The 57,191-nt window shown below is 63.8% G+C and carries 51 protein-coding genes and 1 other RNA gene (1 of these 52 running past the window's edge); 36 read left to right on the top strand and 16 right to left on the bottom strand.

The window, feature by feature from the left end; all coding sequences use genetic code 11:
- On the bottom strand, positions 1-73 hold the 5' end (the start) of the coding sequence (locus AC16HO_RS15945) for a nucleotidyl transferase AbiEii/AbiGii toxin family protein (RefSeq protein ID WP_395642215.1). It extends 845 nt beyond the left edge of the window; 73 of the gene's 918 nt are visible here — the first part of the coding sequence; it begins with the start codon at positions 71-73; its stop codon lies beyond the left edge, outside the window.
- Positions 70-669 carry a type IV toxin-antitoxin system AbiEi family antitoxin domain-containing protein gene (locus AC16HO_RS15940; RefSeq protein ID WP_395642214.1) on the bottom strand — a complete coding sequence of 200 codons (600 nt, stop codon included), beginning with the start codon at positions 667-669 and terminating at the stop codon, positions 70-72. The genes AC16HO_RS15945 and AC16HO_RS15940 overlap by 4 nt, the downstream gene beginning before the upstream one ends.
- Positions 670-856: 187 nt before the next feature.
- On the opposite strand from AC16HO_RS15940, the gene AC16HO_RS15935 reads away from it, so the two are divergent.
- From AC16HO_RS15935 to AC16HO_RS15915, 5 genes are read left to right on the top strand one after another with little or no spacing between them, the layout of a single operon-like run.
- Complete coding sequence (locus AC16HO_RS15935) at positions 857-2,800, top strand: hypothetical protein (protein WP_395642213.1); 1,944 nt, start codon at positions 857-859, stop codon at positions 2,798-2,800.
- A 15-nt stretch (positions 2,801-2,815) separates the two neighbouring features.
- Positions 2,816-3,673 (top strand): GmrSD restriction endonuclease domain-containing protein, encoded by an 858-nt coding sequence (locus tag AC16HO_RS15930; RefSeq protein ID WP_395642212.1) that lies wholly within the window; start codon positions 2,816-2,818, stop codon positions 3,671-3,673.
- Complete coding sequence (locus AC16HO_RS15925; RefSeq protein WP_395642211.1) at positions 3,670-5,052, top strand: recombinase family protein; 1,383 nt, start codon at positions 3,670-3,672, stop codon at positions 5,050-5,052. Before AC16HO_RS15930 ends, AC16HO_RS15925 begins: the two co-directional genes overlap by 4 nt.
- Positions 5,049-5,420, top strand: a complete 372-nt coding sequence (locus tag AC16HO_RS15920) for a site-specific recombinase resolvase (protein ID WP_395642210.1) — start codon at positions 5,049-5,051, stop codon at positions 5,418-5,420. The genes AC16HO_RS15925 and AC16HO_RS15920 overlap by 4 nt, the downstream gene beginning before the upstream one ends.
- Positions 5,417-5,896 (top strand): LacI family transcriptional regulator, encoded by a 480-nt coding sequence (locus tag AC16HO_RS15915; protein ID WP_395642209.1) that lies wholly within the window; start codon positions 5,417-5,419, stop codon positions 5,894-5,896. Before AC16HO_RS15920 ends, AC16HO_RS15915 begins: the two co-directional genes overlap by 4 nt.
- A gap of 306 nt (positions 5,897-6,202) precedes the next feature.
- On the opposite strand, the gene ssrA is transcribed toward AC16HO_RS15915, so the two are convergent.
- Positions 6,203-6,556: a transfer-messenger RNA gene (gene ssrA, locus AC16HO_RS15910) on the bottom strand.
- A gap of 70 nt (positions 6,557-6,626) precedes the next feature.
- A complete protein-coding gene (smpB, locus tag AC16HO_RS15905; protein ID WP_395642208.1) occupies positions 6,627-7,109 on the bottom strand; it encodes an SsrA-binding protein SmpB in 483 nt (160 codons plus the stop codon).
- Positions 7,110-7,256: 147 nt separating this feature from the next.
- On the opposite strand from smpB, the gene AC16HO_RS15900 reads away from it, so the two are divergent.
- On the top strand, positions 7,257-7,688 hold the full coding sequence (locus tag AC16HO_RS15900) for a type II toxin-antitoxin system RatA family toxin (RefSeq protein ID WP_395642207.1): 432 nt from the start codon (positions 7,257-7,259) through the stop codon (positions 7,686-7,688).
- The gene (locus AC16HO_RS15895) at positions 7,681-7,995 is read left to right on the top strand and encodes an RnfH family protein (protein ID WP_395642206.1); all 315 of its coding nucleotides are present in this window, start codon (positions 7,681-7,683) and stop codon (positions 7,993-7,995) included. Before AC16HO_RS15900 ends, AC16HO_RS15895 begins: the two co-directional genes overlap by 8 nt.
- Before the next feature lie 70 nt (positions 7,996-8,065).
- On the opposite strand, the gene AC16HO_RS15890 is transcribed toward AC16HO_RS15895, so the two are convergent.
- On the bottom strand, positions 8,066-8,563 hold the full coding sequence (locus tag AC16HO_RS15890; RefSeq protein ID WP_395642205.1) for an outer membrane protein assembly factor BamE: 498 nt from the start codon (positions 8,561-8,563) through the stop codon (positions 8,066-8,068).
- 56 nt (positions 8,564-8,619) lie between these two features.
- On the opposite strand from AC16HO_RS15890, the gene fur reads away from it, so the two are divergent.
- Positions 8,620-9,027, top strand: coding sequence for a ferric iron uptake transcriptional regulator (gene fur, locus AC16HO_RS15885; protein ID WP_395642204.1), 408 nt, complete (start codon positions 8,620-8,622; stop codon positions 9,025-9,027).
- Positions 9,028-9,060: 33 nt separating this feature from the next.
- Here the strand turns inward: fur and recN are convergent, their stop codons facing one another.
- Positions 9,061-10,752 (bottom strand): DNA repair protein RecN, encoded by a 1,692-nt coding sequence (gene recN / locus AC16HO_RS15880; RefSeq protein WP_395642628.1) that lies wholly within the window; start codon positions 10,750-10,752, stop codon positions 9,061-9,063.
- Positions 10,753-10,904: 152 nt separating this feature from the next.
- Between recN and hrcA the strand changes: the two genes are divergently transcribed.
- The 6 genes from hrcA to dapB all read left to right on the top strand — a co-directional run bounded on the left by hrcA (position 10,905) and on the right by dapB (position 17,406).
- Complete coding sequence (gene hrcA, locus AC16HO_RS15875) at positions 10,905-11,966, top strand: heat-inducible transcriptional repressor HrcA (RefSeq protein WP_395642203.1); 1,062 nt, start codon at positions 10,905-10,907, stop codon at positions 11,964-11,966.
- A 143-nt stretch (positions 11,967-12,109) separates the two neighbouring features.
- Complete coding sequence (gene grpE / locus AC16HO_RS15870; RefSeq protein WP_395642202.1) at positions 12,110-12,652, top strand: nucleotide exchange factor GrpE; 543 nt, start codon at positions 12,110-12,112, stop codon at positions 12,650-12,652.
- Positions 12,653-12,728: 76 nt separating this feature from the next.
- Positions 12,729-14,645 (top strand): molecular chaperone DnaK, encoded by a 1,917-nt coding sequence (dnaK, locus tag AC16HO_RS15865; RefSeq protein ID WP_395642201.1) that lies wholly within the window; start codon positions 12,729-12,731, stop codon positions 14,643-14,645.
- A 133-nt stretch (positions 14,646-14,778) separates the two neighbouring features.
- Positions 14,779-15,432, top strand: coding sequence for a TMEM175 family protein (locus tag AC16HO_RS15860; protein WP_395642200.1), 654 nt, complete (start codon positions 14,779-14,781; stop codon positions 15,430-15,432).
- Positions 15,429-16,544: a molecular chaperone DnaJ gene (gene dnaJ / locus AC16HO_RS15855; protein ID WP_395642199.1), complete on the top strand. Its 1,116-nt coding sequence runs from the start codon at positions 15,429-15,431 to the stop codon at positions 16,542-16,544. The genes AC16HO_RS15860 and dnaJ overlap by 4 nt, the downstream gene beginning before the upstream one ends.
- Positions 16,545-16,590: 46 nt before the next feature.
- On the top strand, positions 16,591-17,406 hold the full coding sequence (gene dapB / locus AC16HO_RS15850; protein WP_395642198.1) for a 4-hydroxy-tetrahydrodipicolinate reductase: 816 nt from the start codon (positions 16,591-16,593) through the stop codon (positions 17,404-17,406).
- A 19-nt stretch (positions 17,407-17,425) separates the two neighbouring features.
- Here the strand turns inward: dapB and AC16HO_RS15845 are convergent, their stop codons facing one another.
- The gene (locus AC16HO_RS15845; RefSeq protein ID WP_395642197.1) at positions 17,426-18,142 is read right to left on the bottom strand and encodes a 2OG-Fe(II) oxygenase family protein; all 717 of its coding nucleotides are present in this window, start codon (positions 18,140-18,142) and stop codon (positions 17,426-17,428) included.
- Between the two features lie 256 nt (positions 18,143-18,398).
- On the opposite strand from AC16HO_RS15845, the gene carA reads away from it, so the two are divergent.
- The 9 genes from carA to AC16HO_RS15800 all read left to right on the top strand — a co-directional run bounded on the left by carA (position 18,399) and on the right by AC16HO_RS15800 (position 30,305).
- The gene (gene carA / locus AC16HO_RS15840) at positions 18,399-19,574 is read left to right on the top strand and encodes a glutamine-hydrolyzing carbamoyl-phosphate synthase small subunit (protein ID WP_395642196.1); all 1,176 of its coding nucleotides are present in this window, start codon (positions 18,399-18,401) and stop codon (positions 19,572-19,574) included.
- Between the two features lie 344 nt (positions 19,575-19,918).
- The gene (gene carB, locus AC16HO_RS15835; protein WP_484335583.1) at positions 19,919-23,158 is read left to right on the top strand and encodes a carbamoyl-phosphate synthase large subunit; all 3,240 of its coding nucleotides are present in this window, start codon (positions 19,919-19,921) and stop codon (positions 23,156-23,158) included.
- A gap of 10 nt (positions 23,159-23,168) precedes the next feature.
- Positions 23,169-23,648: a transcription elongation factor GreA gene (gene greA / locus AC16HO_RS15830; RefSeq protein WP_395642194.1), complete on the top strand. Its 480-nt coding sequence runs from the start codon at positions 23,169-23,171 to the stop codon at positions 23,646-23,648.
- A gap of 38 nt (positions 23,649-23,686) precedes the next feature.
- A complete protein-coding gene (locus AC16HO_RS15825; RefSeq protein ID WP_395642193.1) occupies positions 23,687-24,646 on the top strand; it encodes a phosphoglycerate mutase in 960 nt (319 codons plus the stop codon).
- Positions 24,643-26,397: a single-stranded-DNA-specific exonuclease RecJ gene (gene recJ, locus AC16HO_RS15820; protein ID WP_395642192.1), complete on the top strand. Its 1,755-nt coding sequence runs from the start codon at positions 24,643-24,645 to the stop codon at positions 26,395-26,397. Before AC16HO_RS15825 ends, recJ begins: the two co-directional genes overlap by 4 nt.
- A gap of 58 nt (positions 26,398-26,455) precedes the next feature.
- A protein-coding gene (gene prfB / locus AC16HO_RS15815; RefSeq protein ID WP_395642191.1) for a peptide chain release factor 2 occupies positions 26,456-27,581 on the top strand; the annotation gives its coding sequence in 2 pieces (ribosomal slippage) (positions 26,456-26,530 and positions 26,532-27,581; 1,125 coding nt in all).
- Between the two features lie 22 nt (positions 27,582-27,603).
- The gene (lysS, locus tag AC16HO_RS15810; protein ID WP_395642190.1) at positions 27,604-29,124 is read left to right on the top strand and encodes a lysine--tRNA ligase; all 1,521 of its coding nucleotides are present in this window, start codon (positions 27,604-27,606) and stop codon (positions 29,122-29,124) included.
- Positions 29,125-29,199: 75 nt separating this feature from the next.
- Positions 29,200-29,805 carry a YdeI/OmpD-associated family protein gene (locus AC16HO_RS15805; RefSeq protein ID WP_395642189.1) on the top strand — a complete coding sequence of 202 codons (606 nt, stop codon included), beginning with the start codon at positions 29,200-29,202 and terminating at the stop codon, positions 29,803-29,805.
- Positions 29,806-29,900: 95 nt separating this feature from the next.
- Entirely contained in the window at positions 29,901-30,305 is a 405-nt protein-coding gene (locus tag AC16HO_RS15800) for a nuclear transport factor 2 family protein (protein ID WP_395642188.1), read from the top strand.
- 6 nt (positions 30,306-30,311) lie between these two features.
- Here the strand turns inward: AC16HO_RS15800 and AC16HO_RS15795 are convergent, their stop codons facing one another.
- The 3 genes from AC16HO_RS15795 to AC16HO_RS15785 form a co-directional block, all read right to left on the bottom strand.
- The gene (locus tag AC16HO_RS15795) at positions 30,312-30,836 is read right to left on the bottom strand and encodes a hypothetical protein (RefSeq protein ID WP_395642187.1); all 525 of its coding nucleotides are present in this window, start codon (positions 30,834-30,836) and stop codon (positions 30,312-30,314) included.
- Positions 30,837-30,881: 45 nt separating this feature from the next.
- Positions 30,882-31,847: an MBL fold metallo-hydrolase gene (locus AC16HO_RS15790; RefSeq protein ID WP_395642186.1), complete on the bottom strand. Its 966-nt coding sequence runs from the start codon at positions 31,845-31,847 to the stop codon at positions 30,882-30,884.
- Between the two features lie 110 nt (positions 31,848-31,957).
- Positions 31,958-32,917, bottom strand: coding sequence for a CorA family divalent cation transporter (locus tag AC16HO_RS15785; RefSeq protein WP_395642185.1), 960 nt, complete (start codon positions 32,915-32,917; stop codon positions 31,958-31,960).
- An 82-nt stretch (positions 32,918-32,999) separates the two neighbouring features.
- Between AC16HO_RS15785 and AC16HO_RS15780 the strand changes: the two genes are divergently transcribed.
- The 3 genes from AC16HO_RS15780 to AC16HO_RS15770 all read left to right on the top strand — a co-directional run bounded on the left by AC16HO_RS15780 (position 33,000) and on the right by AC16HO_RS15770 (position 34,686).
- Positions 33,000-33,602, top strand: a complete 603-nt coding sequence (locus tag AC16HO_RS15780) for a rhomboid family intramembrane serine protease (RefSeq protein ID WP_395642184.1) — start codon at positions 33,000-33,002, stop codon at positions 33,600-33,602.
- Between the two features lie 47 nt (positions 33,603-33,649).
- Positions 33,650-34,207, top strand: coding sequence for an NADPH-dependent FMN reductase (locus AC16HO_RS15775; RefSeq protein ID WP_395642183.1), 558 nt, complete (start codon positions 33,650-33,652; stop codon positions 34,205-34,207).
- A gap of 86 nt (positions 34,208-34,293) precedes the next feature.
- Complete coding sequence (locus AC16HO_RS15770) at positions 34,294-34,686, top strand: hypothetical protein (protein WP_395642182.1); 393 nt, start codon at positions 34,294-34,296, stop codon at positions 34,684-34,686.
- 107 nt (positions 34,687-34,793) lie between these two features.
- Here AC16HO_RS15770 and AC16HO_RS15765 read toward each other — a convergent pair whose 3' ends face one another.
- On the bottom strand, positions 34,794-35,105 hold the full coding sequence (locus AC16HO_RS15765; protein WP_395642181.1) for an EF-hand domain-containing protein: 312 nt from the start codon (positions 35,103-35,105) through the stop codon (positions 34,794-34,796).
- Positions 35,106-35,194: 89 nt separating this feature from the next.
- On the opposite strand from AC16HO_RS15765, the gene AC16HO_RS15760 reads away from it, so the two are divergent.
- Positions 35,195-36,436, top strand: a complete 1,242-nt coding sequence (locus AC16HO_RS15760; protein ID WP_395642180.1) for a winged helix-turn-helix domain-containing protein — start codon at positions 35,195-35,197, stop codon at positions 36,434-36,436.
- A 28-nt stretch (positions 36,437-36,464) separates the two neighbouring features.
- Here the strand turns inward: AC16HO_RS15760 and AC16HO_RS15755 are convergent, their stop codons facing one another.
- The 3 genes from AC16HO_RS15755 to AC16HO_RS15745 form a co-directional block, all read right to left on the bottom strand.
- Positions 36,465-37,400 (bottom strand): GGDEF domain-containing response regulator, encoded by a 936-nt coding sequence (locus AC16HO_RS15755; protein WP_395642179.1) that lies wholly within the window; start codon positions 37,398-37,400, stop codon positions 36,465-36,467.
- Positions 37,397-40,570, bottom strand: a complete 3,174-nt coding sequence (locus AC16HO_RS15750; protein WP_395642178.1) for a PAS domain-containing protein — start codon at positions 40,568-40,570, stop codon at positions 37,397-37,399. Before AC16HO_RS15750 ends, AC16HO_RS15755 begins: the two co-directional genes overlap by 4 nt.
- Before the next feature lie 325 nt (positions 40,571-40,895).
- Complete coding sequence (locus AC16HO_RS15745) at positions 40,896-41,945, bottom strand: Fic family protein (protein WP_395642177.1); 1,050 nt, start codon at positions 41,943-41,945, stop codon at positions 40,896-40,898.
- A gap of 133 nt (positions 41,946-42,078) precedes the next feature.
- On the opposite strand from AC16HO_RS15745, the gene AC16HO_RS15740 reads away from it, so the two are divergent.
- The 5 genes from AC16HO_RS15740 (at position 42,079) to AC16HO_RS15720 (ending at position 47,410) form a co-directional block, all read left to right on the top strand.
- Entirely contained in the window at positions 42,079-42,528 is a 450-nt protein-coding gene (locus AC16HO_RS15740; protein WP_395642176.1) for a hypothetical protein, read from the top strand.
- A 171-nt stretch (positions 42,529-42,699) separates the two neighbouring features.
- Complete coding sequence (locus AC16HO_RS15735) at positions 42,700-44,265, top strand: recombinase family protein (RefSeq protein WP_395642175.1); 1,566 nt, start codon at positions 42,700-42,702, stop codon at positions 44,263-44,265.
- Positions 44,266-44,294: 29 nt separating this feature from the next.
- Positions 44,295-45,161 carry a plasmid partitioning protein RepB C-terminal domain-containing protein gene (locus tag AC16HO_RS15730; RefSeq protein WP_484335582.1) on the top strand — a complete coding sequence of 289 codons (867 nt, stop codon included), beginning with the start codon at positions 44,295-44,297 and terminating at the stop codon, positions 45,159-45,161.
- Positions 45,158-46,042: a plasmid partitioning protein RepB C-terminal domain-containing protein gene (locus AC16HO_RS15725; protein WP_149100781.1), complete on the top strand. Its 885-nt coding sequence runs from the start codon at positions 45,158-45,160 to the stop codon at positions 46,040-46,042. The genes AC16HO_RS15730 and AC16HO_RS15725 overlap by 4 nt, the downstream gene beginning before the upstream one ends.
- A 3-nt stretch (positions 46,043-46,045) precedes the next feature.
- Positions 46,046-47,410 carry a YfjI family protein gene (locus AC16HO_RS15720; protein WP_395642173.1) on the top strand — a complete coding sequence of 455 codons (1,365 nt, stop codon included), beginning with the start codon at positions 46,046-46,048 and terminating at the stop codon, positions 47,408-47,410.
- Positions 47,411-47,524: 114 nt separating this feature from the next.
- Here AC16HO_RS15720 and AC16HO_RS15715 read toward each other — a convergent pair whose 3' ends face one another.
- On the bottom strand, positions 47,525-48,214 hold the full coding sequence (locus AC16HO_RS15715; RefSeq protein WP_322548489.1) for a HEPN domain-containing protein: 690 nt from the start codon (positions 48,212-48,214) through the stop codon (positions 47,525-47,527).
- 3 nt (positions 48,215-48,217) lie between these two features.
- On the bottom strand, positions 48,218-51,538 hold the full coding sequence (locus tag AC16HO_RS15710) for a sacsin N-terminal ATP-binding-like domain-containing protein (protein ID WP_484335581.1): 3,321 nt from the start codon (positions 51,536-51,538) through the stop codon (positions 48,218-48,220).
- A gap of 121 nt (positions 51,539-51,659) precedes the next feature.
- On the opposite strand from AC16HO_RS15710, the gene mads1 reads away from it, so the two are divergent.
- From mads1 to AC16HO_RS15690, 4 genes are all read left to right on the top strand, one after another.
- A complete protein-coding gene (gene mads1 / locus AC16HO_RS15705) occupies positions 51,660-51,872 on the top strand; it encodes a methylation-associated defense system helix-turn-helix domain-containing protein MAD1 (protein ID WP_484335580.1) in 213 nt (70 codons plus the stop codon).
- Entirely contained in the window at positions 51,869-54,778 is a 2,910-nt protein-coding gene (locus AC16HO_RS15700) for an ATP-dependent helicase (RefSeq protein WP_484335579.1), read from the top strand. The genes mads1 and AC16HO_RS15700 overlap by 4 nt, the downstream gene beginning before the upstream one ends.
- Positions 54,775-57,006, top strand: a complete 2,232-nt coding sequence (locus AC16HO_RS15695) for a DNA methyltransferase (RefSeq protein WP_484335578.1) — start codon at positions 54,775-54,777, stop codon at positions 57,004-57,006. Before AC16HO_RS15700 ends, AC16HO_RS15695 begins: the two co-directional genes overlap by 4 nt.
- Positions 56,996-57,191: hypothetical protein (locus AC16HO_RS15690; RefSeq protein ID WP_484335577.1), on the top strand; the 196-nt coding region annotated here is incomplete at its 3' end. The genes AC16HO_RS15695 and AC16HO_RS15690, both read left to right, overlap by 11 nt.

Below are 57,191 nucleotides of genomic sequence, written 5' to 3'. Positions count from 1 at the left end.
AGTCCAGCTTTTCGGCGCGGGCCTTGTTGAGCAGCCGGGCGCGAACCGACGCGGCGACGTTGCGCTGGTTCATGCGAGGCTCTCCAGATAGGGGCGCATCACGTTGGCCACGCGGTCGATCTTGGCGTAGTGCCAGATCTGGTCGCTGGTCATGCGCTTTGCGCTCCAGGCTTCACGCAGCGCCTCCAGCGCCACGTCCAGTCCGATCTTGTTGCGGTACTTGAAGCAGTCGGCCACGGTCTTGGCGACGCTGGTGACGCGGACGGTGACGCCATCGACGACGTGTTCCTCGACGCCCTCGGTCAGCGCCGCGCCGGAGAAGCGCACGAGGCGCAGGGGCGGGTAGTCCAGCTTCGGCGTGGCGGCCTTGTTGTCGATGGCCAGCCACACCTCAAACGGGGCCTGCGTCGTCAGCTCGTGGAAACGCAGCGCCGACAGCAGGCAGACCACGCCCTTGGGAACGCGCCGCGCGACTTCGGCCAGTGTGCCGTGGGCGGACACGGGCCGTGACATCAGCCCGTACAGCCCGCGCCCGACGCGTTCCAGTTGCCCGCGCCGCACAGCCCGCGTCAGGGCCACCCGTGGGATACCCAGCGGAGCCAGATCGTTGGGGCGCACCAGTCCCTGCGCGCGCGCCAGATCGAGCAGCTTGTCGACGGTCGTGTCCATGTCGGGCATATTGTTCCATAACATCGGCAGATGTCAATAACAACCGATGAATAGGAACCGTGCCACTGGGCGTATACCCGGATGACGAGAGCGCCCCACTGACGGATCGAGGCCAAGCGTACCCGCGCGTGGGCGCGGTAGCAGTGCCGTCGCGGTTTCCAGCGGCTTTTGCATGGAGACCCCGACGATGACCCGACACTGCGCCTGCTGTGGCAAGCCCTTCGAGCCCTGCCCGCAAGTACCTGTTGCACACGAAATAGATGTCCCAGAAAGTGCCAAAACAACAATCTCTGACGCCTTCTCGAAAATCCCATTCGGCTTGCCAACCGAACCGATCCCGGTTGGCGCAAGCAGACAAGGTGGAGGATCACCCTTTACCACGCCTCTTTACGGTCTTGACCAGTGGTTCAAGATCTATAGCCCCCGTCAGCTGGTGGCTCTCGCATGCTTCGTCGACGCCGTCCGCGAAGCGCGTCAAGAACTGTCCAAAGCAGGATACGACGCCGCAGAAACCGAGGCGTTGTCTGCGTTTCTTCAATGCGGCTTCGACCGAATGCTCGACTTCAACTCCAGCATCCTGGCTTGGATCACGAGCGTCGAAGCCATTGGGCACACTTTCGTGCGCTTTGCGCTTCCGATGAACTGGGACTTCAGCGAAGCGGCGCCCATTAACGACGTGCGCGGCGGATGGTGGATGTGTCTGGACGCTGTCGGGGAGTCGATAGAGACCATCCTGCGCGCGACCAACTCGATTGCCCCCGTGCCAACAGTACTCAATCAGAGCGCCATTGACTGCCCGGAAGCCGGGGCTTTTGACGTCATCGTTACCGACCCGCCGTACTACGACGCCATCCCTTACTCCGACTTGATGGACTACTTCTACGTCTGGGATCGGCGGCAGCTCAGCGATCTGTCTGATGCCTACCGTGAGGCATTTGCCTCTCCACTGGGGCCGAAATGGCGCAACGACACCAACGACGGTGAACTGATCGACGATGCATCTCGTTTTGGCGGCGACAAGCAGGCGTCGAAGACCAACTACGAAGAGGGCATGGCGAAAGCCTTCAAGGCCTGTCATACCGCGTTGCGCCCCGAAGGTCGATTGGTGATCGTGTTCGCGCACAAACAGCCTGATGCCTGGGAAACGCTGGTGTCGGCCATTATCAAAGCGGGCTTTGTCGTCGACGGCTCGTGGCCTATTCAAACTGAGCAGGCGGCGCGTATGCGCGCGCAAGGGTCCGCCGCGCTGGCTTCCTCCGTCTGGCTGGTTTGCAAGAAGCGCGACCCGCTCGCTAAGGCAGGCTGGGATGCGCAGGTGCTAAAGGAAATGGAGACCAGCATCACTGCCAAGTTGCGCGACTTTTGGGACGCGGGTATTCGCGGCCCGGACTTCGTGTGGGCGGCCACCGGCCCAGCAATGGAAGCGTACAGCCGTTACCCGGCCGTCAAGAAGGCATCCGAACCCGGCCAGTTGATGGCCGTCGCCGAGTTCCTCAGCCATGTGCGCCGTATCGTGGTGGATTTCGTCGTGGGTCGAGTACTGTCGCACGGGCAGAGTGAGCCGACACCGGGTGACCATCCACTCGATGACATCACGACCTACTACCTGCTGCACCGACACGACTTCGGTCTGAAGGAAGCCCCCGCTGGCCCCTGCATCCTCTACGCAGTGTCGTGCAGCATGTCGGAACGCGAGCTGGTGGATCAGTACGAGGTGCTGGCCAAGAGCGGCAGTGCTGCCGAGCAGGGTGAAGCTGGCGACGAAGAAGCGGATGGAGATGATGAAGACGCCGGCACTTCTGGCGGTGGTGGCAAGTTCAAGCTCAAGACGTGGAGTGCCCGCAAGCACCGTTCTCTTGGTCTGGAGACGACCAGCGGCAGGACGATCCCGCTGGTCGATCAGGTTCACAAGCTGATGCAGCTCTGGGTAGCAGGCGACGTGGTGAAGGTCAACGACTATCTGGATGCGCGTGGGCTGCGCCGCAGTCAGGTATTCGCGCAACTGATTCAAGCTTTGATCGAACAGAGCCGTGCCGAAGGCAGTGCGGAAGAGTGCTCCATCCTGGAGCGTTTGCAGAATTACCTGAAGTCGGTGGGCAGCACGGCCCAAGCGGCGTTGGGGCTGGAATAAGAAACGGAGAAAACGATGGCCAAGATGAACGCAAAGCCGTTGCGCTTTCTGCGCTACTTCCTGATGGCGAACTACGTCATCAAGAACGAGCGCGGCGACGCGGTGGTGCGCGAGGACGAAATCTACGACTGGTTCGTGGACAAGGACAACGCGGCGCTGTGCGATTACGCCAACAAGCCCTTCGAGTTCGTCAGGAAGGTCATCCGGAACGTCGAGCACTATCTCGCGTTCTCGAACGGGTTGGGCAACGACGGCAAGCCCAGCCTTGCGATGGACAGCCTCAAGCGGCTGGCGGGCGGTGCCTTCAGCCTGCACTACGTCCTGCTATTGGCGGCAGCCAATTTCCCGAAACCGCTGTTCGACCACTTCGTGGCGCAGCTGGAGAGCTTTCTCTTCTACTACATCTTCACCAAGACGCCGACCAAAGATCTGGAGCGCAGCTTCTCCCAATGGGCCGATGAGCTGCGCACGATTGCCGCGGCCTCCGACCCGGTGAAGCAAAAGGTGCAGCTCAACGCGTTCATCGCCGACCGCTTCGAAAAGAACATGACAGGGAAGTCGCAGGAACTGGTCGATGCGCTCCGGCGCTTCACGCTGTATTCGATGCAGCAGTACCGGACACGGTATCTGCTGGCGCGACTGACTCAGCATGTCGAGATGGCGTTCAGCGGGTTGAAGACGCCGGGCAGCCTGGAGCCGTTCTCGAAGCTGGAAATCGAACACATCCTGCCCGACAACCCGAAAGATGAACTGCGCGGCAAGTGGGCCGCGGAGAATCCGGGTGCCGGTTACGACGACTACAAGAACCGTCTCACCGGCCAGCACTGGAGCGGGCCGCTGTTCTTCGGCCTGGTCAAGCAGGGGGCGCGATGAACGAGATCGCCACCACCAAGGCGCGCAAACGCTGCGCCGTGTACTGCCGAGTGTCATCGGACGAACGGCTCGATCAGGAGTTCAACTCCATCGACGCGCAGAAGGAGGCGGGGCAGGCCTATGTCGTCAGCCAGCGGGCCGAGGGCTGGATTCCTGTCGCGGACGACTACGATGATCCCGGTTTCTCCGGCGGCAACACCGAACGGCCCGCGCTCAAGCGCCTGCTCGCCGACATCGCGCGCGGCCTGATCGACATCGTGGTGGTCTACAAGATCGACCGCCTGACGCGCAGCCTCGCCGACTTCTCCAAGATGGTCGAGGTATTCGAGCGCCACGGCGTGTCGTTCGTCTCGGTCACGCAGCAGTTCAACACCACTACCTCGATGGGGCGGTTGATGCTGAACGTGCTGCTGTCCTTCGCGCAGTTCGAGCGTGAGGTCACCGGCGAGCGCATCCGCGACAAGATCGCAGCCGCCAAGCGCAAAGGGATGTGGATGGGCGGCGTGCCGCCGCTGGGCTACGACGTCGAGAAGCGGACGCTGATCGTCAATGAGGCCGAGGCGGCGGTAGTGCGGCGCGTTTTCGAGGAGATGCTCACCATCGGCTCGCCAACGAAGATCGCCGCAGCCCTCACTGCCGAAGGCATCACCACCAAGGCATGGACGACGCAGGAAGGACAGACGCGTAGCGGCGCGCGCATCGACAAGAAGTACATCCACAAGCTGCTGCGCCATCGCATCTACCTTGGCGAGTTGTCGCACAAGGGGAACTGGTACCCAGGGGCGCATCCGGCGATCATCGATCCGGGGCTGTGGGGCCGTGTCCACGAGGTACTGGCCAAGGACAGCCACGCCCGGTCGGTCGAAACCAAGATTCGCTCGCGCACCGACGCGCTGCTGCGTGGCCTGCTGTACGCGCCCTCGGGCGAGCGGATGTACCCGACCTACTCGCGCAAGAACGGGCGCAAGTACCACTACTACGTGTCCAAGTCGGAAAGCCGCTTCGGCGCGCCGGGCAAGAACTACGAGCGCCTGCCTGCGCCGGAAATCGAAGGGGCAGTTGTTGCCCAGATCCGCACGGTGCTGACCAGCCCGGAATCGGTGGCGTCGGTGGTGCGTCACGTCCAGCGCAATGGTGCGCAGATCGACGAGGTCGCCACGGTGATGGCGATGGGTCGGCTCAACGACGTGTGGGATCACCTGTTCCCGGTCGAGCGTCACCGCATCGCCAACCTGATGATTGAGCGCGTCGACCTCGTCCACGCCGGGGCCGTGCAAGGCATCAAGGTGAAGTGGCGCGAGATCGGCTGGAACGCCTTGATCGAGGAGTTTGCGCCGCAGAGCATCGGCGCTGAATTGCTGGAGGTCGAGTCGGCATGAACGACCGCCTCGAAACCTTCGTGCCACTGGTGTTCCGACGTAGGGGCGTGCAGCGTCTGGCGGTCGATGGCCGCAGCGCCCACGACACCACCCTGATCGAGGGCTTGGCCCGCGCGTTTTACTGGCAGCACCTGCTCGATACGGGCGTGATGCGCAGCGGCTCGGCCATCGCCCGCGCGGAGAAGCTGCACCAGTCGGTGGTCAACGAACTGCTGCGCCTGACCTTGCTCGCGCCCGACATCATCGAGCTGTGGATGGCGGGGCGGCAGCCGCGCCGCCTGACGCTGATGTGGTTCCAGCGCAATCGGTTGACGCCGGACTGGCAGGCGCAACGAAACCTGATGGCGAGCTTCGAGGAGGACGTGTGAGCCGCAAACATCGAGGCCGGGTCAAAGGCGATCCGGTGACGTACCAGACGCCGCTGCCCGCGGGTGGTGTGCAGCTGGAGACATTCGTCCCCTGGACGTTGGTGAAGCGAGGGTTCAAGAAGGAAGTGATCACGCCGCTGGACGCGCCGCAGGAGTTTCTGGAAGAAGCCGCGCACGAGCGGCAGGTTCAAGCGGCGTCGCAGGACACGCCGCTGATGCGCGCGCTGGGTCTCGCGCACCACTGGCAGCGCCTGCTGGACGAGGGCCGCTTCGCTTCCATCACGGAAATCGCGGCGGCCGAGGGCATCGACCGGGCGCAGGCCAGCAAGATCGCGCAGTTGGCCCGCATCGCACCCACCATCGTGGACGCCTGCGCGACGGGGCAGGCTTCGGGCCTCACGCTGCAACGGCTGATCCGTGGCGCGGTTCCGGCTACATGGGACGCGCAGCGCGCGCAGTACGCCCCCGGCATGTGACCGGTCTCGTCCTTGCTCCAAGCACCGCCTTCGGGCGGTTTTTTTGCGCCTCTGCGCTCTCGGTTCCCGGCGAGCAGGCAATCTCAATCCGCAACCGACACCCCGCTAACCCGCGCTAATAGTGGGTGTGGGGCCGAGAACGCTCACGAGGCAAACAGAGAGAAAGGCCAACAGAGAGGTGGCGAGCGGGCCGAAGCGGCGTCGGGCGGCAGGCCGGCGCTCACGAGGCGAAGGCTGGGAACCGCGCCAACACTGGCGTTTCGGGCAGAAAAAAGCCCAACCGATAAGGGTTGGGCTTTGGGTAAATGGTGGAGGTGGGGGGAATTGAACCCCCGTCCGAAGACACTACGTCCCTGGCTCTACATGCATAGCTCGCCGTTTGATCTCATCCTGCGGCAACACGGCGTGCGAAGCGCACCGCAGGACCAGCCGGTTGAGAGTTAGCTGATGATCGACCGACGGCGACCAGCGGCGATTCCGTGATGATGACCCTACACCGGCGAGCACGGACACAAGCGGGTTCGGGGCTAGGCCTTAAGCGGCCAGAGCGTAGTTGTCGTCGTTGGCAACTAAAAGTTTGCTGCTGGATTAACGAGGAAAGCTGCCCCCTCGGCATGCACCAAGCGATTTCGATATCCCCGTCGAAGCCATGTCACCCCCGGGAGAAACGCTGGTCTGTGGATTATATGGTTCCCGGCGCGGCAACTTCAACGCTGCGCGTGGACGCAGTTCAGCCGAAGCGGTTTTTCGAGCGCATCGCCTGCTGTTTTTCGCGCGCGAAGTCGCGGTCCTTTTCCGCAGCACGCTTGTCGTGATCCTGTTTGCCCTTGGCCAGGCCGAGCTCGATCTTGACCCGGTTGGCTTTCCAGTACATCGCGGTCGGCACGAGCGTGTAGCCCTTGCGCTCGACCGCGCCGATCAGCTTGTCGATTTCGGCGCGATTGAGCAGGAGTTTGCGCGTGCGCCGGTCATCGGCGACGACGTGGGTCGATGCCGAGAGCAGTGGCGGGATTGATGCGCCGAACAGGAATATCTCGCCGTTGCGCACGATCGCATAGGCATCGACGATGCTGATGCGTCCTGCGCGCAGGCTTTTGACTTCCCAGCCTTGCAGGGCGACACCGGCCTCGTAGCGCTCATCGATGTGATATTCGTGCCGCGCGCGTTTGTTCAGCGCGATGGTCGAATCGGTTTTCTTGTTGTCTTTTGCCATGGTCGTGAAGTTGCGCCCCGATGCGGGTATCGCCGTTACGTTCTACAATCGGGTCATGCGTAATTGCACATTGTATACATCCGGCATGGAAAAGTACGGCCGAGGATGGCCGCCGCACGACTTTCACGGGCAACGGCGAGTGCCGGGATGACGATACAGATCCGACGCAGTGCGATCGTGCGCCACAGTTGCGCGCGCATGTTCGACCTGGTCAATGATGTCGAGGCGTATCCGCGTCGTTTCAACTGGTGCGCGGACGCGCGCGTGCTCGCGCGCGAGGCCGACGCGCTGATCGCGCGTCTCGACCTGCGCCTGGGCGGAATGACGCAGAGTTTCAGCACGCGCAACACTCCCGAGGCGCCGCATCGCATCGCAATGCTTCTCGTCGAAGGACCGTTCCGCGCGCTGCACGGCGCCTGGACATTCGCCGCGCTCGGTGAAGACGGTTGCAAGATCGCGCTGGCGCTCGATTTCGATTACTCCGGCGTGATGGGGCCGGTGTTGCGCGCTGGATTCCAGAAACTGGCCGATCGCATGGTCGACGAATTCTGCCGTGAGGCCGATCGCGCCTATGTCTGAGGGGACGTCAGCGAAAGTGCCGGAGGCGATCCGTGTCGAGGTCGTCTACGCCGAGGCCCGGCGGCAGATCGTGCGCGCCACGACACTGGCGGCCGATGCGACGGTGCGGCTGGCGATAGACGCTTCGGGCATCCGCGATGAACTCCCCGCAGGCTTCGTGCCGGTGGCGATCGGCATCTTCGGGCGCGTCGTCGCTGCCGACGCGCCGTTGCGCGACGGCGACCGCATCGAACTCTATCGTGCGCTCGTCATCGATCCGATGCAGGCGCGCAGGCGGCGCGCGCAAAGGCAGGGCGGGCGAGCTTGAAAACGGTGGCTGCGCGGCAGCCGCTGCTTGATGTTCGCGATCGTGCGCGAATGCAACGCCGGGGGCGACGTCACGCTCCGGTGTCGTCGCCGCCGCCGCGCTTTTTCTTGTCTTCGTCCGAACGCTTTTCGTCGGGGTACTGGCGCTTGTACTTGGTCGCGAGGCGGATCAGCTCGACCGGATCTTCGGAGAAGTAGTCGCCATCGATCTTGCTCAGGCTGTCGCCATCGAAGTAGAGGACGAGATCCTTGGTCTCCATGCGGCCGTTGCCGCGGCGGAACGTGGAGACGTAGTCCCAGCGACTCTGCTGGAACGGATTGACCACCGACGGGCTGCCCATGGTCAACATCACCTGGCGCTTGCTCATGCCGGGCTTGAGCGACTCGACCTGGGTCTTGCTGAACAGGTTGCCCTGCTGGATGTCGAGCTGGTAGACCGGATTGCAGGCGCTCACGCCCAACACGATGGCAGCCAGCGCGAACGCGCGCGGCCATTTGAAAAGGATTCGATTCGTGCTGGCCTGGGTCATCTGCATGCTGGTCGGTGCGGAAACGCTGCGATGATACACTAGCCCTCGGCTCCAGCGGGCGCGCGCACTGCGTCCGGCATTCAGGTGGTACTCATATGGAAACTCAAGATCTGCGCAAGGCGGGGCTCAAGGTCACGCATCCGCGCATGCGCATCCTCGAAATTCTCGAAGCCTCGGACGGCAAACATCTGACCGCCGAAGACATCTATCGCCAGTTGCTCGAGCACGACGACGAGATCGGCTTGGCCACGGTCTATCGTGTGCTCACCCAGTTCGAGGCAGCCGGTCTCGTCGCCAAGCACAATTTCGAGGGCGGCCAGGCGGTGTACGAGATCGAGCGCGGCAAGCATCACGACCACATGGTCGACCTCGACAGCGGCCGCGTGATCGAGTTCGTCAGCGAGGAGATCGAGCGTCTGCAGCGCGAGATCGCCGAAAAGCACGGCTACGTGATCGAGGAGCACTCGCTGGTGCTGTACGTGCGGGCGAAGAAAAAGAAGTGAGCTGAATGGCGGTGGGAGATGAGCGGAGACGACTCACCGCTCGCTGCCCGCCGCTCGCAGCATCTGTGCTGCATGGGCCAGCGTTTCGCGCGTGATCTCGACGCCGCCTAGCATGCGCGCGACTTCATCGCGGCGCGCCTTTTCGTCGAGCGGGTCGATGCGCGTATGCGTACTCGCGCCGTCGCTGGACTTGGCCACGCGCAGGTGATGATGGCCTTGCGCGGCCACCTGGGGCAGGTGGGTGACGCACAGCACCTGGCGATGCGCGCCGAGCCGGCGCAGTTTCTGGCCGACCACTTCGGCGACTGCACCGCCGATGCCGGAGTCGACTTCGTCGAACACCATCGTCGCGATCGCATCCGCGCTGGCGTTGTCGGCGCCGAGCGCGGCGACTTCGATGGCGAGGCTGATGCGCGAGAGTTCGCCACCCGAGGCGACGCGCCGCAGTGCGCGCGCCGGCTGCCCCGGGTTGGCGCTGACCAGGAATTCGACGCGCTCCAGGCCTTGTCCGTCGGGCGTGGCCTTCGCCAGGGGCTCGATTGCGACAGCGAAGCACCCGCCGCTCATGCCCAGTTCGTCCATCAGCTGACTGACGCTCGTTCCCAGGGTCTGCGCGGCGGCGGCGCGTGCCGCAGACAGCTGCGCCGCGACAGCGCGGTATTCGCGTTCGACCTCGTGGCGTTCACGCTCGAGCCGGGCCAGCGTCGCGCCCGCGCCCTGCAGCGTTTCCAGCTCCCCGCGCAGCGTCTGCGCATGAGCCTTCAGCTCGGCGACGGGCAGGCGGTGCTTGCGGCCGAGTTCGTGCAGTTTCGTGATTTGTGCCTCGGTCTCGGCGAGTTTTTCGGGGTCGAGGTCGAGCGCGTCGCGGTAGCGCGCGAGCGCGCCGTTCGCCTCTTCGAGCTGCAGGCTCGCCGTGCCGAGCAGATCGCCGGTGGTGGCGAGTTCGGCATCGGACTGGGCAAGACGCGTGATTTCGCTGTGCGCGCGGTGGGCCAGGCGCAACAGGCTGAACTCGCCGTCGCCGTCGAGCAACTCGGCGAGCGCGCTCGTGCCCTGGATGAGGTGGCCGGCGTTGGCCAGGCGCTTGTGGCGTTCGTCCAGGGCGTCGAGTTCCGCGGGCTGCAGCGCGTGGCGGTCGAGTTCGTCGACCTGGTGCGCGAGCAGCGCGATGCGTTCGGAATGGTCGTGCTCGCCGTGCAGCTCGCGCATGCGAGCGTCGATCTCGCGCCAACGCGCGGCCAATGCGGCAACCGGCTGCAGCAGGGTGGCGTGATCGCCGAATGCGTCGAGCAGGGCGAGCTGGCTGGCCTTGTCGAGCAAGGCCTGGTGCTCGTGCTGGCCGTGGATTTCTATCAGCCGTTGCGCCAACGCCTGCATTTGCGCGAGCGTCGCCGGGCGGCCGTTGATCCAGGCGCGCGAGGCGCCTTCGGCGCGGATCACGCGGCGCAACTGGCAGCCGTCGGCGTCGTCGAATTCCTCGTCCACGAGCCATTGCCGGGCCGTGGGCGCATCGGCGAGGTCGAAATCGGCAATCAGCTCGGCGCGCTCGCAGCCTGCGCGCACGACGCCGGCGTCCGCGCGTTGGCCTGCCAGAAGCAACAAACAATCGACCATCAGCGACTTGCCCGCACCGGTTTCGCCGGTGACCACGGTCAGGCCGCGTTCGAAGCCGATTTCGGCCTCGCCGACTATGGCGAAATCCTTGACGAACAGCGTTTGCAGCATGGCAGGCGTGGCGACGTTTGGCGCGCGCACGCTAACACGCGAAGTCGATACAGCCAAGACCGCATGACCGCTTGAACCCGGCGCGGGAAAATCCATGTTGACCCTGGCGGTTTCCGTTGCTAGCGTCGGCACATCGCAACAGAAACGAGCCTATGTCTGCTCATTCCGGACATCGCCCGCCGGGCCATCACCTCGATTCGCGTGCACGTCAGTTGCTGCGCGCGCTGATCGCGCAATACATCGCCGATGGCCAACCGGTGGGTTCGCGCACGTTGGCGAAGCATTCGGGGCTGGATGTGAGCCCGGCGACGATCCGCAACGTGATGGCCGATCTCGAGGAACTCGGCCTGCTCGCCGCCCCGCACACCTCGGCCGGGCGCGTACCGACCGCGCAGGGCTATCGCATGTTCGTCGATAGCCTGCTCGAGCTGAAGCCGCTCGACGCGCCGCAGATCGATGCGTTGCGCCGCGAACTGCCCACTCAGGCGCCGACCCAGGATCTGCTCAACGGCGTGTCCTCGCTGCTCTCCGAGGTCACCCATTTCGTCGGCGTCGTCACCGTGCCCAAGCGCGAGGAATTCCCGTTCCGGCATATCGATTTCGTCGCGATCGGCGGCAACCGCGTGCTCGTCATCCTCGTCTTCGCCGACAACGAGGTACAGAACCGGGTGATCACGACCCAGCACGTCTATTCCGCCGCGGAACTCGAACAGGTTTCCAATTTCCTCAACGCCAATTACGCCGGCCTGCGCATGAGCGAGATCCGCGAGCGGCTCAAGCGCGAGATGCGCGAGACCAGCGCACGCCTGCATCAGCTCATGGTGGCCGCGGCAGATGTCACCCAGCAAGGGTTTCCCGATCAGGCCAACGCCGACATGTTGATCAAGGGCCAGATCAATCTGATGGGGGCGCAGGCGGCGGCCGACATGGATAGCCTGCGCGAACTGTTCGAGGCGTTTCAGCGCAAGCGCGACTTGCTCAATCTGCTCGAAAACTGCTCGCGCGCCGAGGGCGTGCGCCTGTTCATCGGCGAGGAGTCCGGGTTCAATCCGCTTGGTGCCTACAGCCTGGTGACTGCGCCGTACGGCGTCGACGGCCGCGTGCTCGGCGTGCTCGGCGTCATCGGGCCGACGCGCATGGCCTATCAGCGCGTGATCCCGGTCGTGCAGGCCACCGCGCAGATTCTGTCGGGGGCTCTGGCCGCGGCCTCTTGAACCGCGCGCGCATGCCCTCATAACCGGGTCGGGATAAAATGGATGGCTTGGGCAAGCGACTTCGGTCGCGGGCCCGTCATTGCCCGGATACCCGCGACGGGCTTCCGGGGGATCGACACGACCCTTCGAACTGTGGAGCGCTTGTGAGCAACGAGAACACCGACGCCGGGCAACCGGAAAACATCGCAGCGGATGGCGCCGCCGACTCCGCCTCGGGTGGCGACGAGCTGAACAAACTCGTCAACGAGTACGAATCCAAGCTCGGCGAAATGCGCGAACTGTTGTTGCGCGAACGCGCCGAGATCGAAAACCAGCGCAGACGCCTGCAACGCGACCTGGAGCAGGCGCGCAAGTTCGCCAACGAGCGCGTGCTCGGCGACCTGTTGCCCGTGTGCGACAGTCTCGAGCGCGGCGTGGCCGTGCAGACGGCCGATGCGGGCAGCCTGCGCGAGGGCATGGAGCTGACCCTGAAGGCGTTGCTCAAGGTGGCGGAAAGCAATGGTCTGAAGGCGATCGACCCGGTCGGCCAGCCGTTCAATCCCGAGCAGCACCAGGCGGTCAGCCTGGTCGAGGCACCCGGCGCCGCGCCGGATACCGTGGTCGCCGTGATCCAGAAGGGCTACGTATTGAACGAACGCCTGCTGCGGCCCGCACTCGTGACCGTCGCGAAGGTGCCCGGCGCTTGAATTGAAACAACGAATCCCTAACTACGTTGGCATCCGCGGCCGTCGTGCTGCACTGATATTTTCTGGAGATTGAAACATGGGCAAAATCATCGGTATCGACCTGGGTACGACCAACTCGTGCGTGGCCGTCATGGAAGGCACGACGGCGCGCGTGATCGAGAACTCCGAAGGCGACCGCACCACGCCGTCGATCGTCGCGTTCAAGGACAACGAGGTCCTCGTCGGCGCGACCGCGAAGCGCCAGGCGGTCACCAACCCGAAGAACACGTTCTACGCGGTGAAGCGCCTGATCGGCCGCAAGTTCACCGACGCCGAAGTGCAGAAGGACATCGGCCTGGTGCCGTACAAGATCAGCGCGCACGACAACGGCGACGCGTGGCTTGCAACCGCCGACAACAAGAATCTTTCGCCGCAGGAAATCTCGGCGAAGATCCTCATGAAGATGAAGAAGACGGCCGAGGACTACCTCGGCGAGAGCGTCACCGAGGCCGTCATCACCGTGCCTGCGTACTTCAACGATTCGCAGCGCCAGGCGACCAAGGACGCCGGCCGCATCGCCGGCCTCGACGTCAAGCGCATCATCAACGAGCCGACCGCGGCCGCGCTGGCCTACGGCATCGACAAGCAGGGCGGCGACCGCAAGGTCGCGGTCTACGACCTCGGCGGCGGCACGTTCGACGTCTCGATCATCGAGATCGCGAACGTCGATGGCGAGAAGCAGTTTGAAGTGCTGGCGACCAACGGCGACACGTTCCTCGGCGGCGAAGACTTCGACAAGCGCCTGATCGACTACCTCGTCGAGGAATTCAAGAAAGAGTCGGGCGTCGACCTGAAGAACGACTCGCTCGCGCTGCAGCGCCTCAAGGACGCGGCCGAGCGCGCGAAGATCGAGCTGTCGAGCGCGCACCAGACCGAAGTGAACCTGCCGTACATCACGGCGGATGCGTCCGGGCCGAAGCACCTCAACATCAAGCTGACGCGTGCCAAGCTCGAAGCGCTGGTCGCCGACCTGATCGAAAAGACGATCGCGCCATGCCGCACCGCGATCAACGATGCGAGCCTCAAGGTGTCGGACATCAGCGAAGTCATCCTCGTCGGTGGCCAGACGCGCATGCCCAAGGTGCAGGAAGCGGTGAAAACCTTCTTCGGCAAGGAGCCGCGCAAGGACGTCAACCCGGATGAAGCCGTCGCCGTGGGCGCGGCGATCCAGGGCGGCGTGCTCGGCGGTTCGGTCAAGGACGTGTTGCTGCTCGACGTCACCCCGCTGTCACTCGGCATCGAGACGCTCGGCGGCGTGATGACCAAACTGATCGAGAAGAACACCACGATTCCGACCAAGGCCGCACAAACGTTCTCGACCGCCGAGGACAACCAGACCGCGGTCACCGTGCACGTGCTGCAGGGCGAGCGCGAGCGCGCGAGCGCGAACAAGTCGCTGGCCAAGTTCGATCTGGCCGGCATCGAGGCTGCGCCGCGCGGCATGCCGCAGGTCGAGGTGTCGTTCGACATCGACGCGAACGGCATCCTGCATGTCTCGGCCAAGGACAAGAAGACCGGCAAGGAACAGCGCATCGAGATCAAGGCCGGCTCGGGCTTGAGCGAGGATGAGATCCAGCGCATGGTGCGCGATGCCGAGGCGAACAAGGAAGACGACAAGAAGTTCCACGAGCTTGTCGCTGCGCGCAACAAGGCCGACCAGCTCGTCCATGCCACGCGCGCGGCGATCAAGGAACACGGCGGCAAGGTCGACGGCGGCCAGATCGGGGCGATCGAAACGGCGCTGGCCGATCTGGAGAAAGTGATGAAGGGCGAGGACAAGGACGCCATCGAAGCCAAGTGCACGGCGCTGGAGCAGGCCGCACAGTCGCTGGCGGCGGCCGCGGCTTCGGCGGGTCAGGGCGGTCCGTCCGGGGATGCCGGCGCACAGGGCGGTTCCGCTCCGCAGGACGATGTCGTCGACGCCGAGTTCACCGAGGTCAAGGACAAGAAATAGTTATCCGGTCGGCGCTTCTTGCGCTGTCGGATAACTGCCCGCGTTCGAGCGGCGCTTCGCGCAGCTCGAACGCGGGCTTTGTTTGTTGGAAGCGGCAGGGCAGACTCTGCGGCTGTTGCCATCGGGGATGAAAATGGAAAAGAACAGGCTGGAAGCGTTCACCGACGGCGTGATCGCCGTGATCATCACGATCATGGTGCTCGAATTGAAGCCGCCGCACGAGGCGACGTTGGCGGCGCTGCTCGGCAACTGGCCAGTATTCGTGAGCTACGTGCTCAGCTTCGTCTACGTCGGCATCTACTGGAACAACCATCATCACCTGATGCACGCTGTCGAAAAGGTCAACGGCAAGGTGATGTGGGCGAATCTGTTCCTGCTGTTCTGGCTGTCCCTGTTTCCGTTCACCACGGCATGGCTCAACGAGGCGCATGGCGAAGGGGCCATGCATGAATTTCCGGCAGCCATGCCCGCGGCGTTGTACGGTTTCGTGCTGTTGATGGCTGCCGTGGCATGGGTTCCGCTGAGCCGCGCGTTGATCGCCTGCAACGGCGGCGCAAACAGCACGCTGGCTCGTGCGCTCGGCGGCGAAGCCGGCGACTGGAAGGCGAAGGTTTCGCCCGTTCTGTACGTCGGCGGCATTGTATTGGCGCTTTTCGCTCACATAGTCCCATCGACGACGGCGGCATTCTGGATGCCCAGGGTGTCCTGCCTGCTGTATGCCGTCGTCGCCGCGCTCTGGCTGATCCCGGACCGGCGCATCGAAAAGCATATTTCCGGAAATCCATGAGCAAGCGTTGCTACTACGAGGTCCTGTCCGTCGAACGCACGGCCAGCGACGGTGAATTGAAGACGGCGTTCCGCCGCCTGGCGATGAAATACCATCCGGACCGCAATCCGGGTGACAAGGCCTGCGAGGCGCATTTCAAGGAAGCCAAGGAAGCCTACGAGGTCCTCAGTGACGCGCCGAAGCGCGCCATGTACGACCGCCACGGCCACGCCGCGTTCGAGCAGGGCATGGGCGGCGGCGGTGGTTTCCATGCCGATGTCGGCGACATCTTCGGCGATATTTTTTCCGATATCTTCGGCGGCGGTCGCGGCGGCCGCCCGCGGCGTGGTTCCGACCTGCGCTACCTGCTCGACATCGATCTCGAAGAAGCCGTGTTCGGCGTCGACAAGGCCATCGACGTGCCGACGCTCGGCGCCTGCGACAAATGCGATGGCTCGGGCTCGGCCGACGGCAAGCTCTCCAGTTGCGCCACCTGCCAGGGCCATGGCCGCGTGCGCATGCAGAATGGCATCTTCTCGATCCAGCAGGCTTGCCCGCATTGCGGCGGCAGCGGGCAGTCGATCGCGAATCCGTGCAAGACCTGCCGCGGTGAAGGCCGTGTGCGCCGCGAGAAGCGTCTGGAAGTGAAGATTCCGGCCGGGGTCGACACTGGCGACCGCATCCGCCTTTCGGGCGAGGGCGAAGCCGGCCCGGCCGGTGCGCCGGCGGGCGATCTCTACGTCGAAGTGCAGGTGCGTGAGCACGCGATCTTCCAACGCCAGCAGGACGATCTCTACTGCGAGGTGCCGATCCGCTTCTCGCAGGCCGCGCTTGGCGCCGAGCTCGAGGTGCCCACGCTGGGCGGCGAGGCGTCGATCAAGATTCCTGCCGAAACCCAGACCGGCAAGCTGTTCAAGCTGCGCGGCAAGGGCGTGCGCAACGTGCGCAGCGGCCATGTCGGCGACCTGCTTTGTCGCGTGGTAGTCGAAACTCCGGTCAAGCTCAGCAAGCAGCAGCGCGAACTGCTGCAGCAGTTCGAGGACAGCTTCGGCGACGATGCGGCTGCGCACACGCCGCGCGCCTCCTCGTGGCTGGACAGCGTAAAGCAGTTCTGGGATCGCGTGACGACCTGATTCGCGCCCCTTCTCCGCACGGGAGCAGGAAGGCTAAGATGGCGGCATGAGCAAACCCGTCGACATTGTCGTCTACGGTGCCGCCGGCCGCATGGGTCAGGCGGTGATCCGTGGCGTGCTCGAATCGAAGCGGGCGCGTCTGTCTGCGGCGCTGGTGCGGCCGCGCTCGGGGCTGGCCGACGAACCGCTCGACCGCGTATTCGGCGCGCTGCCGCGCGATGTCGATTTCGCCACTTCGCTCGACCCCGACGTGGCTTGTGACGTGCTCGTCGATTTCAGCGGTCCGGTTGCGTTCGATGCGGCGCTGGCGCTGGCGCTGCAGCGTCGCGCCGCGTTCGTCAGCGGCACGACGAATCTGCGCGAGGAGCAGCACTCCGCGCTTGCCGGAGCGGCAGAGGTGATCCCGGTGCTTTGGGCGTCGAACTTCAGCCTCGGCGTCGCCATGCTTGCGCGTATGGCGCGTCGCGTGGCCGAGGCGTTGCCGGGCTGGGATTGCGAAATCGTCGAACTGCACCACAACCGCAAGCAGGACGCGCCATCGGGTACCGCGCTGACGCTCGGCGCGGCCGTCGCCGAGGGCCGCGGAATCGCGCTGGCCGAACATGCGCGCTACGAGCGCCGTGGGCAGGTCGGTGCGCGCGCCCCGGGGGAGATCGGCTTCGCCGCGTTGCGCGCCGGCGACGTGGCCGGTGAGCACACGGTTTTTTTCGTCGGCGAAGGCGAGCGTATCGAATTGGTCCATCGCGCCACCGATCGCGACATTTTCGCACGCGGCGCGCTGGCGGCGGCGATCTGGCTGGCCGGGCGAGATCCGGGCAGCTACAGTTTCGATCAGGTGCTGGCGCCGAAAGACGCGTTGTAGGATCGCAGCGCGCCGGCGTTCAATCCTTGTGCGCCGCGTTCTTGTCGCGGCTGGCGCCGAATTTCCTGTCCAGTGAGCCGAACAGCTTCTTGAACAGGCGCGAGAACTTGCCGCGCTGGGTCTTGCGCAGCTTCTCGTCCTCGCTGGTCAGCCAGGCCACCTGGATCACGCGACGCTCGCCTTCGTGCGGCAGATGGCCGTGGAACGAATTTTCCGCGCGCCGGAACACGACGAAATTTCCGTACAGCGGTTTGATCTCGGGCGCAACGAGATCGTCGATGTCGTCGACGCGGTTGAGGAAGCGCAGGCAGCCTTCACTGATGTCGGGCCATGATGGGTTGAGGTAGAGCAGGGCAGTGGCCACCTTCGACCTGCTGTCTGTGTGAATGGTGCCATGGCGTTTGTTGAGCAGGCGGCACAAGGTCACCAGGGTCGGGTATCGGCCCAGATCGTCGATGCCGAGGCGTGCGCCCACCGCGCTGGCGACCGCGGGATCCGTGAGTTCGCGAATCAGCGCGTTGACGCTGGGGCCGCAGTCCTTCTCCTCGTAGGGAAAGAAGCCGGCGCTCGGGTACTTTGGAAAATCCCGCTCGAGTTCGCTTGCCGCCGCTTGCGGCAATTGGTCGCGCGCCACGAGGAAATGGAATGGCGTCGCGCGCAGCAGCGTGTCTGCGCGATCCAGGCGCGCGGGATCGAACAAGACGGGTGAAGCAGTTGCGGGAGGCGCGACAGACATCGACAGGACTCGTTCACAAGCGGTTGGATTCTAGCGCCATCGCGACGAAGATTCCCCTGCACAGGCGCTTGTTGCGATGGACACGAAGCCCCTGCTGCCGGTATCATTCTCGCTCGCCCGCATGCCCACCCACGGTCCCGAGTCCGCTCAGGCCCGCGGGTGCCGCTGCATGTACTTTTGCGAGCATCCGCACTCGCGAGAGTCAAAAAAGCGGCCATCCGTGGCCGCACTTTTCCAACAAGCAGGCGACAGCAACATGACTCAGGCCATTCTCGCCCTCGCAGACGGCACTCTCTTCCACGGCACCTCTATCGGCGCCGTCGGGGAGACCGTCGGCGAAGTGGTATTCAACACGGCGATGACGGGCTACCAGGAAATCCTGACCGATCCATCCTACGCGCGTCAGATCGTCACGCTGACCTATCCGCATATCGGCAACACCGGCGCGAATGCGGTCGACGAAGAATCGGAAAAAGTGCAGGCCGCCGGCCTCGTCATCCGCGACTTGCCGCGCCTCGCCAGCAATTGGCGCTCGACCGAGAGCCTCGACGCGTATCTGCGTCGCCACGGCATCGTTGCGATCGCCGACATCGATACGCGTGCGTTGACGCGCCGGTTGCGCGACACGGGCGCGCAGGCCGGCTGCATCCTGGCCGGTGACGTGTCCGTCGAACGCGCGCTGGCCGCAGCGCGCGCGTTTCCGGGACTGGCGGGCATGGATCTCGCCAAGGTCGTTACCACGCAGGCGCCGTATCGCTTCGATGCGGGCAGCTACGATCTCGACCGCACCGCCTTCGCGAAGGTCGCGGGCACGCACCACGTCGTCGCCTACGACTACGGCGTGAAGAAGAACATCCTGCGCATGCTCGTCGATCGCGGTTGCGCGCTCACCGTCGTGCCGGCGCAGACGCCCATCTCCGACGTGCTCGCCCTCAAACCCGATGGCGTATTCCTGTCCAACGGCCCGGGCGATCCCGAGCCCTGCGACTATGCGATCGCCGCGGCGCGTGAAGTCATCAAGCGCAAGATTCCGCTGTTCGGCATCTGCCTTGGCCAGCAGATCATGGGCCTCGCCGTCGGCGGCAAGACGTTGAAGATGAAGTTCGGTCACCACGGCGCGAATCATCCGATCAAGGACCACGACGACGGCCGCGTGCTCGTTACCTCGCAGAACCACGGCTTTGCCGTCGATCCGGCCACGCTGCCCGCGAACGCACGCGTGACGCACACGTCGCTGTTCGACGGCTCGCTGCAGGGGTTCGCCCTGACCGACGCACCGGCGTTCTGCTTCCAGGGTCATCCGGAAGCAAGTCCGGGCCCGCACGACATCGGCTACCTGTTCGACAGGTTCGTCACGAATATTCAAAAGCAGAAAAGCGACGAAGCGGCTGTGCTCGCCACGATGACCGCAGTCATGGCCGCGACATCGTGAGGGAGCGCTGTTCTTGATCCTCGGGTTCCCGTTCGCCGCGGCGAAAGCCGGACGGAATCGCCCGAAGGGACGCGCGCACGATGCGCGCGTGTTCGCGAACGTACACGGAGGTGCGTCGAGCGAACCGCGGCCGGGTTTCGCGCACCGCTGCAGGCGGCACGGCATCCGGGGTGTATTTTTTTGGTTACTTTCCTTGCGCAAGCAAAAAAAAGTGACCCGCTCGCCGGACGCGCGCGGAACACCGAAGGGATGCGCCTTCAAGTTTGAAAGACGCTGACTGCATGGCATCCATGCAGTCTGGATTCCGGCAATCCATGCCGGAATGACAAGCAGAGAGCAAAAACATGCCAAAGCGTACAGACATTCAATCCATCCTCGTCATCGGCGCTGGCCCGATCGTGATCGGCCAGGCCTGCGAGTTCGACTACTCGGGCGCGCAGGCGTGCAAGGCGCTCAAGGCCGAGGGTTTCCGCGTCGTCCTCGTGAACTCGAATCCGGCGACGATCATGACCGATCCGGAAACAGCCGACGCGGTCTACATCGAGCCGATCAACCGCGCCACGGTCACGGCGATCATTGCCAAGGAAAAACCCGACGCGCTGCTGCCGACGATGGGCGGGCAGACCGCGTTGAACTGCGCGCTCGATCTGGCCGATGCGGGCATCCTCGACAAGTACGGGGTCGAATTGATCGGTGCCTCGCGCGAGGCGATCCGCATGGCCGAGGACCGCGAACTGTTCCGCGTCGCGATGAAGGAGATCGGACTCGAGTGTCCGCGCGCGGAAGTCGCCAGGACCTTCGAGCAGGCCGTGGAAATCCAGGCGCGCGTTGGCTACCCGACCATCATCCGGCCGAGCTTCACCCTCGGGGGTTCGGGTGGCGGCATCGCCTACAACCGCGAGGAATTCGAGGAGATCGTCAAGCGTGGCCTGGACCTTTCGCCCGTACACGAGGTGCTGGTCGAGGAATCCGTGCTCGGCTGGAAAGAGTTCGAGATGGAGGTCGTGCGCGACAAGGCCGACAACTGCATCATCGTCTGCTCGATCGAGAATTTCGATCCGATGGGCGTGCACACGGGTGACTCGATCACCGTCGCACCGGCGCAGACGCTGACCGACAAGGAATACCAGCGCCTGCGTGACGCCTCGATCGCCGTGCTGCGCAAGATCGGCGTCGACACCGGCGGCTCGAACGTGCAGTTCGGCATCAATGCCGAGAACGGCCGCGTCGTCGTCATCGAGATGAACCCGCGCGTGTCGCGCTCCTCGGCGCTGGCGTCGAAGGCGACCGGTTTCCCGATCGCCAAGATCGCGGCGAAACTGGCCGTGGGCTACACGCTCGACGAGTTGCGCAACGACATCACCGGTGGCGCGACCCCGGCCTCGTTCGAGCCGACGATCGACTACGTCGTCACCAAGATTCCGCGCTTCGCCTTCGAGAAATTTCCGGCCGCGGATGCGCGCCTGACCACGCAGATGAAATCGGTCGGCGAGGTGATGGCGATCGGGCGCACCTTCCAGGAATCGCTGCAAAAGGCGTTGCGCGGCCTGGAAACCGGCAAGGACGGGCTGAACCCGACCGGCCTGGACTTCACCAACGCCGACGACGTCGCCGCGCTCAAGCGCGAGCTGCGCGAGCCGAAACCGGATCGCATTTTCCACGTCGCCGACGCGTTCCGCGCCGGCATGTCGCTCGAAGACATTTACATGCTGACCCACATCGACCGCTGGTTCCTCGACCAGATCGGCGAGTTGATCGAAGTCGAATCCGCGGCAGCCAAGGCTGGACTGAACGGCATCGATGGCGCGTGGATGCGCGCGCTCAAGCGCAAGGGCTTCTCCGACGCGCGCCTGGCTGCATTGCTCGACACGAACGAAGCCGCCGTGCGCACGCTGCGCCGCGCATTTAACGTGCGCCCGGTGTACAAGCGCGTGGATTCCTGCGCGGCCGAGTTCGCCACGACCACCGCGTATCTGTATTCCACCTACGAGGAACAGTGCGAGGCCGCGCCGACCGCGCGCGACAAGATCATGGTGCTCGGCGGCGGGCCGAACCGCATCGGGCAGTGCATCGAGTTCGACTATTGCTGCGTCCATGCCGCACTCGCGCTGCGTGAGGACGGCTACGAGACGATCATGGTCAACTGCAATCCGGAGACGGTCTCTACCGACTACGACACCTCGGATCGCCTTTACTTCGAACCGCTAACCCTCGAGGACGTGCTCGAGATCATCGATGTCGAAAAGCCCAAGGGCGTGATCGTGCAGTACGGCGGGCAGACGCCGCTCAAGCTCGCGCGAGCGCTCGAGGCGAACGGTGCACCGGTGATTGGCACGACGCCGGATTCGATCGATCTCGCCGAGGACCGCGAGCGCTTCCAGCAGATGGTGCAGAAGCTCGGTCTGACCCAGCCGCCGAACCGCACCGCGCGCACGCCGGACGAGGCGCTCGCGCACGCGCGCGAGATCGGCTACCCGCTGGTCGTGCGTCCGAGCTACGTGCTGGGCGGGCGCGCGATGGAAGTCGTGCATTCCGACGCCGACCTGAAGCGCTACATCACCGACGCGGTCAAGGTGTCGAATGATTCGCCGGTGCTGCTCGATCGCTTTCTCGACAACGCGGTCGAGGTCGATGTTGATGTCGTCGCCGACGCGCAGGGCAACGTGCTGATCGGCGGCATCATGGAGCATATCGAGGAAGCCGGCGTGCACTCGGGCGATTCCTCGTGCTCGCTGCCGCCGTATTCGCTGAGCGAGAAGGTGCAGGACGAATTGCGCGCGCAGGTGACGCGGATGGCGCGCGAGCTGAAGGTCGTCGGTCTGATGAACACGCAGTTCGCGATCGCGCAGGAGAACGGCAACCCGACGATCTACATCCTCGAGGTCAATCCGCGCGCCTCGCGCACGGTGCCGTTCGTGTGCAAGGCGACCGGCGTGTCGCTGGCCAAGATCGCCGCGCGCTGCATGGCCGGCAAGGGCCTGGCCGAGCAGGGTGCGACGCGCGAAATCGTGCCGGACTATTTCTCGGTCAAGGAAGCGATCTTCCCGTTCGCGAAATTCCAGAACGTCGATCCGATCCTCGGCCCCGAGATGCGCTCGACCGGCGAGGTGATGGGCGTGGGCCGCAGCTTCGGCGCCGCGTTCGCGCGCGCGCACGAGGCAGCGAACATCGCCGCGCCCAAGGTCGGCAAGGTGTTCGTCTCGGTGCGCGACGCGGACAAGCCGCGCCTGTTGCCGGTTGCGCAGGGCCTGCTGCGCCGCGGCTACAGCCTGATCGCCACGGCCGGCACGCATGCCTACCTCGCCGAACACGGTGTTGCCTGCGAGTACATCAACAAGGTGCTCGAAGGCCGGCCGCACATCCTCGACGCGATCAAGAACGGCGAGATCGTGTTCATCGTCAACACCACCGAAGGACGCCAGGCGATCGCCGATTCGTTCTCGATCCGGCGCGAGGCGCTGCAGCAGCGCATCACCTATTCGACCACGGTCGCGGGCGCGCGTGCGCTCGTGCATTCGCTCGACTTCCGTAGCGGCGGTGAGGTATACAGTCTGCAGGAGTTGCACCGGGAATTGATTGCATGAGAAACGAAGAATGAAACGTGCTCCGATGACCGCCAGGGGCGCCGAGCGCCTGCGCGGCGAACTCGATCGCCTGAAATCCACGGAGCGCCCGCGCATCATCGCCGCGATCGCCGAGGCGCGTGCGCACGGTGACCTCAAGGAGAACGCCGAATACCACGCCGCGCGCGAGTTGCAGGGCTTCATCGAAGGGCGCATCCAGGAACTCGAGGCAGCGTTGAGCTACGCCGAGGTGATCGACACTTCGCGCCTGAATTCCAACGGCAGGATCGTGTTCGGCGCCACCGTCGAACTCGTCGAGGAAGCCAGCGGCAGCGAAGTGACCTACCAGATCGTCGGCGACCTCGAAGCCGACATCAAGCAGCGTCTGATCGCGGTCAATTCGCCGCTGGCGCGCGCGCTGATCGGCAAGAGCGAAGGCGACACGTTCGAGTTCCAGGCGCCGAATGGCGTGAAGAGCTACGAGATCGTGACGGTACGCTACGAGATCTGATTGTGCGCGCGCCGCGATGGCGGTGCAGGAAAAAGCCGATGCGACTCAGCCTGCTGCTGCCTGCACGCAAGCGCGCCGAACGATCCGCGACACTGGCGCGCTGGATCGCACGCGGCAACCGCCTGGCTGATGCCGTCGGCGGGCGCGATGTCGTGCTGCACGAGTGCTTCGACGTCGGCGCTGCGACGCTGCCGGTTGCGGCGCTTACCCGCAGCCTGGATGGCGGCGATGCGGGCGGCGCGAAGTGGCTGCGCGCCGACCCGGCGTTCGTCATGGCCGATGCGGTCACCTTGCGTCTGCTCCAGTGCGGAAACATGGACTTGTCCAGCGAGGAAGTCGAGGCATTCGCGGAAGCGCTCAAGCCGTTGTTCGGCGACGCCGGAATGCCGTTCGATGCGCCGCATCCGCAACGCTGGTATCTGCGCTGCGAGGCTGGCGTGGGATTGCCGCGATTCTCTTCGCCCGACGACGCTCTCGGCGACGACCTTGCCCGTCACCTGCCGACGGGCGACGACGCGCGGCGCTGGCGCGGGCTGCTCAACGAGGTGCAGATCGTGCTGACGCAGCATCCGCTCAATGTCCGCCGCATGCGACGCGGCCTGCCGCTGGTCAACAGCCTGTGGTTCTGGGGCGCTGGGACCTTGCCCGAGTCCGTGCGCTGCGGGTTCGACCGGGTGTTCAGCGAAGACGAGGTTGTGGTGGCAACCGCAAGGCTTGCGCGCTGCGCGGCCGTCGGCGACCTTGGCGATGCGGCACGACAGTTTCCGGCGGATTCGTCCGTGCCGGAGCGCGACGGGGCACAGGCTTCGGTCCTGATCGATCTCGCCCGTCAACGCGATGCGCAGCGGCTCGATCGCGAGTGGCTGGGCCCGATCGATTCAGCGATGAAGCGTCATCGGGTCGGCACCCTGAACCTGTTCTGCGACAGCGGCGAGCGCTACGTCGTCAAGCCGCTGCATCGCTGGCGTTTCTGGCGCCGGGCGAAGCCGGCCGCGTGAACCGCAAGCCGCGCATCGAACGCCGTGCGGTGCCCGCCGTGGAGGCGGGCTGGCCGCCGTCGGTGCACCCGCTGCTGCGCCGGATCTTCGCTGCGCGCGGCATCGTGGCGCCGGAGGAAGTCGACCATCGCCTGACGGCATTGCTTGCGCCGGCGCAACTTGGCGGTGTCGGGCGTGCCTGCGAGTTGCTCGGGACCGCGCTGTGCGCGGATGCACCGATCGTAGTCGTCGGCGACTTCGATTGCGACGGCGCAACCGGCACTGCCGTCGCCGTACGCGGTCTGTGCATGTTCGGCGCGCGCCAGGTCGAGTACGGTGTGCCGAACCGTTTCACCCACGGCTACGGTTTGAGTCCGGCGCTGGTGGAAGAACTCGTGGCGCGCAGTCCGCGGCTCTGTGATGGCGGCCTGTTGATCACCGTCGACAACGGCGTCGCCGCGAACGCCGGCGTCGCCGCCGCCAAGGCGCGCGGCCTGCGCGTGATCGTCACCGATCATCACCTGCCCGGCGCGGCATTGCCCGACGCCGACGCGATGGTGAATCCGAACCTTGCCGGCGATGCGTTTCCGAGCAAGGCGCTCGCCGGCGTCGGCGTGATGTTCTACCTGCTCGTTGCCTTGCGCGCACATCTGCGTGCCCGCGGCTGGTTTTCCGGACGTGGCGTGCCCGAGCCGGACCTGTCGCCATTGCTCGATCTGGTCGCGCTCGGCACGGTGGCCGATCTCGTGCCGCTCGACCGCAACAACCGCATCCTCGTCGACGCCGGGCTCAAGTGTATTCGTGCAAGGCGGTCCTGTCCCGGCATCGTCGCACTGCTCGATGCGGGCAAACGCGATCCGGCGCGGGTGGTGGCCCGCGATCTCGGCTTTGTCGTCGGCCCACGCATCAATGCCGCCGGGCGCCTCGAAGATATCCGCCTCGGCATCGAATGCCTGCTGACCGACGATACGGCGCGCGCGCGCCAGTTGGCGGCGCAGCTGTCGGCGATCAACCACGAACGCCGCGATCTGCAGGCCAACATGGTGGAGCAGGCCCAAGCTTCCGTGGAAAATTGGCTGGCCCGGCACGGCGCCGATTCGTTGCCGGTCGGCATCGTGCTGTTCGAACCCGAATGGCATCACGGTGTCGTTGGCCTGGTTGCGTCAAAGCTGAAGGAGCGGTTCAACCGTCCGGTGATCGCCTGCGCGCCGGCGGGCGAGAGCAGCGACGAGATCAAAGCGTCGGGCCGATCGATTCCCGGATTCCATCTGCGCGACGCGCTGGCCGAGGTCGATGCGCGCGCCCCGGGCCTGCTGCATCGCTACGGCGGCCACGCGATGGCGGCCGGGCTGAGCCTGCATCGCGCGGACCTCGCCCGCTTCGGCGAATTGTTCGATGCCGTTGCGTGCGAACGCATCGCGCCGGAGCAGCTCGATTGCGTGCTGCTGACCGACGGCGAACTCGCTGCCGGCGACTTCACGCTCGAACTTGCCGAACAATTGCGCTACGCCGGGCCTTGGGGGCAGGCGTTTCCCGAACCGCTGTTCGACGGTGAGTTCACGCTGGCCGACTGGCGCGTGGTCGGCGAAACGCATTTGCGCCTGCGCCTGCGGCACCATGGCCTCGCCGCGCCGCTCGACGCGATGTGGTTTGGCGGCTACGACGGTACGCCGCCGCCGTCGCGCGTGCGCACCGCCTACGCGCTCGACGTCAACGAATGGAACGGCACGCGTCGGCTGCAGCTGCTGTTGCGCCACGTCGAGCCTGCGTGATCCGTCGCGCGCCGGAATTTGCTATCCTTCGCGACCGACTTTTTTGATTGCCCGGACCATGATCGAAACCAACCCCATCCACGCCCGCATTGCGGACCTGCGGGCGCGCGTCGCCTCGCTTCGGGGGTATCTTTGACTACGAGACGAAAGCCGAACGTCTCGAAGAAGTAAGCCGCGAACTCGAAAACCCGAACGTCTGGGACGATCCCGAGCGCGCGCAGAACCTGGGCAAGGAACGTGCCTCGCTGGACAAGATCGTCACCGGCATCCGCGAGCTGAGCGAAGGCCTCGGCGGCGCCGACGAGCTGCTGCAGCTGGCCGACGCGGAAAACGATGAAGGCACTGCGCAGGCCGTGTCCGACGACGTCGACAAGTTGTCGCGGCACGTCGAGTCGCTCGAGTTCCAGCGCATGTTCTCGGGCAAGATGGATTCGCACAACGCCTTCGTCGACATCCAGGCCGGCGCCGGCGGCACCGAGGCGCAGGACTGGGCCGAGATGCTGCTGCGCATGTATCTGCGCTGGGCCGAGCACAAGGGCTGGAAGGCGGAGTTGATGGAAGCGTCCGCGGGCGAAGTCGCCGGCATCAAGAGCGCGACGTTCCGCGTCGAGGGCGAATACGCCTACGGCTGGCTCAAGACCGAGATCGGCGTGCATCGCCTCGTGCGCAAGTCGCCGTTCGACTCGGACAACCGCCGCCACACGAGCTTCACCTCGGTGTTCGTCTCGCCCGAAGTCGACGACGACATCGACATCGAGATCAATCCGGCCGACCTCAAGACCGACGTGTATCGTTCCTCGGGCGCGGGCGGCCAGCACGTCAACAAGACCGAATCGGCGGTGCGCATCACGCACGTGCCCTCGGGCGTCGTCGTCGCCTGCCAGACCGAGCGCTCGCAGCACGCCAACCGCGACCGCGCGATGAAGATGCTGAAAGCGAAGCTGTACGAGCTCGAGGTGCAGAAACGCAATGCGGAGAAGGACAGGCTCGAAGCGACCAAATCGGACATCGGCTGGGGCAGCCAGATCCGCAATTACGTGCTGGATCAGTCGCGGATCAAGGACCTGCGCACCGGCATCGAGCGCAGCGATACGCAGAAGGTGCTCGACGGCGACATCGACGAGTTCATCGAGGGCAGCCTGAAGGCCGGTCTCGAGGCCGGCGCGAAACGCATCGACGCATAAGTTTTGCTTTGGACGACATCAGATGAGTGGCAACGAACCGCAAACGACAACCGACAGCGCGCCGGCACAGGACGAAAACAAGCTGATCGCCGAACGCCGCGAGAAGCTGCGCGCGATCCGTGCGCAGGGGGTGGCGTTTCCGAACGATTTCGCGCCGGATGCTTTCGCCGGCGATCTGCAAGCCGAGTTTGAAGGCAGGACGGCCGAGGAGATCGAGGTTGCCGCGAAGCGCGTGAAAGTCGCGGGACGCATGCTGCTCAAGCGCGGGCAGGGCAAGGTCAGCTTTGTCCAGATCCAGGACATGAGCGGCCGTGTCCAGCTCTTCATCCAGGCGAATGCGGTCGGTGATACCTACGAGGCGTTCAAGACCTGGGACATCGGCGACATCATCGCCGCGGAGGGTGCGCTGATGCGTACCAAGACCGGCGAGCTCAGTGTAAAAGTGGACAAGTTGCGTCTGCTGACCAAGTCGCTGCGCCCGCTGCCGGACAAGTGGCACGGCATGGCCGACGTCGAGCAGCGCTACCGTCAGCGCTACGTCGACCTGATCGTCACGCCCGAGTCGCGGCGCGTGTTCGAGCTGCGCTCGCGCATCGTGCGGCATATCCGCAATCTGCTCGATTCCAAGCGCTTCCTCGAAGTCGAGACGCCGATGATGCACGTGATCCCCGGCGGCGCGACCGCGCGGCCGTTCGTCACGCATCACAACGCGCTCGATCTTGACCTGTACTTGCGCGTCGCGCCGGAGCTGTACCTGAAGCGCCTCACCGTCGGCGGCTTCGAGCGCGTCTACGAGATCAACCGCAACTTCCGCAACGAGGGCGTGTCGACCCGGCACAATCCCGAGTTCACCATGCTCGAGCTGTACCAGGCCTACGCCACGTACAACGAAATCATGGACATCACCGAAGAGATGATCCGCACCGCGGCGCGCGACGTGGTCGGCAGGACCGCACTGACCTGGGAAGGCCGCGAGATCGATGTCGGTCCCGCGTTCCGCCGCTGGTCGATGATCGATGCGGTGCTCGAACACAATCCGCAGATCGCGCGCGCGGACATGCGCGACCGCTCGAAGATCGCCGCGCATGCCGAGAAGCTCGGCGTCCACGTCAAACCCGGCTACGGCTGGGGCAAGATCGTGCTCGAGATTTTCGAGAAGACGGTCGAGCAGACGCTGATCCAGCCGACCTTCGTCACCACTCATCCGACCGAAGTCTCGCCGCTCGCGCGCGCGAACGATCACGATCCCGAAGTCACCGATCGTTTCGAACTGTTCATCGGTGGAAAAGAGATTGCGAACGGATTTTCCGAATTGAACGATCCTGAAGACCAGGCGGCGCGCTTCAAGGCGCAGGTCGAGGCCAAGGATTCGGGCGACGACGAAGCGATGCACTTCGACGCCGACTACATCCGCGCGCTCGAAGTCGGCCTGCCGCCGACCGGCGGCCTCGGCGTCGGCATCGACCGTCTCGTCATGCTGCTCGCCGACGTGCCCTCGATCCGCGACGTATTGCTGTTTCCGTATATGCGACCGGAAGCGTAGGATTTATTCGAAAAGTGCGGTCGTGGATGGCCGCTTCTTGATCTCGCGATCAGGGACGAGCGCAGGAGTAAATTCATGGGCAAGCGCGATCCACGAATCGATGGGTACATCGCGAAATCGGCCGATTTTGCCCGGCCGATCCTCGAGCATCTGCGCGCGGTGATCCACCAAGGCTGCCCTGAGGCCGAGGAGGCGATCAAGTGGGGCATGCCGGCGTTTCTCTACCACGACCGCATTCTCTGCGGCATCGCCGCGTTCAAGCGGCACTGCGCGCTCGGCTTCTGGGGCGTCCGCGGAATTGTCGGCAACGAGGACAAGCGCGATGACGCGATGGGCCAGTTCGGACGGGTCGTCTCGCTCAAGGATCTGCCGTCGAAGAAGGCGTTGATCGGCTATGTGCGACAGGCGATGACGCTTGGCGACGAGCGCGCCGCGGCACCGCCCAGATCGAGGAAGGCGCCGAAGCCGGCGCCGGCGACGCCGGACGATCTCGCCGCAGCGCTGAACAAGAACAGGAGGGCTGTGGCAACTTACGCAGCCTTCAGCGCGAGCTGCAAGCGCGAATACGTCGAATGGATCACCGAGGCCAAGCGTGCGCAGACGCGCGAGAACCGCATCGCGCAAGCGGTTGAATGGATGGCCGAAGGCAAGCAGCGCAACTGGAAGTATAAGCAAGGTTGAATTCGCGCCTCGAAAGTTTGCGCTGACTGAATTCTCGCAGCGGCGTGCGCGACAGGCGCAACGCCTAGTCCTGTCGACGCGTATGAAAACGGCTCTTGTTCCCGCTGCGCGCGCGGGAAAATAAGGACGAGAAGGACCTGCGCCGTGCCGAAGCCGCATTGTGCGATGCGTTCCGCGACGCCGATGCGAAGACGATCGAACGCATCGAGGACGAGCGCTACACGTTGACCGACTCGCGTGGCACTGTCACCGGCCGCGACGGCGATGTAGGCGAGGCGACTATGCGCGATCCGCGCTGCGGCGAATTCCGCAACCACAGCCAGAAGATGCGCTTCTGCGGCGACACCGCGATCGTCAACGGCGTCACCTCGCTCAAAAGTGAGTCGGGCGGCAAGGCCTTCAGTGGTGACTTCCAGTTCACCGACGCCTGGGTCAAGCGCAATGGCGAATGGAAGATCGTTTCCAGCCACGCCTCGCGCTTGCCGGCGAAGCAGCCTTAGGGCGGGTCATCGCGCGTCTTTGCGGTAGATGCCGTCGAACGCGGTCGTCCAGGTCTTGCCGTCGTCGTCGGAAGACTCCCAGTGCTGGCGCACGCTGCCGTCCTTGGCCGGCGTCCAGGTGATGCGCTGGCGTTGTGGCTTGCCGGTCGGCGCGTTGTTCTTCGTACCGGCGAGCGCCATGCTGCCGTCCACGATGCCGCCTTCGAGATGCAGCACGCCGTTCGGCTGATTACCAATCCAGAACTGATGCCAGCGTTTCGTGTCGGAATCCCAGGCGTTGTAGCTGACGCCGTTGCTACCTTTGGCGCCGGTCCAGTGCTCGCTGATGCCGCAGCCGTCGCTGATCGCCTCGATGCGGCTGTGGCCCAGTACGGTCTTGCTGCTGGGGTCGCGCACTTCCCATGTGCCGATCCAGAAATCGAACTGGTGGTATTCGCTCGCGCTTGGCGGACAGCCCGTGGTGGCTGGCGGCGGCGCGGCAAGCGCGCTGGACGAGGCGGCAAGAACGGCGGCGGTCAGCAGGCTGCGCATGGGTGGTGTCCTCGAGTTGTCAGCAACGATGGGATATCGGGCAGACTAGGTGTTGGCGTTGCAGAGCTTATCGATTTTGGCTTTGGGGCCACGCAGCACATTGTCGATGTAGTAGCCGGCCAGCGTGCGCACGAAGCCCGGGTTGGCGTGGATCAGCAGCGGTTCCGCATTGGCGATCCAGCCGTCGATGCAGGCACTCTTGTCCTTGCTGCTCGCCGCGCAGTCGAGCAGGTTCGCATAGGCGCGGTGGTAGATCCCGAACTGCGCGCACGGCATCGGCGCGCCGTGGCCGGGTACGAGCGTGGTGAACGGCACGCGCTCGAGATCGGCCAGCGCCGATTTCCAGCGCGCGGGGCAGGCGGTATCGAACAGCGGCACGGGCAGGGTGACGAGATCGCCGGCGGCAAGCGTACGCGTCGCGGGATCGTAGATCCAGACATCGCCGGCGGTCACTGCATGTGTCTGCAGATGCACGCCGAAAGCACGTCCGGCGATGTGCCGCGTGCTCGACTTGTCGATCACCTCGTCGGGATACAGCGCGCGGCCGGTATCGATAATCGCGATTTCATCGCGGTACGCCTGTGTGGTTTTTTCATCGGTGTCCTGCGCGATCGCCTCGGTCAATTGCTTGCGATAGTTGGCGAGGAAGCCGCCCATCGCTTCGTCGATCGCGACACTCGCGTAGACGCGGACCTCGGGATACGCGGCGCGGATGCGCGGATTGCCGCCGACGTGGTCTAGATGCCAGTGGCTGTTGATCACGGCCTTGATCGGCAGCTTCGCGTCCCTCGCGTAGTCGAGGATGCGCTGGGTATGCTCGGCGTGGCGGCCGCTGTCGAACACGACGAGGCCGTCCGCGGTGCGGAAGATCAGACTGTTGCCGTCGGGCTGGCGGCCGGGAACGAAGGTGCCGGGGATCAGATCGACGCCAGGGGCGACCGATGTCGTGTCGACGGCGCCGGCCTGCGCCGACGCCAGAAGCGCGAAGCTGGTGAGCAGGACGTTTCTCATAGCCGCTTCCCTTGCTGCGAGGTGGTCAGGCTACGGCCGCGCCTAGCGTCCGGGAACTGCCGGAAGTCATCCCCCGCTGCCAATCACGCGGGCAGAGCACGTCGTCGACCTCAAAACCATTTCTTCCACTTGAAGATGACGAGCGGCACGATCACGCTGACCGTCATCGCGGCCAGCGCCATCGCGTAGCCGTGTGGCCAGTCGTACTCGGCTATCGACTTGAAATTCATGCCCCAGATGCCGGCGAGCGTCATCGGCCCGATGGTCACGACCGAGACGATCGTGAGTACCTTCATTATGTCGTTCTGGTTGTTGTTGATGAAGCCGAGCACGGCGTCGAGCAGGAACTGCAGGCGGTCGGACAACTGCTGGTCGAATTCGTTGAGCGAGCCGATGTCGGTCTGCATCGTCTTCAGCCGTTGCAGATGCTTCTTGTCGATCCAGTTCGGCGCGGACTCGCAGAGGTAGGCGATGACGCGCGACACGCCGAGCATCGCTGCGCGCAACTGCACGATCTGGCGTTGCATCGCGCCGACCTTGAACAGCGTGCCGCGCAGCAAGCCGCGCTGACCGCGCTCGTCGGCGAACACCGCGCGCGACAGCTTCGACATTTCGCCGCTGGTTTCCTCCATGCGGTCGGCGGCGACATTGACGATGGCTTCGATCAGCGCAATGAAGGTTTCGATGCTGCCGTTCGGCGCGTCCGCCGCCGTGGCGAGCTTGCTCGTGTGCGCGAATGCGAGCGACTCGGCGTAGCGGATCGAGACGAGCAGCTTCGGCGTAAGCACGAAACCGAGCGGGGTCATCGCACCCCTGCCGGCTTCGGCGCGCGCGAATGCGGGAACGTTGAGGCGCAGGATCTCGTTGTCCGCATGCAGACGGCTGGACAGCTCGATCGCGCTGATCTGCTCGCGCTGCGGCAGCTTTGCCCCGAGCAGGCTTTCGGCATGCCCGCGTTCCGCCGCATCGGGATCGAGCAGGTCGAGCCAGACGGGTGTGTCACTGGGCGCTGCGGCACCGGGTTTCCATACGCTGCAGGCAGCAGGGTGCGTGGTGTGGATCGTCAGCATGGATTTTCCTCTACCATTGCGCTTCGGGTACAAGCATAACCCGGCGTTTGTCAGGAACTTCCAAACTGCAACCAGGATTCAAATGACCACGACCTTGCTGATCATCGCTGCGACCTGCGTCGTCTCCTTCCTCGGCTTCAGCAACGCGCAACTGATCGACAAATTGATCTTCTGGCCGCCTGCGGTCAAACGCGGGCAGTACTATCGCTTCCTCAGCCATGCGTTGATCCACGCCGACGGCGCACACCTGTTGTTCAACATGATCACGCTGTACTTCTTCGGCAGGGCGCTGGAAGGATTCTACGAACAAGTGCTCGGGCCGTTCGGCTTTGCCCTGTTCTACGCGGGTGGGGTGGTCGTATCGATGCTGCCGAGCTACGTCGCGAACCGGGACAACCCGGCCTACCGCAGCCTCGGCGCTTCCGGCGGCGTGTCAGCCGTGCTGTTCGCCTTCATCCTGCTCAGCCCATGGTCGCGGATCTATGTCTGGTTCCTGCCGATGCCGGCGATCCTCTACGCGGTGGCCTATGTGGCGTATTCGATCTACATGGAGCGCCATGGCCGCGACAACATCAACCACAGCGCGCATCTGTGGGGCGGCGCCTACGGCGTCGTGTTCACGCTGCTCGCCGAACCACGCGTGTTGCCGGCTTTCCTGCAACAACTGGCCAGCCCGCGGTTCTGATTCGCCGGACGCCAAATCCGGTACTCGTCACTCACAGGAGATTCTGCATGGGCACCAAAAGTATCGCCGTCATCGTTGGTAGCCTGCGCAAGGAGTCGTGCAGCCGCAAGATCGCCGAGAACCTGATCGCCCTTGCGCCGCCGTCGCTCGCCCTCGATATCGTCGAGATCGGCGACCTGCCGCTGTACAACCTCGACCTCGAAACCGATGCACCGCCGCAGGCTTGGCGGCGCTTCCGCGACCGGATGCACGCGATGCAGGGCCTGTTGTTTGTCACTCCGGAATTCAATCGTTCCGTGCCCGGTGCGCTGAAGAACGCAATCGACGTGGGCTCGCGCCCGTACGGCAAGAGCGTCTGGGGCGGCAAGCCCGGCGCGATCGTCAGCGGCTCGATCGGCAACATCGGCGGCTTCGGCGCCAATCACGCACTGCGCCAGTCCATGGTTTTCCTCGACGTGCCTCTGTTGCAACAACCCGAAGTCTACCTCAGCGGTTTCGACAAATTGATCCAGGCCGACGGCACTCTGCTGCCGGTGACGGCCGAGTTCCTTGGCAAGTTCATGCAGGCGTTTGCTGCCTGGGTCGACAAGATTGCCCGGCCCTGAGTGAAGTTTTGTGAACGCAGCCGCTCAGACTTGATTTAGCGCTGCGGGTGTATATTTTTCGCACATCCCACGAGGCGGAGTGCGCCATGAATGCGGTCATCAAGTCCTCAGCCATCGCCTTGCTCGCCGCGACCGGCCTTGGTCTCGGCGGTTGCGTCTACTATCCGGTACGTTCAGGCGTCGTCTACGACGGTGGCAACGGCAACGCCGTTGTCGACTACGACGACAGCCGTGCTGACTATTACGCACCGGCGCGCGCCTACTACGGTTACTACGATCCGTATTGGTACGGCTACGGTTCGGGCTGGTACGGGCCGGGCTGGTACGGCTATGGGCCGTCCATCAGTCTCGGCTTCTACGGCGGCTATTGGGGTGGCCACCACTACCATGGGCCCTGGCGTGGGCATGGCGGCTGGAGCAGCCACTCCGGCGGCAGCGTGCGCAGCGCCGTGCCTTCGCATCGCGGCTCGCGTCACTGACGGGCGGCACCGTCGCCGGCCGGGACTTCCCCTGCGGAATCCTCGACCTGATCCCGTGGCCTGCTCGCGCAGGCCGCGGGTCGGGTATTGCGCCGCAGATCGGCGGATCAGCGATAATCCCAGCGCGCGTACTGGTGCGCCGAGACACGCGCGCCGTTCTGTGCGACAAAATCGAAATCGTTGACCAGCGGTGGAAACGCCTTCGCTTCCTCGCGGCTGATCGTGCCGTCGTGATTGCTGTCCAGCGTGGCGAACGCGGGCTTGGGTCCGTATTGCTCGGGAGCGGGCATGCCGGTGCGCACCGTGACCTCGCGGCCTTGCGCATCGGTGACGTGGCCCACTGCATCCTGGGCGAAGCAGGGCGCCGTGGCGATGGCGAGGATCGAGGCAGCGATCGCGGCACGTGAGACGATATCCATGGACATTCTCCGGTTGGGAACTGACAAATTGTTTCGACTCGAATGGGTACGCCGAGTTCTGCATTGCATGACTGCCGGATAACCGCCGCATGTTGAGCCTGAGTCTGCAGCAGGCCCGCAACCTGCATCTCGCCGCGCAAGGCCTGCTCGCGCCGACGCGAGCACGCGCGCGGCGCGCGTCGGTGCATATGGCGATCAAGCGCATGCGTTTGCTGCAGATCGACACGATCCACGTCGTCGCGCGCAGTCCGTATCTGGTCCTGTTCTCGCGTTTGGGCGACTACGACACACGCTGGCTTGACGAGGCGCTCGCGCAGGCCGATGTTTTCGAATGCTGGGCGCACGAGGCCTGTTTCGCGCCGATCGACGACCTCGGCCTGCACCGCCACCCATCGCCGATCCGCGGTGGGCATTGGGCGCACAAGAATGCGGCGCGCATGCAGCGCGAGCAGCGCGCCGAGATCAAGGCGCTGATCGAGCACGTGCGTGCGAACGGCGCGGTGAAGTCATCCGACTTCGAGCGCCAGATCAAGGGTGTCGGTGGCTGGTGGAACCGCTCGAACGAGAAGCGCTGGCTCGAGGCCGCTTTTGTTCTCGGCGAACTGATGATCGCGCGGCGCGAGAATTTCCAGCGTGTCTACGATCTCACCGAGCGTGTGCTGGCACGCGCGAAATCCATCGATGTCGACACGCGTGCCGACGAGGCGGACATCCGCCGCGAGTTCCTGCTTGGCGCCGTGCGCGCGCTTGGCATCAGCCAGGCGCGCTGGATCGATGACTATTTCCGCCTCAACAGGAAATTCAAGGATGCCGCGCTCGACGCGCATGTCGAGGCGGGCGAACTGATCCGCGTCGAGGTGCGTGGCTGGGACAATCCCGGCTACGTGCACCGCGACCATGCGCCGCTGCTCGCCCGCGCCGCGCGCGGCGCACTGCGCGCGACGCACACCACGCTGCTGTCACCGTTCGACCCCGTGGTCTGGCATCGTGAGCGCGCGAGCGCGATGTTCGCCTTCGACTACACGATCGAGTGCTACCTGCCTGAACACAAGCGTCGCTACGGGTATTTCGTTCTGCCGATCCTGCACCGTGGCCGTCTGGTCGGCCGGCTCGACGCGAAGGCGCATCGGGCCGGAGGCGAGTTCGAGATCAAGGCGATTTTCCTCGAACCAGGAACCGACCCGGATGACGTGCTCGTCGCCGCGGTCGCATCGGCGATCCAGCGTGTTGCCGATTGGCACGGCACGCCGAAAGTGAGTGTGCGCCGTGGCGAGCCGAAAGCATTCGCGGCGCGGTTGCGCGCGGCGCTGAAGAGCCGCGGCCCGGGCTGACCGCGCGGGTCCGTGCGACCGTCCGCGACTAGTGGCTGTTTTCTCCGGGTCGCGGCGCACAGGCCTGCACGAGCACGCGGTTGCGGCCCTGGTGCTTGGCTTTGTAGAGCAGCGCATCGGCCTGCTGGAGCAGCGCGGCGGGCGACGAGACGCTCCTGACGTCAGCGGTCACGCCGCCGCAGCTGATGGTGATGACGGTGCTCCGATTCGCGCTGGCGCGCGCTAGGTTCAGCGCGGCCACTTCGCGGCGGGCCTGCTCCAGCACGTTTTCGAGATCTGTCCCGGTCGAGAGCAGAAGGACGAATTCGTCGCCGCCGTAGCGCGCGGCAACTTCGCCGCTGCGTCTTGCCGTGCGGGCGAGCACCTGCGCGATCTCGCGCAGCGCTTCGTCGCCGGCGCTGTGCCCGTGGCGGTCGTTGTAGCGCTTGAAATGATCGACGTCGATCATCGCGAGGTTGAGCAGCTCGCCGGCGCGCACCGCGTGCCACCATGCGCGCTCGAGAGCCAGGTCGAAGCGGCGTCGGTTGGCGATGCCGGTGAGGCCATCGCGGTCCGCAAGCTGTTCGAGTTCCTTGCGTTGCGCGACGAACTTCAGGTGGTTGCGCACACGCGCATGGACGATGGCCGGTCGGATCGGTTTGTGCAAATAGTCGATCGCGCCGAGCGACAGCCCGAACTCCTCGCTGCCGGTTTCGGTGGCAGCGGTGATGAAGATCACCGCGGTGGTCGCGGTGTGGGGTTCCTGGCGAAGCTTCTTCATCACCTCATAGCCGTCCATCTGCGGCATCGAGACGTCGAGGAGGATCAGGTCGATGTCGGGTTCTTCGCGCGCGCGCGCGATTGCGGATTCGCCATCGCGGGCCAGGATGATGCGACAGTCGTCCTGCAGCAGTTCGGCCAGCAAGGTGCGGTTGATGCGGTCGTCGTCGACGATCAGCACGGTGGGTGGCACGGTCGTGCTCATGTCGGCGGGGTTCCGGCATTGGCGTCGCGATCGACTGCCGTGCGAAGTCGCTGCAGCGCATGCCGTGCATCGTCGAGTTCGAGACGATCGAAGTGCAGGCGCGCGGCCGCGGCCAACGTGGTCAGCGGCGTGTCCGCCACGTGCGCGGCGATCTCGGCGAGCAAGGCCTGGGCCGCGTAGTCGCCGGACGAGATCAGCGGTTCGACTTCGTCGATCAAACGCGAGGCGGCCGCCACGTCGCCGACGCGCGGGTTTGACGGCAGCTCGGGGTCGCGCGCAAGCACATCGCCGATTTCGGCCAGCACCGCTTCGAGCTGGTGGACGAAATGCCATACGTATCGCGTGGCGTCCGGCAGCATGCGCCGGGCGGCGTCTTCGAGTTGCGCGGCGGCCTTGCACAGATCTTCGGCGTGCAGGTAGGAAGCGGCGCCGTACACCACGTGTGCCTGTGCGGCGACCGCGGCCAATCTCCCATGGCGCTGGTCGTCGGCCAGCTGCATTGGCATGCTGTGGAAGTCCTGGACGAACCCGCGCAGCAGGCGAACCAGCAGCTCCCGCCTGCCGCCGAGATGTTCGAGTGCGGCCTGGAGATCCAGCCGGGTCGAAAATGCAGGTTGGTCTTGCACGTCACCGTCGCGGCTGCGGGCTGCCGTCGTATCCGGCGGTACCCGGCCGGCGCCGGTCTGCGGCAACGGCGTCAGCATCTGCGCCAGGGTCGCGTACAGCGTCGCGTCGTCGATCGGTTTGGTCAGGTGGGCGTTCATGCCGGCCGCGGAGCTGCTTTCGCGGTCTTCGGTCCGCGTGCGCGCGGTCAGGGCGATGATCGGCAGATTCGCCCAGTGTCCGTGCATGCGGATCGCGCGCGCGGCAGCGAGTCCGTCCATGCCGGGCATGTGGATGTCCATCAGCACCGCATCGTAATCGCATTCGTGCATCCGCTCGAGCGCATCGCGGCCGTCGACCGCGGTTCCGACCTGCATGCCGGCCGCGAGCAGGAAACCACTGGCAACTTCGCGGTTGAGCTGATTGTCGTCGACGACGAGGATGCGACGACCGGCGAGGGCTTGCGTCACGGGCCGTGGCCTTGCGTCCGCTGCCGTCGCCTTGCCCGCTTGCGCCGGCACCTGGTCGTCGGCGAGCCGCGTGTGGCGATGCGCATCGACCGCCTGCGCGCCTGCTTCGATCGTGAAATGGAACGTGCTGCCGTGGCCGGGCGCGCTCGATACACCGATCCGCCCGCCCATGAGCTCGACTAGTTGCTTGCAGATAGCCAGCCCGAGCCCGGTGCCGCCGTAGTGGCGTGATACATGGCTGTCGGCCTGGTGGAACGCGTGGAACAGCCCCGCGATCTGGTCCGCATCCAGGCCGATGCCGGTGTCGCGCACCGCGAAGGACAGGGTCACGCGGCCGCTGGCGCTGCGGCCCGCGGCTTCGATCGACACCGTGACCTCGCCGCATTCGGTGAATTTTATCGCGTTGTTCACCAGGTTGATCAGCACCTGGCCCAGGCGCAACGAGTCGCCGACCAGACGCTTGGGTACCCCCGGAGCAATCGAGTAGGCGATCTGGAGCCCTTTCTCCTCGGCTTTCACCGCGGTCACGGAGGACACCGATTCGAGCACGGCTTCCAAAGTGAATTCTGCTTCCTCGAGTTCGAGCTTGCCGGCTTCGATCTTGGAAAAATCGAGAATGTTGTTGATGATCGTGATCAGGGTCTGCGCCGAGGCGTTGACCTTGTCGAGATAGGCGCGCTGTTCCGGCGCCAAGTCGGTGCGCAGGGCAAGTCGGGTCATTCCCAGCACGGCGTTCATCGGCGTGCGAATCTCGTGGCTGACCATCGCGAGAAATTCGCTCTTCGCACGTTCGGCGGTTTCGGCCGCCTCCTTGGCGCGCTGCATCGCCTCCGCCGCCAACCGGGATGTGGTGATATCCCAGCTGACGCCGAGCACGCGCAGCACCAGGCCGTCTTCCGCGCGAAAGATCCGCGCCTGCGCACGCAAGTGGCGCTGCTCGCCGTCGGCGCGCACGATGCGGAATTCACTGTGGAAGGAGGGCACGATCGTGCCGGCCAGAGCGGCATCCCACTCGGCATGCACGCGCTGTACGTCGTCCGCATGCAGCAACGAAAGCCACTGATCGAGGCTGCCGTCGAATGCGCCGGGCGCGAGTCCGTAAAGCGCATGCATCTGCTCGTCCCAGAAGAAGCGTGCCGCGGCCAAGTCTGGCAACTCCCATACGCCGATGCCGCTGATGCGGTTCGCCAGTTGCAGGCGCTGGTTGAGCTGGAGAATCGCGTCTTCGCCCTGTCGCCGCATCGTGATGTCGGTGTGCGTGCCGACGACGCGCAGAGCCTCGCCGTTCGCGTCGCGTTCGATCACCTTGCCACGATCGTAGATCCAGTGCCAGGAACCGTCCTTCGCGCGCATGCGATGCTCGAGCGCGAAGTCCTGCGACTCGCCGCGCAGATGGTGTCGCACGATCTCCCAGCAACGCGACAAATCGTCCGGATGCACGCGATCGGACCAGTCGGCGACGGAGGATCCGACTTCATCCTCGGCGTAGCCGAGCATCGCCTTCCACTGGCGCGAGTAGAACACCTGGCCGGAGCGCAGGTCCCAATCCCAGATGCCGTCGCCGGAGCCGTCGAGCGCAAACTGCCAGCGCGCCTCGCTGCGGCGCAGCGCAGCCTCGACCTCCTTCATTTCGGTGATGTCGCGCGCCATGCTGAGGAATACCTCCCTGCCGTGGATGAGCAGGCAGGAAACGCGCATTTCGACCGGGAACTCGCTGTCGTCCTTGCGGCGACAGCAGGCAAGCAACGTATTGGCGTCGCCCGGCCCGATGCGGGAGAGGAGTTCCTCGAATCGCTCTTGGCCAGGATCGATGATGAGGTCGGTGACACGCATGCGCAGCAGTTGCTGGCGCGAGTAGCCGGTATTCCGGCAGGCACGCAGGTTGACGTCGAGGATGCGCCCCTTGCCGTCGTGCAGGAAGAAGCCGTCGCCGGCGTGCTCGATGAGCAGACCAAAGCGTTCTTCACGCAGGCCCAAGCAGTATTCGCCGCCGTTGAGGTCGAACCCGGTCGAAATCGAATGGGGCTCCCTGCCGGCTGACCGTCCAGCCGGATTCGATACCGATGATTTCCCAACCTTGCCTTTGTCGGTGGTCACGACCTCATCCTGGCGCGACTGCCTGCCGTGAACGCTTGGCACCCAAGTCGACCAGCGGGCATCATGCCCCGCGTTGCGCAGAGGTGCAATCGGGCAAGAAAAAACCGCGCCGTGGCGCGGTTTCAGTGTGACGTGACGACGTCATTGGTGGTGTAGTTCCCGGGTAGAGGGAACTTCCCTGCCACACGGGCATTGCCACCGTGGGCGTGATTCTACACTGGTCGCGCATCCGAGGGAAAATGGGCCGCCCCCGCGCATTTGCTCGCTGCCACAGACCATGAACGGTCGGCGGTTCGATCCTCAAACACGGAATCGAACAGGCCAGTCACTTCAATCCATACCAAACGCCACGCCCGCTGCCGTGCTGCTCCAGATGGTTGCGTTCGGTCAGGTCGCGGAAGTGCTGCTTCAGGGTGTTCCGGCTGACCCCGGTCAACTTGATCGCATCCATCATCGTGACGCGCCCGTGCTCACGGGCGAACTCCACGATTTGCAGTGACAGATCAGGCAGCGCGGCCAGCACGATCTTTTCGCGCTCGACCTTCTTCTCCAGACGCCGAACCTGCTCAGCCAGAGAGCGCAGGAAGAACAGCAGCCACGGTTGCCAGTTCGGGGCGTCGGTGCGGATCGTGCCCTGCGTCTGCCGCAACGCGAGGTAGTAGCCTTCCTTGCTGGCCTCGATCACACTTTCCAGCGAACTGTACGGGACATAGGCGTAGCCCGCCTGTAGCAGCAACAGGGTCGTCAGCACGCGGCTCAAACGCCCGTTGCCATCCTGAAACGGGTGGATTTCGAGGAACACGACCACGAAGATGCCGATGATGAGCAAGGGATGCAGCACGGCTTTTTCGCGCTCATCGCTGACCCATGCCAGCAGCTCAGTCATCAAGCGCGGCGTGTCGAATGGCGTGGCTGTCTCGAAGACGATGCCTATTTGCGTGCCGTTCTCATCGAAGGCCGCGACGCTGTTCGAGTTGGTCTTGTAGCCGCCCCTATGCCACTCGTCCTTCTGGCTGTACTGCAGCAGGATCTGATGCAGCTGCTTGACGTGGTTCTCGGTGAAGGGGATGTCCTCCCATGCCCGGAAGATCAAATCCATCAGCTCGGCGTACCCGGCGACCTCCTGCTCATCCCGTGAGTCGAACTTCTTGATGGCGAGGTTGGACAGCAGCCGCTCGACCTCCCGGTCGGAGAGCTTGCTGCCTTCAATGCGAGTGGATGAGCCGATGCTCTCGATGGTGGCCACACGCCGTAACGCCGACAGGCGGTCGGGTGCAAGCGTGCCCAAAGCGCGCCACGCACCTTTGAATTCGTCGATCCGGGCGACCAGGCCCAAGACCTCCGGCGTGATCTGGAGGGTGTCGGTTCGGAACATAAACCAATAATACACCCATTTACACCCATTTCAACAAGCGGCAGAATTGGGCGTAAATGGGCGTAGAAATGGAGGAGCGCCCTCGGGGATGGGCCTGCGACTATCACCGCCACGAGCTCCATGCAGGTTTTGCATGGAGATCACGACGATGCCCCGAAATTGCGCGCACTGCGGCCAAGCCTTTCAGCCCCGCCCCCAAGTCCCGAACCAGACCTACTGCTCGTCCGCCGAATGCCAACGCGCTCGCAAGCTGCGCTGGCAGCAGCACAAGCTTCGCACCGATCCGGACTACCGCGACAACCAGCGTGATGCCCAGCGCGCGTGGTTCGACCGGCATCCCGACTACTGGCGTGCCTATCGTGCCGACAATCCCGATGCCGTGAAAGGTGGTCAGAACGGAAGCGCCAATGGCGTGGGCAACGGTCTTGCAAAAATGGACGTGTCAATTCTGCCGTCTGGCCTGTACCGGCTGCGGCGAATTCCCGCGCCTTTCCCAGAGGAAGGCGATGCGTGGCTGGTCGAGATCACGCCCGTGAGCATCGATTGCGCCTGCAAAAAGGACGTGTGCAAAGAGATGACTTGATCGACGCCTCGGCAGCCGGTCGCTATCGTCGTTCCCAAATGTGTTCTCGATCACCCTGCGTGGCAACGATTCAGAGTGCGTGCGTCACTGCCTCTCGGCAGCGCCATTGCCATTGAAAGGAGCAGACGGCCCGAGAGCGACTTCGACAATTTCAGCGAGCGACCGGGCACCATGCAACTGCAAGATTCATCGTCGGACAAATCCGAATCACCTCCTGCGTACCGAGCCGCGCAATACGTGCGCATGTCCACCGAGCACCAGCAATACTCGACGGAGAACCAGGGCGACAAAATCCGCGAGTACGCCGCCCGGCGCAACATTGAGATCGTCCGCACCTACGCCGACGAGGGCAAGAGTGGGCTGCGCATCGATGGCAGGCAGGCTCTCCAGCAACTGATCGCCGATGTGCAGGCGGGCAAGGCTGACTTCCAGATCATCCTCGTCTACGACGTCAGCCGCTGGGGTCGGTTCCAGGACGCCGACGAGAGCGCCTACTACGAGTACATCTGCCGCCGCGCCGGGATTCAGGTGGCCTACTGCGCCGAGCAGTTCGAGAACGATGGGTCGCCCGTGTCCACCATCGTCAAGGGCGTCAAGCGTGCGATGGCGGGCGAATACAGCCGCGAGCTGTCGGCGAAGGTGTTCGCGGGCCAGTGCCGCCTGATCGAACTCGGTTTTCGGCAAGGCGGGCCAGCGGGCTACGGCCTGCGGCGCGTGCTGATCGACCAGTCCGGTTCCGTGAAGGGGCAGCTTTCGCGCGGCGAGCACAAGAGCCTGCAAACCGACCGCGTGATCCTGCAACCCGGCCCCGACGAGGAAGTCGCGGTCGTGAACCAGATCTACCGCTGGTTCGTCGAGGGCAACCTGTTCGAATCGGAAATCGCCGACCGGCTCAACGTCAAGGGCATCCAGACCGACCTCGGGCGCGACTGGACGCGGGCCACGGTGCGCGAGGTGCTGTCAAACGAGAAGTACATCGGCAACAACGTCTACAACCGGCGCTCCTTCAAGCTCAAGAAGGTGCGTGTGGTGAACCAGCCGGAGATGTGGATCAAGAAGGAAGGCGCGTTCGAGGGCATCGTGCCGCCCGACCTGTTCTACACAGCGCAGGGCATTCTGCGCGCACGGGCGCATCGCTACACCGACGAGGAACTGGTCGAGAAGCTGCGCCGCCTGTTCCAGCAGCATGGCTACCTCTCGGGCCTGATCATCAACGAGACCGAGGGAATGCCTTCGGCAGCGGCCTACGCGCACCGCTTCGGCAGCCTGATCCGCGCCTACCAGACGGTAGGCTTCACGCCGGATCGGGACTATCAGTATCTGGAGGTCAATCAGTTCCTGCGCCGCCTGCACCCGGAAATCGTCAGCCAGACGGAGAAGATGATCACCGAGGTCGGCGGCACGGTCGTGCGCGATCCGGCGACCGACCTGCTCACCGTCAATCGCGAGTTCACGGTGTCGCTGGTGCTCTCGCGCTGCAACGTGCTCGACGATGGTCGCCGTCGCTGGAAGGTGCGCTTCGACACCAGCCTGACGCCGGACGTCACGGTCGCCGTGCGGCTGGACGACAGCAATCAGGCTGCGCTGGACTACTACCTGCTGCCGCGCCTGGACTTCGGCCAACCCCGCATCCATCTGGCCGACCACAACAGCATCGAGTTCGAGAGTTACCGCTTCGACAGCCTGGACTACCTCTATGGCATGGCCGAGCGCAGCCGTTTGAGGAGAGTTGCATGACGAAAAAGCACCACGCCACCGACTTGCAGATGATCCCGGTCGATCAGATCGCCGTGCTCAACCCGCGTGACCGCAATGGCCGGGTGTTCGAGGAGATCGTCGGCAACATCAAGAGCATCGGCCTGAAGAAGCCGGTCACGGTCACTCCCCGCGATGGCCTGGAGGACGGCAAACGCTTTCTGCTGATCTGCGGCGAAGGCAGGCTCAAGGCCTTCCGGTCGCTCGGCGAGAAGCAGATTCCGGCGTTGGTCGTCGCGGTGAACGACGAGGACGCCTTCATCATGAGCCTGACCGAGAACATCGCCCGTCGCAAATACAGCGCGCTGGAGCTGCTGGTGAGCATCAAGCAGTTGAACGAACAAGGCTACGACAAGCGTGTCATCGCCCAAAAAATCGGCCTGAGCCTCGATTACATCAAGGGCATTCTGCTGCTGTTCGAGAAAGGCGAGGAACGCCTGCTGGCTGCCGTGGAGTCTGGACGCATTCCGCTCAATGTCGCCATCACCATCGCAGGCGCAAGCGACGAGGAAGCCGTGCAGGCTGCATTGCAGGACGCCTACGAAAGCGGCCAGTTGCGCGGCGGGCAACTGATGCAGACGCGGCGCGTGCTTCAGCGACGCAATACCTTGGGCAAGACGCTGAAACACCGGCCTGCGCGCAAAGGCGCGGCAGTCACCACCTCCAGTCTGGTGCGCAACTACCAGAACGAGGTCGAGCGCCAGAAGCTGACCATCAAGAAAGCCGAGTTCACGCAGCAGCGTCTGCTGTTCGTGATCGAGGCGCTGCGGCAGTTGCTGGCCGACGAGCATTTTTCCAATCTGCTGCGTGCCGAAGGGCTGGACACCCTGCCCAAGCAACTGGCCGAGCGCATCTGGGGTGGAGGCCACGCGGCATGAGTCAACCACCACTGGGCTTCATCCCGGAGCCGATCACGCTGGCCTTGGATCGGCTTCTGCCGTCGCGCAAACCGCCGGAGGGTTTGCAAACCTCGCGCAAATTCAAGCAGATCATGGCGTCGATGGAGGCCGTTGGGTTGATCGAACCCTTGAGCGTGGGCAAAGCCGACAAGTCCACTGGCCAACACATCCTGCTCGACGGCCACATCCGGCTGCTGGCCTTGCAGCAGCTCGGCTACACCGACGCGCCGTGCCTGATCGCCACCGATGACGAAAGCTACACCTACAACAACCGGATCAACCGCATCACGTCCATTCAGGAGCACCAGATGCTCCGGCGTGCGGTCGAGCGCGGCGTCACGCCCGACCGACTGGCCAAGGCGTTGAACGTGGACGTCAGCCAGATCCACAAGAAGGTGAGCCTGCTCGAAGGCATCTGCCCGGAAGCCGTCGAGATGCTCAAGGATCAGCATTTTTCTGCCAACCTCGGTGCGGTGCTGCGCAAGATGAAACCCACGCGGCAGGTCGAATGCGTGGAACTGATGCTGACCGCCAACAACATGACCGTCGCCTACGCCGAGGCATTGTTGGCCGCGACACCACCGGCTCTGCTGGTCAGCGAAAAACGCCCCCGCAAGCTCTCCGGCGTCACGGCGGAACAGATGGTCAAGATGGAGCGCGAAATGGGAAATATCCAGAATCAACTGAAGCTGGTCGAAAAATCCTACGGTCAGGACGTGCTGCTTCTGGTGCTGGCGCGCGGCTACCTCGGCAAGCTGGTCGGCAACAAAGCCGTGCTTCGCTATCTGTCGCAACGCCAGCCGGACGTGCTGACCGAGTTTGAAAACATCGTCCAGACCGTGGCGCTGGACGGCAAATGACGAATGCGCCGGATCGTCGATGACACCTCTTCATCTCACGGAGCATCACCGCAGGACGCCACCGATGACGAGGACGGTGCAACCGTGGTGGGCCATCGCAACGCACCGGATGCCGATGCGGCGTGCCTCTATGGCCTGATCGGCGACGTCGCCCGCGCGGGCAGCGAAGGCACGGAGACCAACGCCATCGCTATCGCCGCCAACTTCATGGCCTACCTGTCCTGCGCAGTCGGGCGCGGCGTGTACCTGCCCATCGGCAACACCCGGCACCACGCCCGCCTGTTCTGCCTGCACATCGGGCGCTCGGGCCGTGGCCGCAAGGGCGATGCGGTGTCGCTGGTGCTGCGCATCGATCAGGCGCTGCGGGCGATGGACGACACCTTCGCACCGCAGGTTCATCGCGGCGGCCTGTCCACACGCGAAGGGCTGGTGGCGTTGATGCACGACGGCTACCGGCAAGGTCGGCAGGACGTGCCCGCCATCGAGGACAAGCGCCTGTGGGTGGTCGAGTCGGAATTCGCCAACGTGCTGCATCAGGGACGGCGCGACGGCAACACGCTGTCTGCGGCGCTGCGCGACTGTTGGGATGGCGTCGATCTCAAGCCCGCCACCAAATCGAACCGGCTCTACGCCAGCGATCCGCACGTCTGCCTGAGTGGCGCGATCTCGCCCAGCGAATTGACCGGCCTGATGAGCGCGCGCGACCTCACCAACGGCTTTGCCAATCGCTTCCTGATGATCTGGGCCGAGCGGTCGCGGATGTTGCCGTTCCCGAAGGAAACGCCGCAGGCCGTGGTCGAGCATCTGGCACGCCGGACGCTGGAAGTGCTGGCCTTCGTCCACGCCGACCGGCACGATGAGCGTGACCACCTGCGGATGGAACTGTCGCCGCAGGCCCAGTGGCGCTACGCCCAGCTCTACCGGGGCGAGTTGAACGACGGTCTCGGTGACGGCACGGTCAGTGCGTTGCTGGAGCGCCGTGCGCCGATGCTCTTGCGGTTGGCGATGCTGCTGGCGCTGGCCGACCTGCAAACCCGCATTGATGTCCCGCACATCGATGCGGCGATGGCGTGGATTCGGCACGCCACGGCGTCCGTGCGCTTCGTGTTCGTCAGTGCTGCCGAGGAAGCGAAGCAGGCGCAGGTTCGGGAACTGTCAAACCGAGTGTTGGCCTTTCTCCGCGAACGCGGTCAGGCCAAGCGCAGCCAGATCAGCGCCGAATGCTTCCGTGGCAAGGTGCCGAAGGCGCGGATCGACGCCTGTCTGGAGCACCTGCTGGCCTGCACGCCACCCAAGATCAGCGTGCAAACGGTCGAACGCCCCACCGATGCGCCGGGCACGCCGACGCGCGTGTACCGGCTCGCGTAGCGCGGAAGCTCATTTCGCTCGTTTCGCCGGGCCAAAACGCCTGCAAGTGCTTGTCGGCGCTCTCATTTCGCTGATTTCGCTCATTTCGCGCAGTGCCTTTGCACAAACCCCATTTCAGGCGTCCTGATCGACGACGGGATAGACGGCCTCGCCCCACAGCGCGTTGGGGTTGTCCATCATTACCGCAATGATCACTGGGACGAGCTTGCCCAACAGCCGGGTGCAATCCCGCAACTGGTCGCGGTTGACCTTGCCGTCCCACGTCGCACCGCCGTGGATCAGTTGATTGCGCAGCGTGTAAAGGCGGTTGAACATCACCGAGAGCAGCACGGGCGTGTTGCCGCTGGCCAGCGCGATCTGCGCCGACTTCTTCGCGCTGGCGAACCGATCCTTCCATTCGCCCTCATCGATCCGGCCGCGCTGGAACTCCCAAAACAGGTGGAAAACGTAAGGGTTGTCGAGCAGGGTTCGGATGCTGCCGGAGAATTCCTTCCAGATCAGGTCGTCGATGCGCTTGCCGGTGTCGAGGTCGCAGAGCTTCTGGAGGAAGGCCGTGAAGGTGGCCTTGTCGGATGTGCGGTCGCTGTCGTCGAGTTCCTGCGCGTAGGCGGCATTGAAGGCAATCCACAAGAAGATGAATCTGCCGTCCACGTCTTCCGCCTGCTCGGCGCGATTCAGCCAGCTCAAGGCTCGATGGATTCGTAATGTCAGGCTGGTCGGATGTCCGTCGCGCACCAGTCGATGGCGCTGTTTGAGCGCCGAATGTTCCAGCGCAGTCCCGGTCATGGATTTGAGGGTGGACATGGATCAAGCTTTCGGTTCAGACGAAGTTGGCGGCTCGGTTCGGGCGATCTGGCTCCAGCCGTGGTCGAACGTAAACGTCCGCGCGTGTGCCACGGGATTCTGAATCCGGAGCACCCGCGCCTTTTCGAGGTCGGTCGCGTGCTCGACCACATACAGCCAGAACGCATCTCCCTTCGCGCGGGCGTAGTCGAATTGCGTGTGTGACAACCCTACGGGCCGGTTTTCCAGAGTGCCCGTCATCGATTTGACCTCGACCCATCGAACTCGCTGGCCGCTGCCGTTGACCTCGAAGAGGTCGAAACCGGGGTTGCCCTCGGGCGTTCGCTTCAGTCCAGGTTCGAGCGAGATGATCAGGGCGATGGCCTGATCCTCGATCTTCATCCGTGCTGCCTGATCGAGGCCATCCGGATCGGATTCCTCGTCATCAGGATGAGCGCCAAGGTAGGAAATGAACGGTCGTCCGCCAGCCGAGCCGGGCGACCGCTTTCCTTGCCCTCCGCCGCTGGTGCCACCGCCCTTGCCACCTCCACCGGAATGGCCGCCGCCTGAGCCACCATGTGCCCCGCCGTTGCCCTGACCGCCACCGTGTGGCGTTCCCGTGCCAGTCCCCGCCTGACCGCCGCGCCCTGCGCCACCTGTCGCGCCGTCGCCGCCATCCGGGTCAGGTGTGCCGGGAAGAATGTCCGGCATGTCGTCTCCGTACAGATCGTGCGCGTCGTCATAGACATCTCCGCTGGGTTGACCTGCGGTTTCCGGCTCCTCGTCGGGCATCGTGCTGGGTACGGGATCGACCTCGGGTGGGGTGGTGATACCCAGCCGGGACGTTAGGTCGTCGACGCTGGTGATGCCGAGCTTTCGAAGCAAATCGAGGGCTGCTGGGTCGATGCCTGCTTCTTTGGCCAGTTGGTCGATGATCGGCGGCTTGAACGCGATCTTGGTCAGCAAGAAAGGATTGGGTTTCCAGCCGAGCGTGTCGAACACCACAAGGCCCGGCGGTACCAGCTCGCCAGTCGCGTCAGGCACCCAAGCCGCTTTGTTGAGACGGCGCAGGAAGGCTGCCGGGAATGGCGGCGTCCTGCGTTCGCCGTGATGCGTCCATGTGTATGCGCCGTCGAAGATGCCGCGCCCGCGACGTTCCTCCAGATCGCCCAAGCTTTCCCAGATCAGACGGGCGCGTTCGGCACGCTGCTCGGAAGAGAGCTTGGGCAGCAGTTCGATCAAGGCATCGAAGCCGTGCAGCAGCCAATCGACAACCCGGTCGTTGATGCCAGACGTCTCTGCATGGCCCGTTTGCCGCCGCAGCTCGTGGCGCTCGTCCCGCGAGAGCGCATTCGGCGCGTCCACGGGACGTGGATATCGCAACGCACCACACGCTTCCAGTAGCTCGCGCATGCTCTCGCCGCGCAGGCAGTCGTATTCGTTGTCCACGATCAAGATGTCGGGCACACCGGCGAAGAGCTGCTGCAGACGATCCGTGGCGATGTAGATCTCGCCGGGCTTGGCGACGTAGCCTTTGCCATCGCCAGTGTCGACCACCATCACAAAGGTGGTGTCGCGCAGGGCTGACCGGAGCTTTTCCTTCTGCGCCGTTGAATCAGTGTTGAAGGCCGCCCGGATGCGCTCGATATCGGCCGCGTAGGTGTCGTCGTCCACATCCACCTCTTGCTGCTGGTACTTCGGCAGGAGGTTCCAGACGACATCGTCCACAGGATCAGGTTCGGTGATGCCAAGCGAAAGCAGGAACAAACGCACCTCAGGCGTCGCGCACACCGCGCGGCGCATCGTCGGAAAACTGGTGGCGATGGCGCTGGGCAGGAAGGCCTTGGCCTTTCCGTTCTCGCGAGCGACGACGTGCGTACCGTCATCGAGGCGGATGAGCGGAACGGTGTCCAGGTGGCGACGCAGCGCCTTCTCCTGGCCGCTCAGGAATTCGTACAGACGTGACACCCACTCGTCGGATTGCGCCTCAAGGAAGGACTTCGTCAGGCTCGGCACCAGTTTTGTCGGCGTGATCTCGTCGATGTCGAGTTCGCGCATCAGGTACTGGCGAATCTCGGGGGCCTTGTCCTGAGTGATGTCGCCGGACAGCCAAGCAGCGACCTCCGAACCGAACAGCGCCGCCACCTGTTCCGGGCTGAACAGCTCGCGCAACTCTTGCGTTCGCGCCAGCTTGGCTTGCTGGGCGGTGACATGCCCATCATCGAACGTCGGAAGCAGCTCCTCGTCCTGAAACGCCTGCCGGACGGCATCGAACATCGGCGCGAACCGCGAATCTTTCGGGAATTTCTCGCGGTCAAGCGGCAGGCAGCGCAGTGCCGCGACATCCAGCATTGCCCTGTCCCGCATCCAGCGCATCGCCTCTACCAGCAGGCCGGACGTTTCCTTGACCAGATGCTGATTCCACGGATCGCCGGGCGGGATGTTGTCGCGGCTTGGCGTGGTACGGTACGGCCCCTGCACGAGGAAGCCAAGGTGGCTCTCAACCACCGTCGGGAAGAACACCACCAGCGGCGACTTGGCCAGCGGCTGCACAGCCCAGCGGTCTGGGGCGTCCTTCACCGCAAGCAGCGAGAAGGAGATTTCTACCCGTCCGATCTTCTGCCCCTCGGCAGAAAACACGTCGCGGTGGAACACCAGCCAATTCTGATCGACTTCGGCTTTGCCGGTTTCTTGGCCAATCACGGTTACGCGATGGACGTTGTCGCCAAGAGACTCGGGAGCGTTGCGCAGGTAGAACCCTGACGCGCCACCTTCGACGCTCCAGTTGATCTCTTCGATGTTCCGCAAGAACAGCAGCGCACCGGGCCCCAAGTGGCGGAATCCAGCCGTGATGTCCTGCGCTGCGCTCACGTCCTCCGATTTCAGGGGCAGAACGATCTGCGTCTCGTCAGCCGCGCGCGCCGAACGCGCCATCCGTTTCGGGAAGACGTAGTTCTCGATGGCGAAGTCCTCGTCGCCGGAGTGAATCTCCGGAAGATCGGTGACGGTGTAGACGGACTTGAAGCCGAGGCCGAAACGTCCGATGGACGCCTCGTTCTTGGTGCTCTCGGCGATGTCACAGACGCTTCGAACGTCGGCCTCGTCGAATGGCTTGCCGAAATGCGAAAGCGTCAGGCAGGCCGGGCTCAGGTTAAAGGCAACTTTGCGTGATCCCTTCCACTCGCCGCGCCGACCGAGGGCATCTTCGGCGTTCTGCAGCAACTCGAAGATGAAGTGCGTGCGGTCGTCGTACAGGCCTGCGGCCAGCTTGCCGGACTTCTGTGCGCCCTTGGTGCCGTAGCTCTCTCGGTTCTCCTCGCAAATCGCCTCGTAGTTCGATCCCACGGCCATCCCTCTAGGTCAGGCACCAACTCCGGTGCCATGTTTGCTCAAGTCTGCACATTCATGGACTATTATGACAAGATACGGCAGTAAACCAAGCACCGCAGACGACATGGGAAAGCCGATGAGCGACCAGCCGGACGAAATCCTCACGATTGACGAGGTTGCCGCCTACCTGAAGGCAGGCAAGCGCACGGTCTATCGCCTTGCGGCGAACGGCAAGCTCCCGGCATTCAAGCTCGGCGGCACGTGGCGCTTCCGGCGCGGCGAGCTGGATCAGTGGATCGCCAGCCGCATCGGCAAGGCGATGGCCGATGACGACGAGGGAGCGGAATGACCAGCGCCGCCCTTCAATCCAGCGCCAACCCGCAGCAGCTAGAAGCAATCCTCGCCACCGACGGCCCGGTGCTCATCATCGCGGGGCCAGGCTCCGGCAAGACCTTCACGCTGGTCGAACGCATCGTCTACCTCATCACGCAGAAAGGCGTTGCGCCGGAGTCGCTGTTTGTCGTCACCTTCACCGACAAGGCCGCGCGCGAGCTGACCACGCGCATTTCCAACCGGCTGACCGATCTGGGCATCAAGTTCAACCTGAACGAGATGTACCTCGGCACGTTCCACTCCATCTGCCTGCGGTTGTTGGAAGACTTCCGCGAGTTCACGCGGCTCAAGCGCAGCTTCACGCTGTTCGACCAGTTCGACCAGCAATACTTCCTGTACCAGCGCATCAAGGAGTTCCGCGAACTGCCGGACGCCCAGCTCGTCATGGGCGACGACCAATCGGGCCGCTGGGCGCAGTCGGAAAACCTGCTCAAGTGGCTCAACAAGGTCAGCGAGGAAGCGCTCGACGTTGCCACTCTGGCCGCCGCCCCCGACGTGGAAATTCGCGCGCTGGCCGCGTGCTTCGCCAAGTATCAGGAGCTGCTGCAGGAGAACAACTCGCTCGACTTCTCCGGCATCCAGTATGAGGCGCTGCAATTGCTGGAGAAGCGCCCCGAAGTGCTGGCGCAGGTGCGCGAAAAGCTGTCCTACCTGATGGTGGATGAGTACCAGGACACCAACACCATTCAGGAACGCATCCTCCTGCTGCTGGCGGGCGAGAAGAAGAATCTGTGCGTGGTGGGCGACGACGATCAGGGCTTGTACCGCTTTCGCGGCGCGACCATCCGCAACATTCTGGAGTTCCCCGCGCTGTTCGACGACGGCCAGTGCAAGCAGGTCAAGCTGACCGTCAACTACCGCTCGCATCCGGACATCATCCGTTTCTACAACGAGTGGATGAAGGAACAGCAATGGGACGACGGCACGCGCGTCTTCCGTTTCGCCAAGCAGATCGTGCCGCGCGAGGACGACTTCCCCGACATGCCCACGGCTGTGCGGCTGGCCGCCAGCGACGACAAGGGCGAAACCACCAACTGGCACGCCGAGGTGCTGGCCTTCCTGCACAGCCTGAAGGCGTCCGGCAAGCTGACGGACTGGAATCAGGTCGCCTTCCTGTTCCGCTCGGTGAAGAACGACAAGGTGGTGGCGCTGGCGCGTTTCCTCGAAGCGCAGGGCGTGCCTGTGTTCTCGCCCCGCTCGAACATGTTCTTCGAGCGCGAGGAAGTCCGCATGATGATCGGCGCACTGATCTTCCTGTTCCCACAGTTCCCGAAGGTGCGGGCATGGGCCGAAGGCGTGCATCTGGACATCTGGGACTACTACGACCAGCTCTGCTTCAAGCCCTTCACCGACGAGTTGCGCAAGCCGGAAAACAAGCCCCTGCTGGATTGGGCGCGTCCGCTGGCCAAGCGCCACGCCGTGCTCACGCAGAACACCGACTACGCCTTTTCCGGCCTGTTTTACCAACTGCTCCAGTTTCCGCTGTTCTCGCGCTTTCTCACCGAAGAGGCGGCGCAGGGCGTGGACAAGGGACGCGCGGCGCGCAACCTCGGCACTTTCTCCAAGCTGCTCACCAAGTTCGAGTACCTGCATTTCGTCAGCGTGTTGAACCCGGAATGGCTGGAGAAGAACATCCGCGACCTGTTCAACCAGTTCCTGCGCTTCCTGCAGGATGGCGGCATTGGCGAGTACGAGGACGAATCCGAGTACGCGCCCAAGGGCTGTGTGTCGTTCCTCACCGTCCACCAGTCGAAGGGGCTGGAGTTTCCGGTGGTCGTCTGCGGCTCGCTGGAGGCGGTGCCGCGCAAGCAGTACGGCGAACTGGACGTACTACTGGAAGATGGTGGCTACCTCTCCAAGGAACGATTCGAGCCGCTCGACCACATCAAGAACTTCGACTTCTGGCGACTGTTCTACACAGCCTTCTCGCGTGCGCAGAACCTGCTGGTGCTGGCGGCGCAGGAGAAGCAAGGCCGGGGCAAGTCGCCGTCCAAGTATTTTGAGCGCCTGTTCTACGAGGTGCCGAGCTGGCGCGATGTCGATCTGTCGGCGCTGACCTATGAGGCCGTCAAACAGATCAACCTCAAGCGCGAATACTCGTTCACCTCGGACATCACCGTGTTCGAGAACTGCGCCGAGCAGTACCGCTTCTTCAAGGAACTGGAGTTCGCCGCCATCCGCGAAAGCCCGATGCTGTTCGGTACCTTGGTGCATCAAACCATCGAGGACATCCACAAGACCGTGCTGCGCGGCGAGGAAGGCACCATCACCTTCGAGGGTATCAAAAGCTGGTTCGCGGCCAACTACGCCCTGTTGTCGAAGAAGGAGCGCGTGTACCTCGCGCCCAGTTCGCAGCAGGCGGCGCTGCTGCACGTGCTGCGCTACTACGAGCGCGAGAACGGCAACTGGGATCGCATCAAGGAAGCCGAGGTCGAGATTTCGCTGGTCAAGGATCAGTACATCCTCAAGGGCAGCGTTGACCTGATTCGCGGCGAGCACGACACGGTCGAGATCATCGACTTCAAGTCGGAGAAGAAGCCCGACATGGAGAAGGATCGGGAGCGGCTGCGCCAGTACCAGAGCCAGTTGGAGGTGTACGCCCATCTGGTCGAGGAGCGCACCGGCCAGAAGGTCAGCCGGATGCACCTCTACTACACCGGCGAGGACGGCGGGAACCCCTACGTCTCCTTCAGCAAGGATGACCGCGCCATCGGCAAAACCATCGCGCGCTTCGATGACATCGTGGCGCGCATCGAACGGCAGGATTACGGCATCGCAACACGCCCGGCCAAGCTGTGCCAGAGCTGCGACATGCGCGCCTACTGCGACAACAAGAACTGGAAATTCAGGAAAAGCCGATGAGATTGAAGCCGAGCATCATCGCAGTTGCCAGCACCTCAACACTTCGGCAGATCGTCGATGACTATGAATTGAGCGTTGAGGACAAACGCAAACGTCAGGCGCTGGTCGATGCGATCTCGTCGGCGCGGCGATGCAAGCCCGAGGAGCTTCTCGGTTATCTCGGCGAAAGCGAGATCAAGCAGGTTTGCGAGGCGACGGGCGTTGAATCGAGAGGGCGAAAGAACGCGCTGACTGCCCGACTTTTGGAGGCCGCAAACCCTGCGCCGCCACCCGCGCCAACGCCACCAGGGAAATTCCAGCCAAGAATATTCAACCAGCCACCGACGAGAAGACCTATGAGCGACAAACAACCCGCGCAGGAAAGCCTGCAACTGGCCACACCCGATGGCGGCACCACCAACGTCGAGAAGTACGAGTTCGAGCCGATCAAGGGCTATCCGATGCTCAATTGGCGCGGCAAGCGCCCGTTCACCTCGACGCAGTATTACCCGGCGCAGTTGAAGGAAGTCCACGGCGAGGAAGTGGATGGCTGGCGCAACAAGATTTTCTGGGGCGACAACCTTCAGGTGATGAGCCACTTGCTGAAGGAGTTCCGGGGCAAGGTTGACCTGATCTACATCGATCCGCCGTTTGACTCGAAGATCGAGTACAAGAAAACGATCAAGGTAAACAGGCAGAGCGCAGAGACGGCATATACGGCGTTTGAAGAAAAGCAGTACACGGACGTTTGGACGAATGATGAATACCTGCAATTCATCTACGAACGAGCGATCCTTATGCGAGAGTTATTGAGCGATGATGGCGTTTTCTGTCTGCATTGCGATTGGCATAAATCGCATTATCTGCGCGCATTGCTGGATGAAATCTTTGGCGCAGGAACGTTTCAGAACGAAATAGTTTGGCACTACTACAACAAGATGCAGGGCAACATCAATCGTTTCGCGTCTGATCATGACGTGATACTTGTCTACTCAAAATCTGGCAAATTTCAATTCAATAAGCTGCGCGAAAAGCGAGAAAAGCCGGTGCAGCAAATTAAACGGGTGTGGGACAAAGCAACGCAGTCTTTGGTTAATGCCAAAGATGAGAATGGAAACGTCATCTATATAAATTCCACTCATAAAACGATTGACGATGTTTGGCGGTTGCCTATGCTTCAGCCTGCTGATCGCGTCGAAGTGGTGGGCTACCCTACTCAGAAGCCAGAGACGTTGCTGGAGCGGATCATCCTCGCTTACTCGAATCCTGGCGACATTGTCTTCGATTGTTTTATGGGATCAGGAACAACCCAAGCTGTCAGCGCTAAATACGGTCGACGCTATATCGGCAACGACATCAACTTGGCGTCAGTTCAAACCACCTCGAAAAGACTTCTTGCTATTCGTGATGAGATGGCTGATGAAAACTATCAGCCGACCATCAAAAACGGCTTGCGTGACGATGACGACATTCAAGCCAGCATCGAGGAGGAAGGCGAAGAAGCCGCTGGCGACTGGACTGATGTCTTTAAGGTACCAAAGGTTTATCCGGGCTTCGAGGTTCACACGGTCAATCACTACGACATCTTTCGCAACCCCGTTCAGGCGAAAGACCTGCTGGTCGAAGCACTGGAAGTGCAAAAGCTGGAGTTCAGCACCGTGTTCGATGGTGAGAAAGACGGGCGCATGGTCAAGATCATGCCCGTCAACCGCATCGCCACGCGGGCCGATCTGAACGAACTGATCCACAACTTCGACCAGAAAGCATGGCAGCACCGACACAACGAGCACCCGAACCGCCCGGTCGAGAAGATCACCCTCGTCTGCATGGGGCACGAGCCGGACTTGGCCGCGCAACTGGAACTGGCCGCCAAACCCTTCAAGATCGACGTGGAGGTGGTGGACATCCTGCGCGACAAGGCCGACTTGGAGTTCAAGCGCGACTCGCAGGCCAGGGTGTCCATCAAGAAGGGCGAACTGGTCATCGAGAAGTTCTACCCGATGAACCTGCTGCAAAAGCTCTCGCTCCAGAAGGAAGCGGTCGAGGACTGGAAGGAACTGGCCGAGTCGGTGCTGATTGACTGGAACTACGACGGCGCGATCCTGCAACCGGCGGTGGTGGACATCCCAGGCAAGACCGAGATGGTCAAGGGCGCGTACAAGGTGCCGGACGATGCGGGCACCATCCGCGTGAAGATCACCGACTTGCTGTCGGAATCGTGGGAAGGGAGCGTGGCCAATGGCGACTAAGCGCAACGCGACCAAGAGAACTGCCAGCACGACCAGCGCATCGCTGGATTTCGCCTTCTTTCGTTTTCTGTGGCAGTTCTATAAAGACAACCGGGGTGCCATCCGGCAGAACTACAAGGAGCTGACGCGCAAGTTCCTAGACTTCAACAATCCGGAGCGCAACCCCAAGGCTTTCCTGCGCCAGC

The organism is Rudaea sp., assembly GCF_057139185.1.
The sequence above is the reverse complement of the archived record's forward strand: the minus strand, read 5'-3'. Positions and strand labels throughout refer to the sequence as shown.

Coding starts and splice junctions, on each gene's coding strand:
- AC16HO_RS15860 (WP_395642200.1), top strand. CDS start 14,779: ATGGAAAAGAACAGGCTGGAAGCGTTCACCGACGGCGTGATCGCCGTG.
- dnaJ (WP_395642199.1), top strand. CDS start 15,429: ATGAGCAAGCGTTGCTACTACGAGGTCCTGTCCGTCGAACGCACGGCC.
- AC16HO_RS15765 (WP_395642181.1), bottom strand. CDS start 35,105: ATGGATATCGTCTCACGTGCCGCGATCGCTGCCTCGATCCTCGCCATC.
- AC16HO_RS15715 (WP_322548489.1), bottom strand. CDS start 48,214: ATGTCCACCCTCAAATCCATGACCGGGACTGCGCTGGAACATTCGGCG.
- AC16HO_RS15925 (WP_395642211.1), top strand. CDS start 3,670: ATGAACGAGATCGCCACCACCAAGGCGCGCAAACGCTGCGCCGTGTAC.
- AC16HO_RS15825 (WP_395642193.1), top strand. CDS start 23,687: ATGCGACTCAGCCTGCTGCTGCCTGCACGCAAGCGCGCCGAACGATCC.
- AC16HO_RS15760 (WP_395642180.1), top strand. CDS start 35,195: ATGTTGAGCCTGAGTCTGCAGCAGGCCCGCAACCTGCATCTCGCCGCG.
- AC16HO_RS15895 (WP_395642206.1), top strand. CDS start 7,681: ATGTCTGAGGGGACGTCAGCGAAAGTGCCGGAGGCGATCCGTGTCGAG.
- AC16HO_RS15695 (WP_484335578.1), top strand. CDS start 54,775: ATGAGATTGAAGCCGAGCATCATCGCAGTTGCCAGCACCTCAACACTT.
- AC16HO_RS15720 (WP_395642173.1), top strand. CDS start 46,046: ATGCGCCGGATCGTCGATGACACCTCTTCATCTCACGGAGCATCACCG.
- recN (WP_395642628.1), bottom strand. CDS start 10,752: ATGCTGCAAACGCTGTTCGTCAAGGATTTCGCCATAGTCGGCGAGGCC.
- dapB (WP_395642198.1), top strand. CDS start 16,591: ATGAGCAAACCCGTCGACATTGTCGTCTACGGTGCCGCCGGCCGCATG.
- hrcA (WP_395642203.1), top strand. CDS start 10,905: ATGTCTGCTCATTCCGGACATCGCCCGCCGGGCCATCACCTCGATTCG.
- mads1 (WP_484335580.1), top strand. CDS start 51,660: ATGAGCGACCAGCCGGACGAAATCCTCACGATTGACGAGGTTGCCGCC.
- lysS (WP_395642190.1), top strand. CDS start 27,604: ATGAGTGGCAACGAACCGCAAACGACAACCGACAGCGCGCCGGCACAG.
- AC16HO_RS15920 (WP_395642210.1), top strand. CDS start 5,049: ATGAACGACCGCCTCGAAACCTTCGTGCCACTGGTGTTCCGACGTAGG.
- AC16HO_RS15755 (WP_395642179.1), bottom strand. CDS start 37,400: ATGAGCACGACCGTGCCACCCACCGTGCTGATCGTCGACGACGACCGC.
- AC16HO_RS15790 (WP_395642186.1), bottom strand. CDS start 31,847: ATGAGAAACGTCCTGCTCACCAGCTTCGCGCTTCTGGCGTCGGCGCAG.
- greA (WP_395642194.1), top strand. CDS start 23,169: ATGAAACGTGCTCCGATGACCGCCAGGGGCGCCGAGCGCCTGCGCGGC.
- AC16HO_RS15795 (WP_395642187.1), bottom strand. CDS start 30,836: ATGCGCAGCCTGCTGACCGCCGCCGTTCTTGCCGCCTCGTCCAGCGCG.
- dnaK (WP_395642201.1), top strand. CDS start 12,729: ATGGGCAAAATCATCGGTATCGACCTGGGTACGACCAACTCGTGCGTG.
- smpB (WP_395642208.1), bottom strand. CDS start 7,109: ATGGCAAAAGACAACAAGAAAACCGATTCGACCATCGCGCTGAACAAA.
- AC16HO_RS15770 (WP_395642182.1), top strand. CDS start 34,294: ATGAATGCGGTCATCAAGTCCTCAGCCATCGCCTTGCTCGCCGCGACC.
- AC16HO_RS15845 (WP_395642197.1), bottom strand. CDS start 18,142: ATGTCTGTCGCGCCTCCCGCAACTGCTTCACCCGTCTTGTTCGATCCC.
- AC16HO_RS15940 (WP_395642214.1), bottom strand. CDS start 669: ATGGACACGACCGTCGACAAGCTGCTCGATCTGGCGCGCGCGCAGGGA.
- AC16HO_RS15935 (WP_395642213.1), top strand. CDS start 857: ATGACCCGACACTGCGCCTGCTGTGGCAAGCCCTTCGAGCCCTGCCCG.
- AC16HO_RS15775 (WP_395642183.1), top strand. CDS start 33,650: ATGGGCACCAAAAGTATCGCCGTCATCGTTGGTAGCCTGCGCAAGGAG.
- carA (WP_395642196.1), top strand. CDS start 18,399: ATGACTCAGGCCATTCTCGCCCTCGCAGACGGCACTCTCTTCCACGGC.
- AC16HO_RS15805 (WP_395642189.1), top strand. CDS start 29,200: ATGGGCAAGCGCGATCCACGAATCGATGGGTACATCGCGAAATCGGCC.
- carB (WP_484335583.1), top strand. CDS start 19,919: ATGCCAAAGCGTACAGACATTCAATCCATCCTCGTCATCGGCGCTGGC.
- AC16HO_RS15735 (WP_395642175.1), top strand. CDS start 42,700: ATGCAACTGCAAGATTCATCGTCGGACAAATCCGAATCACCTCCTGCG.
- AC16HO_RS15745 (WP_395642177.1), bottom strand. CDS start 41,945: ATGTTCCGAACCGACACCCTCCAGATCACGCCGGAGGTCTTGGGCCTG.
- AC16HO_RS15700 (WP_484335579.1), top strand. CDS start 51,869: ATGACCAGCGCCGCCCTTCAATCCAGCGCCAACCCGCAGCAGCTAGAA.
- AC16HO_RS15730 (WP_484335582.1), top strand. CDS start 44,295: ATGATCCCGGTCGATCAGATCGCCGTGCTCAACCCGCGTGACCGCAAT.
- AC16HO_RS15725 (WP_149100781.1), top strand. CDS start 45,158: ATGAGTCAACCACCACTGGGCTTCATCCCGGAGCCGATCACGCTGGCC.
- AC16HO_RS15785 (WP_395642185.1), bottom strand. CDS start 32,917: ATGCTGACGATCCACACCACGCACCCTGCTGCCTGCAGCGTATGGAAA.
- AC16HO_RS15740 (WP_395642176.1), top strand. CDS start 42,079: ATGGAGATCACGACGATGCCCCGAAATTGCGCGCACTGCGGCCAAGCC.
- AC16HO_RS15930 (WP_395642212.1), top strand. CDS start 2,816: ATGGCCAAGATGAACGCAAAGCCGTTGCGCTTTCTGCGCTACTTCCTG.
- AC16HO_RS15780 (WP_395642184.1), top strand. CDS start 33,000: ATGACCACGACCTTGCTGATCATCGCTGCGACCTGCGTCGTCTCCTTC.
- fur (WP_395642204.1), top strand. CDS start 8,620: ATGGAAACTCAAGATCTGCGCAAGGCGGGGCTCAAGGTCACGCATCCG.
- AC16HO_RS15900 (WP_395642207.1), top strand. CDS start 7,257: ATGACGATACAGATCCGACGCAGTGCGATCGTGCGCCACAGTTGCGCG.